Origin of the sequence: Eggerthella lenta DSM 2243, assembly GCF_000024265.1 — a bacterium.
Classification (GTDB): domain Bacteria; phylum Actinomycetota; class Coriobacteriia; order Coriobacteriales; family Eggerthellaceae; genus Eggerthella; species Eggerthella lenta.
In genome coordinates, this window is the sequence record NC_013204.1 from 1,096,577 (window position 1) to 1,153,043 (window position 56,467).

Annotated in this window: 51 protein-coding genes (1 of these 51 only partly in view); 12 read left to right on the forward strand and 39 right to left on the reverse strand. The window is 64.3% G+C overall.

The features are described from left to right. Nucleotides 1-292, reverse strand: partial view of an antirestriction protein ArdA gene (locus ELEN_RS04470; protein WP_015760258.1) — the 5' end (the start) only. Its footprint begins 518 nt before the window's first position; only the first 292 of its 810 coding nucleotides appear in the window; its start codon is at nt 290-292; the stop codon falls past the left edge of the window. A gap of 294 nt (nt 293-586) precedes the next feature. Between ELEN_RS04470 and ELEN_RS04475 the strand changes: the two genes are divergently transcribed. Next, entirely contained in the window at nt 587-952 is a 366-nt protein-coding gene (locus ELEN_RS04475; protein WP_015760259.1) for a hypothetical protein, read from the forward strand. Nucleotides 953-970: 18 nt separating this feature from the next. Here the strand turns inward: ELEN_RS04475 and ELEN_RS04480 are convergent, their stop codons facing one another. The 24 genes from ELEN_RS04480 to ELEN_RS04595 form a co-directional block, all read right to left on the reverse strand. Beyond that, nucleotides 971-2,110 (reverse strand): hypothetical protein, encoded by a 1,140-nt coding sequence (locus ELEN_RS04480; protein WP_015760260.1) that lies wholly within the window; start codon nt 2,108-2,110, stop codon nt 971-973. Between the two features lie 14 nt (nt 2,111-2,124). Beyond that, entirely contained in the window at nt 2,125-3,000 is an 876-nt protein-coding gene (locus ELEN_RS04485; RefSeq protein WP_015760261.1) for a hypothetical protein, read from the reverse strand. A gap of 35 nt (nt 3,001-3,035) precedes the next feature. Beyond that, complete coding sequence (locus ELEN_RS04490; protein ID WP_015540163.1) at nt 3,036-3,953, reverse strand: hypothetical protein; 918 nt, start codon at nt 3,951-3,953, stop codon at nt 3,036-3,038. Between the two features lie 120 nt (nt 3,954-4,073). Beyond that, a complete protein-coding gene (locus ELEN_RS04495) occupies nt 4,074-5,177 on the reverse strand; it encodes a hypothetical protein (RefSeq protein ID WP_015760262.1) in 1,104 nt (367 codons plus the stop codon). Between the two features lie 35 nt (nt 5,178-5,212). Next, complete coding sequence (locus tag ELEN_RS04500; RefSeq protein WP_015760263.1) at nt 5,213-6,280, reverse strand: hypothetical protein; 1,068 nt, start codon at nt 6,278-6,280, stop codon at nt 5,213-5,215. Nucleotides 6,281-6,415: 135 nt separating this feature from the next. After that, nucleotides 6,416-7,738, reverse strand: a complete 1,323-nt coding sequence (locus ELEN_RS04505; RefSeq protein ID WP_233946792.1) for a hypothetical protein — start codon at nt 7,736-7,738, stop codon at nt 6,416-6,418. 90 nt (nt 7,739-7,828) lie between these two features. Continuing rightward, complete coding sequence (locus tag ELEN_RS04510) at nt 7,829-8,944, reverse strand: hypothetical protein (protein ID WP_015760265.1); 1,116 nt, start codon at nt 8,942-8,944, stop codon at nt 7,829-7,831. Nucleotides 8,945-9,013: 69 nt separating this feature from the next. Further along, a complete protein-coding gene (locus ELEN_RS04515) occupies nt 9,014-9,286 on the reverse strand; it encodes a hypothetical protein (RefSeq protein ID WP_015760266.1) in 273 nt (90 codons plus the stop codon). A 34-nt stretch (nt 9,287-9,320) separates the two neighbouring features. Continuing rightward, on the reverse strand, nt 9,321-9,650 hold the full coding sequence (locus ELEN_RS04520) for a type II toxin-antitoxin system Phd/YefM family antitoxin (protein WP_015760267.1): 330 nt from the start codon (nt 9,648-9,650) through the stop codon (nt 9,321-9,323). Between the two features lie 132 nt (nt 9,651-9,782). After that, nucleotides 9,783-10,517, reverse strand: a complete 735-nt coding sequence (locus ELEN_RS04525; RefSeq protein WP_015760268.1) for a class B sortase — start codon at nt 10,515-10,517, stop codon at nt 9,783-9,785. An 86-nt stretch (nt 10,518-10,603) separates the two neighbouring features. Further along, nucleotides 10,604-16,270, reverse strand: a complete 5,667-nt coding sequence (locus ELEN_RS15690) for a SpaA isopeptide-forming pilin-related protein (RefSeq protein WP_015760269.1) — start codon at nt 16,268-16,270, stop codon at nt 10,604-10,606. Between the two features lie 147 nt (nt 16,271-16,417). Next, the gene (locus tag ELEN_RS04535; RefSeq protein WP_015760270.1) at nt 16,418-16,738 is read right to left on the reverse strand and encodes a helix-turn-helix domain-containing protein; all 321 of its coding nucleotides are present in this window, start codon (nt 16,736-16,738) and stop codon (nt 16,418-16,420) included. Between the two features lie 3 nt (nt 16,739-16,741). Next, nucleotides 16,742-18,967 (reverse strand): DNA topoisomerase, encoded by a 2,226-nt coding sequence (locus ELEN_RS04540; protein ID WP_015760271.1) that lies wholly within the window; start codon nt 18,965-18,967, stop codon nt 16,742-16,744. Between the two features lie 11 nt (nt 18,968-18,978). Continuing rightward, nucleotides 18,979-19,869, reverse strand: a complete 891-nt coding sequence (locus tag ELEN_RS04545; protein WP_015760272.1) for a hypothetical protein — start codon at nt 19,867-19,869, stop codon at nt 18,979-18,981. A gap of 26 nt (nt 19,870-19,895) precedes the next feature. Continuing rightward, nucleotides 19,896-21,683 (reverse strand): endolysin-like domain-containing protein, encoded by a 1,788-nt coding sequence (locus ELEN_RS15695; protein WP_015760273.1) that lies wholly within the window; start codon nt 21,681-21,683, stop codon nt 19,896-19,898. A gap of 13 nt (nt 21,684-21,696) precedes the next feature. Further along, entirely contained in the window at nt 21,697-24,936 is a 3,240-nt protein-coding gene (locus tag ELEN_RS04555; RefSeq protein ID WP_041691617.1) for a VirB4-like conjugal transfer ATPase, CD1110 family, read from the reverse strand. A 19-nt stretch (nt 24,937-24,955) separates the two neighbouring features. Beyond that, nucleotides 24,956-25,372: a PrgI family protein gene (locus tag ELEN_RS04560; RefSeq protein ID WP_015540156.1), complete on the reverse strand. Its 417-nt coding sequence runs from the start codon at nt 25,370-25,372 to the stop codon at nt 24,956-24,958. After that, the gene (locus ELEN_RS04565; RefSeq protein WP_015760275.1) at nt 25,372-26,589 is read right to left on the reverse strand and encodes a VirB6/TrbL-like conjugal transfer protein, CD1112 family; all 1,218 of its coding nucleotides are present in this window, start codon (nt 26,587-26,589) and stop codon (nt 25,372-25,374) included. Before ELEN_RS04565 ends, ELEN_RS04560 begins: the two co-directional genes overlap by 1 nt. A 21-nt stretch (nt 26,590-26,610) precedes the next feature. Next, on the reverse strand, nt 26,611-26,826 hold the full coding sequence (locus ELEN_RS04570; protein WP_015540155.1) for a hypothetical protein: 216 nt from the start codon (nt 26,824-26,826) through the stop codon (nt 26,611-26,613). A 114-nt stretch (nt 26,827-26,940) separates the two neighbouring features. After that, nucleotides 26,941-28,974: a VirD4-like conjugal transfer protein, CD1115 family gene (locus ELEN_RS15700; RefSeq protein ID WP_015760276.1), complete on the reverse strand. Its 2,034-nt coding sequence runs from the start codon at nt 28,972-28,974 to the stop codon at nt 26,941-26,943. Nucleotides 28,975-28,977: 3 nt separating this feature from the next. After that, nucleotides 28,978-29,718, reverse strand: coding sequence for a hypothetical protein (locus tag ELEN_RS04580; protein WP_015760277.1), 741 nt, complete (start codon nt 29,716-29,718; stop codon nt 28,978-28,980). Next, on the reverse strand, nt 29,715-30,782 hold the full coding sequence (locus ELEN_RS04585) for a hypothetical protein (protein ID WP_015540153.1): 1,068 nt from the start codon (nt 30,780-30,782) through the stop codon (nt 29,715-29,717). The genes ELEN_RS04580 and ELEN_RS04585 overlap by 4 nt, the downstream gene beginning before the upstream one ends. A gap of 151 nt (nt 30,783-30,933) precedes the next feature. Then, entirely contained in the window at nt 30,934-31,164 is a 231-nt protein-coding gene (locus ELEN_RS04590) for a helix-turn-helix domain-containing protein (protein ID WP_015540152.1), read from the reverse strand. Further along, nucleotides 31,161-31,400, reverse strand: a complete 240-nt coding sequence (locus tag ELEN_RS04595; protein ID WP_015760278.1) for a hypothetical protein — start codon at nt 31,398-31,400, stop codon at nt 31,161-31,163. The genes ELEN_RS04590 and ELEN_RS04595 overlap by 4 nt, the downstream gene beginning before the upstream one ends. A 165-nt stretch (nt 31,401-31,565) precedes the next feature. Here ELEN_RS04595 and ELEN_RS04600 point away from each other — a divergent pair, with 165 nt between their 5' ends. Then, nucleotides 31,566-31,925 (forward strand): helix-turn-helix domain-containing protein, encoded by a 360-nt coding sequence (locus ELEN_RS04600; RefSeq protein ID WP_015540150.1) that lies wholly within the window; start codon nt 31,566-31,568, stop codon nt 31,923-31,925. 76 nt (nt 31,926-32,001) lie between these two features. Here the strand turns inward: ELEN_RS04600 and ELEN_RS04605 are convergent, their stop codons facing one another. The 3 genes from ELEN_RS04605 to ELEN_RS15705 form a co-directional block, all read right to left on the reverse strand. Then, nucleotides 32,002-32,745 carry a hypothetical protein gene (locus ELEN_RS04605; protein WP_015760280.1) on the reverse strand — a complete coding sequence of 248 codons (744 nt, stop codon included), beginning with the start codon at nt 32,743-32,745 and terminating at the stop codon, nt 32,002-32,004. A gap of 226 nt (nt 32,746-32,971) precedes the next feature. Continuing rightward, entirely contained in the window at nt 32,972-34,288 is a 1,317-nt protein-coding gene (locus ELEN_RS04610; RefSeq protein ID WP_015760281.1) for a tyrosine-type recombinase/integrase, read from the reverse strand. 5 nt (nt 34,289-34,293) lie between these two features. Then, a complete protein-coding gene (locus ELEN_RS15705; protein WP_015760282.1) occupies nt 34,294-35,160 on the reverse strand; it encodes a site-specific integrase in 867 nt (288 codons plus the stop codon). Between the two features lie 228 nt (nt 35,161-35,388). Between ELEN_RS15705 and ELEN_RS04625 the strand changes: the two genes are divergently transcribed. From ELEN_RS04625 to ELEN_RS04640, 4 genes are read left to right on the forward strand one after another with little or no spacing between them, the layout of a single operon-like run. After that, nucleotides 35,389-35,619 (forward strand): hypothetical protein, encoded by a 231-nt coding sequence (locus tag ELEN_RS04625; RefSeq protein ID WP_143924737.1) that lies wholly within the window; start codon nt 35,389-35,391, stop codon nt 35,617-35,619. Nucleotides 35,620-35,628: 9 nt separating this feature from the next. Continuing rightward, complete coding sequence (locus ELEN_RS04630) at nt 35,629-38,811, forward strand: type III restriction-modification system endonuclease (RefSeq protein WP_015760284.1); 3,183 nt, start codon at nt 35,629-35,631, stop codon at nt 38,809-38,811. Nucleotides 38,812-38,820: 9 nt separating this feature from the next. Continuing rightward, nucleotides 38,821-39,954 (forward strand): hypothetical protein, encoded by a 1,134-nt coding sequence (locus ELEN_RS04635; RefSeq protein WP_015760285.1) that lies wholly within the window; start codon nt 38,821-38,823, stop codon nt 39,952-39,954. 60 nt (nt 39,955-40,014) lie between these two features. Further along, nucleotides 40,015-40,944 carry a DUF4268 domain-containing protein gene (locus tag ELEN_RS04640; RefSeq protein ID WP_015760286.1) on the forward strand — a complete coding sequence of 310 codons (930 nt, stop codon included), beginning with the start codon at nt 40,015-40,017 and terminating at the stop codon, nt 40,942-40,944. 260 nt (nt 40,945-41,204) lie between these two features. Here ELEN_RS04640 and ELEN_RS15710 read toward each other — a convergent pair whose 3' ends face one another. The 9 genes from ELEN_RS15710 to ELEN_RS04685 form a co-directional block, all read right to left on the reverse strand. Further along, the gene (locus ELEN_RS15710) at nt 41,205-41,807 is read right to left on the reverse strand and encodes a hypothetical protein (protein WP_015760287.1); all 603 of its coding nucleotides are present in this window, start codon (nt 41,805-41,807) and stop codon (nt 41,205-41,207) included. Continuing rightward, a complete protein-coding gene (locus ELEN_RS04650; protein ID WP_015760288.1) occupies nt 41,808-43,085 on the reverse strand; it encodes a relaxase/mobilization nuclease domain-containing protein in 1,278 nt (425 codons plus the stop codon). Next, the gene (locus ELEN_RS15715; RefSeq protein ID WP_015760289.1) at nt 43,073-43,498 is read right to left on the reverse strand and encodes a hypothetical protein; all 426 of its coding nucleotides are present in this window, start codon (nt 43,496-43,498) and stop codon (nt 43,073-43,075) included. The genes ELEN_RS04650 and ELEN_RS15715 overlap by 13 nt, the downstream gene beginning before the upstream one ends. 259 nt (nt 43,499-43,757) lie before the next feature. Then, on the reverse strand, nt 43,758-44,681 hold the full coding sequence (locus ELEN_RS04660; RefSeq protein WP_015760290.1) for a ParB/RepB/Spo0J family partition protein: 924 nt from the start codon (nt 44,679-44,681) through the stop codon (nt 43,758-43,760). Beyond that, nucleotides 44,668-45,435, reverse strand: a complete 768-nt coding sequence (locus ELEN_RS04665) for a ParA family protein (protein ID WP_015760291.1) — start codon at nt 45,433-45,435, stop codon at nt 44,668-44,670. Before ELEN_RS04665 ends, ELEN_RS04660 begins: the two co-directional genes overlap by 14 nt. A gap of 337 nt (nt 45,436-45,772) precedes the next feature. Then, nucleotides 45,773-46,141, reverse strand: coding sequence for a YraN family protein (locus ELEN_RS04670; protein ID WP_015760292.1), 369 nt, complete (start codon nt 46,139-46,141; stop codon nt 45,773-45,775). 305 nt (nt 46,142-46,446) lie between these two features. Then, nucleotides 46,447-46,809: a plasmid mobilization protein gene (locus ELEN_RS04675; protein WP_015760293.1), complete on the reverse strand. Its 363-nt coding sequence runs from the start codon at nt 46,807-46,809 to the stop codon at nt 46,447-46,449. Next, nucleotides 46,809-47,882, reverse strand: a complete 1,074-nt coding sequence (locus tag ELEN_RS04680) for a site-specific integrase (protein WP_015760294.1) — start codon at nt 47,880-47,882, stop codon at nt 46,809-46,811. The genes ELEN_RS04675 and ELEN_RS04680 overlap by 1 nt, the downstream gene beginning before the upstream one ends. Beyond that, on the reverse strand, nt 47,879-48,076 hold the full coding sequence (locus ELEN_RS04685) for a hypothetical protein (RefSeq protein ID WP_015760295.1): 198 nt from the start codon (nt 48,074-48,076) through the stop codon (nt 47,879-47,881). The genes ELEN_RS04680 and ELEN_RS04685 overlap by 4 nt, the downstream gene beginning before the upstream one ends. A 152-nt stretch (nt 48,077-48,228) precedes the next feature. Between ELEN_RS04685 and ELEN_RS04690 the strand changes: the two genes are divergently transcribed. Next, on the forward strand, nt 48,229-48,654 hold the full coding sequence (locus ELEN_RS04690; protein ID WP_015760296.1) for a helix-turn-helix domain-containing protein: 426 nt from the start codon (nt 48,229-48,231) through the stop codon (nt 48,652-48,654). Nucleotides 48,655-49,130: 476 nt separating this feature from the next. Here the strand turns inward: ELEN_RS04690 and guaA are convergent, their stop codons facing one another. Beyond that, the gene (guaA, locus tag ELEN_RS04695; protein WP_015760297.1) at nt 49,131-50,738 is read right to left on the reverse strand and encodes a glutamine-hydrolyzing GMP synthase; all 1,608 of its coding nucleotides are present in this window, start codon (nt 50,736-50,738) and stop codon (nt 49,131-49,133) included. 213 nt (nt 50,739-50,951) lie between these two features. Here guaA and ELEN_RS15895 point away from each other — a divergent pair, with 213 nt between their 5' ends. The 3 genes from ELEN_RS15895 (at nt 50,952) to ELEN_RS04710 (ending at nt 54,060) form a co-directional block, all read left to right on the forward strand. Beyond that, nucleotides 50,952-52,649 (forward strand): ATP-binding protein, encoded by a 1,698-nt coding sequence (locus ELEN_RS15895; protein WP_015760298.1) that lies wholly within the window; start codon nt 50,952-50,954, stop codon nt 52,647-52,649. A gap of 103 nt (nt 52,650-52,752) precedes the next feature. Then, a complete protein-coding gene (locus tag ELEN_RS04705) occupies nt 52,753-53,094 on the forward strand; it encodes a hypothetical protein (RefSeq protein ID WP_009304916.1) in 342 nt (113 codons plus the stop codon). Nucleotides 53,095-53,124: 30 nt separating this feature from the next. After that, nucleotides 53,125-54,060: an undecaprenyl-diphosphate phosphatase gene (locus ELEN_RS04710; protein ID WP_009304915.1), complete on the forward strand. Its 936-nt coding sequence runs from the start codon at nt 53,125-53,127 to the stop codon at nt 54,058-54,060. Between the two features lie 75 nt (nt 54,061-54,135). Here the strand turns inward: ELEN_RS04710 and ELEN_RS04715 are convergent, their stop codons facing one another. Continuing rightward, on the reverse strand, nt 54,136-55,074 hold the full coding sequence (locus ELEN_RS04715; RefSeq protein ID WP_009304914.1) for an AEC family transporter: 939 nt from the start codon (nt 55,072-55,074) through the stop codon (nt 54,136-54,138). Between the two features lie 301 nt (nt 55,075-55,375). On the opposite strand from ELEN_RS04715, the gene ELEN_RS04720 reads away from it, so the two are divergent. Further along, complete coding sequence (locus ELEN_RS04720) at nt 55,376-55,657, forward strand: chorismate mutase (protein ID WP_009304913.1); 282 nt, start codon at nt 55,376-55,378, stop codon at nt 55,655-55,657. Then, nucleotides 55,654-56,454: a 3-deoxy-7-phosphoheptulonate synthase gene (gene aroF / locus ELEN_RS04725; protein WP_015760299.1), complete on the forward strand. Its 801-nt coding sequence runs from the start codon at nt 55,654-55,656 to the stop codon at nt 56,452-56,454. The genes ELEN_RS04720 and aroF overlap by 4 nt, the downstream gene beginning before the upstream one ends. Nucleotides 56,455-56,467 lie beyond the last annotated feature (13 nt).

A 56,467-nucleotide genomic window follows, 5' to 3' on the forward strand; every position in this document is an offset into this window, starting at 1 on the left:
GGGCCAAGTCCCCTTCGGGAAGGAGCGTGAGCTGCATCGCGAGGACGTTCAGCTTGTCGAGCCGGCCGTACTCATCGAACACCTGGGGGCAGCGGAACGGCAGCCCATCGTAGTCGGAGATATAGGTCTCCTCGTGCTCCGCGTCGACGAGCCCGTGGCTACGCAGCCAGGGCTCGATCTTGTCGGGATCAATCGGCAGGTGCATCCAGGTATCGCGAAGCTCTCCCTCGCTGTAGTAGCCCCAGTTGCCCACGCAGACGTCGAAGCCGTCGCGGAAATCGTTATTTGCCATACAGATCAGCTCCACAGGACAGATGGCGGATAGGTGCTTGGCGTCGATGTTATCCGCGCCGCATGTGCGGCACCACGGTGTTTCCCGAACGGGAAGCCCCCTATGCCGCGTCACATCGATGCATCGCTCATTGAAACCTCCGATAGTCAGGTTTCGCGTTTAAGGGATTGTCCGTCCTCGCGGCGACCGTAATCCCGTGAAGAAAAACGCTTTCCGAACGGGAAGTGCTGAAATCACCGGGCGCCCGATGGGTATGAGTCCAGAGATTCTGCTACATACGATGAGGGGGCTGCGATGGAAGACGCCGCGGTATATCGCCATTGGACGGACGCCGAGCTCGAATTGCTCGCCGACAGGTCGCTTGCCGCCGCGGACGTGGCCGCCGCGACGGGGCGGACCGAGATGGCCGTGAGGGCGGCGCGCTCCCGCCGAGGTATCTGCCGGACCAGGTGGACGGCAGACGAGCTCGGCCGGTTGCGGGACTACGCCGCGTCGCCCAAGCAGATCGCGGCCGAGACCGGCCACTCGCTTTCAGCCGTGTACGCGAAGCGTTCCGAGATGGGCCTGCCTTCCCCGGCGGCTATACGCATGGCAGCCCGCGAGGCGGCCGCGGCGACGGCCGGGCGGGCGGCATCGGTCCAAATCGGCCTGCGCCCCTGACACCGCCCCGAAAACCTGTCAATGCCTGACGCCGGTGTTTCGCGCCATACCCTTGACCTGTTCGGGCTGGTAGTCATAGAGGAAGTCGCTGAAGCCGTCCATGGCGTGGTCGCGGCACCACTCGCGTACCGCATCGGCGGCGGCCTTAGAGCGCTGTTCGGGATCGAGGTCGGCACAGCAGTTGCCGAGAAGTTCGGCATATTCGTCGATATCGGCATCGGTGAATATGAGCGCATCGACGTCTCGACCGTAGCGCATGGCATACTTCCCCTTGAGCGCCGCATCGAGGGCGAGGCCGGTATCCCGCGTCAGCTCCTCGGCGAAGATCTTCACGGCTTTGGAGGTGTCCATGTAGCGGACGTCTCCTAGGCCGCGCGAGACGGTATCGAAACACCGGTTCTGCATGTGGTGGAACCCGGTAATGAGGAGACTCTGCGCGAGCGCGCAGTCGCTGACGCCCGCGGCGGAGCCCTCGGTCGCGCGGATCAACCCGACGGCGCGGGACATCACATCGAACAGGCCGCTGTTGGACCGCAAGCCCTTCGCCGCGGAGACGATGAGGGCCTGCTTCGCGACGCTCATCCCGTCCCGGTTGCACAGCAGGGTGTCGATAGCGCCGCCGCGATGGTAGTTCTCCACCGATTGGAGTGCGTCGGCGAGCATGTCGCGGGTGAGGGGGTCGTCGGGCATGGCGGGGTTGTCGAGCCTGTAGAAGACCGGTATTGCCTCCGTCGTCTCCGGGACGGAGAGCGGCAGCGACAGGATCGCTCCGCGGATTGCCTCGGCCGCCGACTTCCTCGCGCTGTCGCTCAGACTGTCCTTCTCGAAGGAATACGGCAGATTCGGTAGGTATTCATCCTCGACCTGCGAGAAGACGGCCCCGCCGGGGAGCACCATGTCCGCGACATAGTCGGCGCGGGAGACGTCCCCGATAACGCCACCCTCGCCCTCGACGAGTTTTCCGGTCCTGTCGCACGACAGGCTGCGCCAGGAGAAGGAATAGCCGCTAGGGTAGTCCGGGTCCTCGACAAGGGAGGCCTCGAGGAACTTGACGGGCTCGCCGTCCTCCTTGAAGGCCCAGAGGGCATAGGCGCTCTCGCACTCGTCGGGACCGAACTCGGGATCGTTCGGCGTGAGCTCGATATCGTAGTCGTCCATATCTATGCTTCCCTCTACTGTGCGCGGCGGGGACGGTAATGCGCGCCGCTAGGTCGCGCCGTGCGCGCGGCGGCGTCCTTGGCGCGGTCGATGGCCTGCGCGCGCTCGAGCGCGGCGGCCCGCTGTGCGGGCTCCCTCTTCTCGGCCTCGCAGGTGATCGTCCAGAACGGATGCGTGACGGATGCCGGGCCGTTCATGTCCATGACGGTCGCGACGTTGCATCCCGCGCACCAGGCCTCCTGCTTGCGGTCGTAGACCGCGGCGCCCTCATAGCCCTCGACGTCGACCAGCCTCTTGGCCGCCCTCATGGCCTCGCCCAGGGTCTCGAAGTCGCCCTTCTCGTCGTCGCCGCATGAGCAGTCGGTCGAGACGACCGAGAAGCGCAAGGCCTCGGCGCCGCCGACCTTCACGCGCTCGCCGAGGCCTTGCGTCTTGAGGTACATGCTGATGTAGTCGTTGCGGTAGAACTCGGGGCAGGCGTCGATGCCGGCCTCGTCGGCCTCGTCGGTGAGCATATCGACCGCCGCGAGCACGGTGTCGCGCGCGCGGTAGCGCTCGCCCTTGTCCTGGCTCCAGCTCGTCGGGATGTCATACGGGTTGAGCCCGTCGCATCGCACCGCGCAGCTGAACTTATTGGGGTAGGCCGCTATCAGCTCGTCGGCCGCGCCGTAGTCCCAGAGGATATCGCTGTAGAAGTCGTCGAGCGTGCCGTCCTCGTCGATGCGGAAGGCGTCGACGGCGAAGCCGAGGCCCGACGGCGAGAGCGCATCGTCGAACAGCCGCGAGTAGAAGAAGCCGATGGGCTTGCCGGGCTCCTTGACGACCCAGGTGGCCGAATCGCAAAGGCAGTGGACCCAGTTGAAGTCCGGGTCGCTACAGGTCTTGAACATGGTGGCCTCCCGGGCCGTTGTCTCGTCTGAAATGTCTAGCCCATGTGCGCGCCGTGCGAGGCCTTGGGGAGATGGCGCGTGGGCACGTTCGCCGTGGCGTCGGCGCAGTGCTTGGCGGCCGCCGCCACCGAGCGCGGGTCCTTGGCGGCCGCCGCCTTGATCTCCTCATAGCCCTTGCCCATGAGCTCGGCGGCGTCGCGCACGGCGTCCGAGATGCCCTGCGCCGCGGCGGACAGCACGAACGGCACGCACTTCACCTTGTCGGCGAACGCCCGTCCGCGCGCCGAGATGTTCTGGGCCGCGCGGGTGCATGCGGCCTGGACGGCTTTGATGTCGCGGGACATGAACTCGAGGCAGGTCTGCACCTTCGCGGATCCGGCGGCGGCCAGCTCGCTGAACTTGTAGCGGATGCCGGTGCGGTCGAGCTCGCGGCTGAACTCGGCGACCTCCTCGCTGTTCTCCTCGATCGTGCCGTCCATGAGGGGCACGCACATGTCGAACTCCTCCTCGGCGGCGGGCACGGGGGCGTACGGGCCGTGTTCATCGGCCAGGCCCACGGCGGCGCGGTTGAGCTGCTTGTGGAACAGCTTGCTGTTCGTTCGCGCCTGGGCGAGCGCCTGGTGGTTGGCGAGGTCGACGACGTACTGCTTGACGTAGGCCTTGGCCGCGGCCGGGTCGCCGGTGATGATGTCGGTCTTGTCCGGGAAGTGCTCGACGAGCGACGCCGCCAGGCGGCTCGTCATCTCGTCGGCCGAGATCCCGTCCACGGCGAGCGTGCCCGCGGTCGAGCCCGCCTGCGCCTGGGTGACGGACGAGAAGTTGCCCGAGCCGTCCGGGTTGACCCCGAAGTATGCGGCGGCCTCGCGGCACGCCTCCGTCCAGACGCCCATAAGGGCGAGCTTGCAGTTAAGGGTCTCGTTCTGGTTCATGCGGAGGTCATCATTGTCCGGCATGGCTTCCCCTTTCGACGGAAAGTTGATATTCCAGGCAATCGTATCGGCGGGCGTCGTCTTTTGGGTATGCGAAAGCCCCCGTTTCCCGAACGGGAAGCGGGGGCTGACGGAAAGGAGACGCTACCTGAGGTTGAGCGAGTAGTTTCTGACGGGCGCCGCGGCGCTCGCGCATGCAGCGCCCGCCGCCGCGGCGACGCGCGCCGGGGGGACGGCCGGAATGCGCGAGTCGATCGCCGCGCTGCGCTCCCTCTCGCGCTCGGCGTCGCGCGGCTTGAACTCGACGATGTTGTCGGCCGCGGCCGGCTCGTCGATCTCGTCGAGGGCGACCTTGGCGCGGGCGGCGTGGCGCCCCCGCGTGCCTGCCGGGAATCCGGACCTGAGCGAGGTGCCGATGCCGTTGATGAGGTCTCGCAGGCGCTCGTCGTCCGCCGCGGCCGCCGGCTTCGCCGCCGCATGCTTCGGTGCGGGCGCTGCCTCGGCCGGCTCGGCTGCGGACTCGAGCCCAGCCTCGCGCGGCACCGGAGCCGCCGCCGTTGCCGGGGCGGGCGCCGGGGACGCCTGGCGCGGTTCGGCCGTGGCCTTCGCGGGTTTGGGGACGGCGCGCAGGCGGCGCATCAGCTCACCCAGGGCCTGGGCGATGCGCTTGCGCCCGGCGGCGAGAACTTCGGAGACCTTGAGGCCGTGGAGCGAGGAGATCGTCTTGGCGGCCTGCTCGCGTGAGAGCTCCCCGATGTAGTCCGAGATGCGCGATTGCGCATCGAAATCGGCGGGCACGGGGCTCCCTATCTCGGCAAGGGCGCGCTTCGCGAGCAGGTCGACGCACTCGCGCCGGAAGTCGGCGCTGCTCTTGTAGATGGAGGCGTTGGCGGCCGCGAAGGCGTCGAACGCGGAGTTGAAGGTGTTCTTCTGGTCGGGCGATGCCGTCATGCCCATCGATGCCGTCAGGGCGTCGATGGTGCCCTCGAACTCGGCGTCCAGCGCGCGGCGGTATTCCTCGAGCCCGCCGCGGGCGGACTTGGCGGCGAGGTTGCCCCTCACCGTCTCGACCGCGCGCTCGCGGGCGGCGCCGACCGCCGCCATGAGCTCCGCGTCGTTTTCCATAGCAGCTGCCACGAGTCGATACGCCTCCTCGATATCGATGCCGTCACCGAGCCCGGATCCGATTGCTCCGATATCGAGCGTGACCGAGCGTTGTCCCGACGCTGCGGGGGGTGCGTCCGCCATGAGTCGACCCTGCCTTTCCAGAGGTTCAGATGGGCCTAGTAGCCCTGCTTGTAGGTGCTGCCGTAGGCGTCCTGGCCATAGGGGCCGTACTGCCCGCGGATGTCGCCATGGGTCTCGGGTCGGGCATATCCCGCTCCCTCTCCCTGGTAGGCGTCCTGGTAATCGTCCTGTCGGTACGTCTCGGGCTGGACCGGGGCCGACGTCGCCTCGCCCGGGCGGGCGGGGTGATCGGTATCGGGGCGCGCGATGATGCCGGTTGCATCCGCGTCGAGGCCCTGCGCCGCATCGACCGCGTCCTCGAACTCGGCATCGGTCTCGTCGGTGTATACCGGGCGGAGCGCGTCGTCGAAGTGGTCGACGGTTTTGTGCTCGAAGGCCGCCTGGGTCACGGCGAACTGGACGGCTGTCTCGGGGACGCTGGGCGTCGAGGTCGCGGCCTTGACGTTCTCGATCGCGATGCAGGCGTCGTTCAGGTGGATGAAGCTGTCGGGGGTCGTGACGTTGTCGTTGATGAACTTGTCGGCGAACTCGACGGACGCGTCCGTGTCGAGCTTGAACCCGCGGACGCTGTTCATGGCCTGCTGGTAGGCCATCTTCGAGATTCCCTCGGCCACGTAGAGCTGGCAGGGGACGGGCATGTCGGCGGCGTAGCCGTCGAACTCGAGGCAGGCGTTTCGCGCCAGGAACTCGCAGAAGCCGTCGACGATCTGGGGTGCGGCGCCGTAGAGGTCGCAGATGTTGGCCGCGAAGGCGTCGACCGCGGACTTGAAGGTGTTGTTGCCGTCCTTGGAGAAGCCGAAGCGGCACGCGGCGTCCTTGCAAGCCTCGCCGAACACCGGGATGAAGGAGTCCTTGAAGCTCTTGATGCGCTCGGCCCAGACGGTGAGCACGGCTTCGCCGAACGCCGCCTCCTGCGCCTCGGCGAATGCCGCGGCGAGCTCTTCGTTGCCCTCGAGCTCGGCATCCATGACGGCGTAGAGCCTGGGGAGATCGGAGGGGTTGATCTTGCAGTTGACCTTCTTGGAGCGGACGCGCTCGACCAGGGCGTCGTAGCCGTCGAGCTCGAAGGTGACGTCCGCGCCGTCGAATTTCATATTTCCCATTGAGAGGCCCTTTCGGTGAGAAGCGGTGAGGGGTATTCGACCACGGTATGGCCGCGGGCCGAAGTTTGTAACCCTTTTTCCCAATCGGGAAGCGTTTCATACCGATATGCGGGCACGATGCTCGATTTTTGGGAATTACAGATGGAGCCCCGTCCGCTTCGCCGCTCCGGTCGCGCAAACGGCGCCCATGTCGGGAACCATGAACCCGCGCCCGCCGCTGATCTCATGGGCGTGCCTGGTCAGCATCATGGCGCGCAGGTCGATCGCTTCCCTGATTTTGTCGATTCTGCCGCGCTCGTTGGCGATGAACGGGTTGCCGAGGAGGATGTCGCAGGCCTCCTCCGAGAAGCCCTTGAGCCCGGACGGGTCGAACCAGGACAGGTCGCGGCAATATCTGCCGAGTTGTTCGTCGATCTTGCGGGCGAAGGGACGCATCATGCCGGCCCGCGGGGTCGTGTAGCCGTCGAAGGGCTGGGAGAGCTCGCGGTCGCACCAGAGGGCTTCGCCGGTGTCGAACACCGGCGCCGCGCGGAGCCATTCCCTGCTCTCGCTGTCGATGAGCACGCCGAAGTTGTTCCAGTGCCTATCGAAGTTCGCCATGAGGTAGTCGATGACGAGCATCTTCTCCACGTCCTCGCGCACGTCGAGCCCGTGGGCGGCGCAGGCGGACACGTAGAAATCGTGCAGCCCGAGGTCCGAGGGGCGTTTCGACGAGCAGAGCAGCGCCCAGGCCGGCACGAACTCGGTGACCTGGTCGGTCATGGGTTTGCAGCGGGAGGTCCACTTCATGAAGCCGCCGTCCTCGAGCTCGTAGGCGACATAGTCGCCCTCGTCGAGCAGCCGCGAGCACAGGACGCTGGCGATCTTCTCGTTGAACGGTTCCTGGAACCTGCCGGAGGATCGCCCGGACTTGACCAGCATCCGCTGCCCGCCCTCGATCGTCCAGCGTTTCGGCAGGTTGCCGTTCAGGGCCGCATCGGGTGATGAGGCGAGGAGGTCGGCGTTGCCCCTGATCTTCTCGATGAGGGAGGGGACCGACGAGGCGTCGTGCGGAAGAAGCAGCTCGCCGAGCTCTTCGCTGAAATCGTTCTCGAAGCAGTTGACGTCGCGCCATGTAGATGCTGATCCGGCGGGGCGGATCCAATATTGGTCGGACAGCGATGCGCCGAAACCAGAGGCCATGAGGGAGGCGGCCGACGGGTAGCCGACGGCGCGAAGGCGGTCCGCGGCATCGGGGCGGAAATCGGGGATGCCCCTGTTCTTGAACCAGCTCGAGAGCCTGTCGCGCGTGATGTTGCCCGATGGGTCGGTCGCCATAAGGGGGGCATGCGCCGCATCGAGGACGTGGGTCTTGCCGGTCACGGCCTGGCGGTCATGGTTCCAGGTGAACTCGGCGACCTCGTGGTCGCCGCACATGAGGGTGAGCCGCGAGAGCTCGGGCTGCCTGCTGTCCATCATCTGGCTCCGATCGTTGCTTAATTGACTATGGCGTTGCCGTCATTTTATCGCACGGCGGGCGCCGGCGCGCGAACCGTTACGAAGACCCGTCTACTCCCAGTGCCCGGCCACATCCACGACCCAGTGCCTACCGGTCGCCTGCTGCTCGTAATGTCCCTGGTCCTCGCTTGTGGTATATGAGTCGTCGGTGTAGCCATCATGGTTCTGACCTTGAGCATACATCGCGTCGCTATGGGCATAGAATCCGTTCTTCGAGTCGAAGGTCGCGCCGCAGGCGTTGCAGATGAAGCGGCCGTGGCGCACGTACACGACGTTCGGGACCCAGACCTGGCCGTAGTCGGTCTCCCAGTGCCCCTGCTCGGGGACCCACTTCTTCTGGGATTGCGCGGAGCCGGATGCCGACGAGCTCGAGGACGAGCCGCCGGACGCCTGCGTCGCCGCGTTGCCCTTCGAGTCGTTCTTCTTGGTATCGGACTTGGTGTCCGCCTTGGCGCCGGAATCGTCGGCCTTCGCGCTGCCGTCCTCGGCCGTCTCGGACTTGTCGCCCTCGTCTGCCTTGGGGGCGGCTCCGGCCTCGATCTTGCCGCCGGCCGAATCGGTCACCGTTCCCGCGTTCTGTTCGTAGCCGGCGTCATGCACGCCGTCGGAGTTCCAGACGCCGTCGGATATCACATGCCCGCCCGAGCCGTTGACGACCTCCGCGGTGGTGCCGCCGGAGGGCGCTGCGGCGGGCGAGTTCGTGACGGCGACCTGGACGTTGCCGCCTTCGTCGACCGCGGCCCAGGTGACGGTCTCGATCGTCTTGCCGCCGGTCTCGCATCCGTCGAGCGAGCGGGCGAGCGCGGCGCTGCGGCGGGCGGTGGAGTCCACGGTCGCGGCGGCATCGTCGTCGGCGCGCTGCGTCACGAAGACGCGGCCCTTGCCGGTCGTGACGGTGACCTCGTCGGCGGGGGCGCCGACGTCCTGCCCGTCGAGCGTGAGCGTCGGGCATATCTTGGCGATGTCGGCGGGGGCGACGGATTCGGCGCCGGCCTTCTCGACGGCGGACGGCGAGCTGTCGATCGGTTCGGGTCGGTTGGATGCGATGACGATTCCGGCCCCGCCGATGGCGAGGACGGCGACGACACCGGCGCAGATTACCGCCTTGCGGCGCGCGGCGGGCTCCGCCAAGAGGTCGCGGATCTTGTCGATAGGGTTGTTCTTCATGGCATGGTCCTTTCGAGATATATGCCTGATGGTCTTTTCGCTGCTTGTTTGGTCCCCTTCGGTGTGTCCCTAGCGCACCGAGGAGTATTCCGGGAGCGCGGGAATGCGCTCGCGGGGCGCGGACGGATGTTCCACGGGCTTCTCCTTCTTCGCTCCCGCGTGTCGGCGGCAGGCGGAGATGAGGGCCCAGGCCCCGCGTCCGACGAGGGCGACCGCCCCGATCGCGCATGAGGCGACGAGCAGGGCGAGCGATCCCGCGAGCTTGATGAGCTCATAGCCCAGCTTGATGAAGGGCCAGAGGATTGCGAGCGCGAACGCTCCGATGATGATGGTGGGCAGCATGGGTCGATCCTTTCCCTCGGGTTTTACTATGTGCTCAGTCTTCGGTATCGGGAGGATCGAGCGGCGCGATGGCGACGTAGTCCTCGTTGCGCCGGCGGAGCACGAACGTGATCCGGTGGTCGTGGGCGTTCCGGCAGAACGTGAACAGGCGGCGCAGCACCCTCGTGTATTGGTTGCAGGCGTATTTTCCCATTGTCCTGTATCCCGGGTCCACGGGGACGATGGCGACGTATGCCCGGCCCTGCTTGAGCACGGTGCAGGGCACCGACGTGTCGTGCACCCGCTTCGCGATCGAAGCGAAGTTGTTCTTGAGTTCGGTTATGCCCACCGGCGCGGGCGGCGGCAGTTTGGCGCTTCCATCCATTTCGGCACCTCCTTCCGATAGTGCGTTTATCGAGATGGGAAGCGGTTTTATCGCTTTCTTACCTTTTTTATACCCGTTTTTATTCCCTTTTTTGTGCCTCTTTTCCATGGTGTGACATGTTTGTCGGAAAAATCAGCCGACGAATACCGTGAGGGTCCTCGCGCGGCCGCCCGCGAAGTTGGCCGAGCAGGTCACGAGGGTGACGACGCGCTTGGCTCCTGCGCAAAGCGCGTCGCAGCCGTCCGCCTTCGCCGTGGCCTGCGCCGAGAGGGCCGAGAGCCAGGCGCGCAGCTCCGCGGTCCCGTTGAAGTCGAACCTCTGTATGTCGGCGAAGCTCTTGTCGACGGACATCGAGAACGCCGGGTGGAGGCTCACGGTGCCCTCGGCGGGCGTCGACCAGCGCATGTCGCCGAGGGCATCGAACTTCTCCTGCCGCCAGGTGTCGCGCAGGTAGGTGAACATCTCGCCGTCGAAGTTGAGGTGGTGGCCGTAGACGAGCGCATGGCGCCCGTCCGCCCCGCAGCGCGGGTCGAGGTAGGGGCACCCGGAGAACGACCAGTTGCGGTCGAAGTCATGGTTCAGATAGAACCCCTTGGGGTCGCCTTCCCGGGGCGAGACCACCGGGAAATCCACCGGGGTGCCTTCGACGGATACCCATGCGGCGATGTCCGGGTTGCGCGCGCGCAGGCCATCCCAGTCGATGCCGTCGCCGGCATCCGCCTCGGCATCGATGGAGAGTTCCCTGTAGACGGCGTCCTGATGGAAGATCGTCCATCCGATGAGGGCGGCGGCTGTGAGCGACACGGCGCATATGGCGGCAAGAAGGATGTCGAGCGGTTTGATCCGGCGTCGCTGTCGGCATTTCATGGGCGTCTCCTCTGGGATGTCAAGCGAAGGGGCCCGGCGCGGATATGCGTCGGACCCCGGTCGAGGGCTATCTATCGGCCCTGTTCTCAGTAGCGGTCGCGGTAGCTGTCGCGGTATCCGTCATCGTACCCATAGGGGTCGCGGTCGTAACCGTCGGGATAGCGGTCGTCGCGGTATTCGCGCTCGTGCGCGTCTTCCTCATATCCGTCATCCTCGCCGCCTGCGGGAACAGGGTCCGGATAGGCGTGGCGGCGGCGGTAGATGAGCGCCGCGGCTGCCGCTGCCGCGGCGGCGAGGGTCGCGGCGAGGCCGATGATGACGTTGCGGCCGGTCTGGTCGAGGTTGGTCGGGGGCACCGTGACGGCCTTCGCCGTCTGGGTCACCTGGTCCTCGTCATGGTCCTCGAGGCCGTCGCCGCCGCCGTTGCGGGTGAGGTCCACGCGGGCGTAGTTGTCGAGCGAGGTGCCAGCGGTGTAGCCGTCGGTGGCCTTCATGCGAACGATGGCGGGCGCATAGGCCGTCCCGGTCCCCGTGCCGGAATCGTCGGTATCGGAGCCGTTTTCGGCGGCGGTGTCCTCGGCGCTGGCGATGTCGTCATGGACGTCCTTGATGCCCTCGCGGTCCCAGCCGCCGTCGCGGGTGGTGAAGCCCTGCTCCACGCGGCCGTACTCGAAGCGGATCGCGGTGACGTGCTCGCCCTCCTCGAGGCCGAGGTCTGCCACGGCGAGCTCGGCGGCCTCGGTCGTGGGCACGTCGGCGCGCCAGAGCTTCCATCCGGTGAAGTCGACGGCTCGGCCGTCCTCGCCAAGGGTGGAGGCGGTGGCCTCGTCGGACAGCCAGGGGTTCTCATGGCCGTCGGAAAGCGTGGCGTTGGCACCGGACTCGTCGATATAGTCGTCGGGCGTCTTGTCGGTCCTGTACCAGACGTTCATCTTGCCGTCGTAGTCATCGAGGGCCTGCGGCGTGGTGATCGATGTGAGCTGAGCACGGCCGTCGGCGGCGGCGGTCAGGTCGTCCTCGACCGTGAACTCGTCGGTCCAGGTGTTCGATGTCGAGCGGAAGTCGATGGTGTAGGCATAGGAGCCGTCGTCGGATGCCTTGGTCTCGGCGGTGTTCAGGCCGTCGCCGTTGGCATCGGTGTCCTTGGCGGTGGGGTCGGCGATCTCCTGCCGCTTGTCGATCTCGCCGCTGATGGAGATGGGCGAGTCGTACATCGTGACGGTCTGGACCTCGCCGGTCTTCCTCACCTCGAACTCGATGCTCTCGGCCTGGTCGTAAGCGGTCGGCGTGCGCTGTTCGGTGAGCGTGTACTTGCCGGGTGCGAGCGCATCGATCTCGTGATCCTCGGCGGTCGAGGTCCATGAGTCGACGGTCTTGCCCTCGGAATCGGTGACGGTGAGCTTGGCGCCCTCGATCTCGGACTCGTCGGTGATGTCGCGCTTGGAGATGCGGACCTTGGTGTAGTCGTCCTCGAAGGCCGCCTGGCCGGAGTCCCGGCCATCGATTCGGCCGTCGGCGCCGACGGTGAAGGTCTTGATCCCCGGCGCCTCGACGTATCCGGCGGGCGCCTCGACCTCGGCGACGCGGTACGTGCCGGGCGCGAGGTGCAGAAAGTCGGTCGAGCCGTCGGCGCCGGTCATGCCCTCTGTGGCGCTCTTGCCCTCCTTGAGCAGGACGGGCACCCGACGGGCGCGGCCGCCGCTGACCAAGATGTAGGTCGGCCCGTCCCCGTCGATCTCGATCTGTCCGGCGGCTTTGCCGGCGACGGTCAGGTCGTATGTGCCGAGCCCGAGGTCGAGGGCCACGTACGCCGAATTGGCCTCGGACCAGGCGAGCTTGATGGCGGGCATGGCGTAACCGTCGTCGGAAAGGACGGCATGATTGCCGAGCAGGCCGCCCGCGACCTTGGCGGTATAGGCCTTGCCGGCCTCGATCTCGACTTCCGCTCCCTCGAGCGTCTTGCCGTCCTGGGTGGCGGTCAGGGTGTACGTACCGGGTTCCATATCGACGGCATCGGGCCCGAGCTGGGTTTCCATGCCGTCGGCGGATTTGAGGACGAGGGAGGTTCCGTCATCGGCCTCGGATTTGACGCTTGCGGCGGCGACGGCCTTCCTGATGGAGACCTCGGCCCCGGCGTCGGCTCGGACGGCGAGGTTGCCGGCGGCGCTGCCGATCGAGATCTCGTCGTCGGTGTTCCAGGCCTGGAACTTTGCTCCGGGAAGCGGTGTGTCGGCGCCCATGACGGTCTTATCGACCTCGAACTTCACCGCAGCGTCGGACTGGTCGGATGCGGCTTTCACCTCGGCGGTGGCGCCGTCCTTGTAGGAGAGGGTGAACGCCACGGGCGTCTCGTCGATCACATGGCCCGAGGGGGGCTTGGTCTCGATGAAGGCGTAGGCCGCCGAGCCGCTGCCGAGGTAGAGTTCCTTGGTGGTGGCGCGGCCGTCCTGCCCGGTCTTCACATGGTCGACGACGTCTCCGGCCGCGGCGCGCACGGTGCCGTCGGGGGACACGATTTCTTGCTGCGCCACGACGTCGTACTCTGCGCCCTGAAGCGCCTTGCCGTCATGCGAGCACGTCTTCGTGATGGTCGCCTTGCCCTTCGCCTGCTTGTCTGAGACCTTGATGACGGTCACGGGGGAGGCCTTCTTGTAGTCCTTGGGGACCTCGAAGCCGACTGCATCGCCGTTGACGGTGTAGGGCGCCGCGGCGGAGACCTCCTTGATGGAGTACTTGCCGGACTTGAGGCGCTGCGGGATCGTGACCTGCCCGGCGTCGTCGGTCGTGAAGGTGTCGACGGTGCCGTTGACGTCGTAGGGGTCGGCGAAGCTCATGGTCTCGCCGTTCGAGTCGAGCACTTGGAACTTGAAGCCGGAGAGGGGCACGGTGTTCCCGGTCTCGGCATCGGTCTTGACGATCTGGATGCGGCTGTTGAGCGTCTTGTCGATGACGGAGTAGTACTTCGTGGTGCCGTCCACGAGGTCGTCGGCCGAGATCGTCCAGTCGTCCACATGGTCGAAGCCCTCGGGCACCGTGGAATCGACCTCGCGGATCGTATAGCCTGCCGCGTCATATGGCACGGCGCCGGAGATGCCGGCGTTGCGCTTGCCCGAGCCGAACCACGGGCGCGCCGGGTCGTCGGTCTTGGCCTCGGAGACGGAGGTCTCGTCGCAGGTGGCCGCGTCCTTGGTGGACGCGAAGCCGGCATCGTTGGTCGTCAGGGTTCCGACGACCTCATTGGTGGTATTCGAGATGATCTGGAATTGGACGCCCGTCGCGGCATTTCCCTGGCCGTCGTCGGATTCCCAGCTGTCGTCCTCGCCGCCCTTGGTCTTGGCGATCTCGATATCGAACGAAATCGGGTTCTCGGAGAAGTCGTTCTCAGGCTCGAGCTCAAATATGCCTTCTGCGCGAGGGTCATCGCGACTAATCGTATATTTATGAACAGTAGTGTCCAGCTTGTAGCCGGCAGGTGCTTTGGTTTCGGTTACAGTCAGCTCTCCAAGGGGAACATCGCGAATAACCGCATAACCGTTTTCGTCGGTCGTGACGGTCACGGGTCCCCATGAGGGCGATGACAGGGATGCAATCGAGTACTCGGCACCCTTGAGCGAAGCGCCGGATTGTGCCCCGCCGAGCGTAGCCGAGTCCTTCTTATTGATTTTGATGCGCACCGTGCCAGGGTCGTCCTTCAGCTGCTCGGTCCCGGCGGAGTTGCCGGTCCTGAAGGCGATATGCCCCTCGTGGAGCGTATAGCCCGCGGGCGCCTTGGTCTCGACGGCGTAGTAGGCCTGGTTGGGCTCGAGGTCCAGCGCGGCGTTGCCAGATGCGTCGGTGACGATATGCGACACGAGCGCGTTGTCGGAGGAGCGGTAGATGTCGTACTCGGCGCCCTCGACGGAGTACTCGGAGTTGCCGTCGGTGATGGAGACGTTGGCCGAGCACTTGGAGAAGGTGTAGCGGACCTTGTTCAGCTTCCACTTGATCTTGAAGAAGCCGGCGCCGGCCTGCGTGAAGGTAGTCGGGACGGTCACGCCGATGATCGCCTCGTCGCCGTTGACGGCGGCGATGCGCACGGTCTGGCCGTAGTCGTCGTCGGTATGGACGGCCTGGTTGTAGGAGGGGTCGAGCTGGCCGGAGGGGTTCACGCCGACGTGGCCGCAGGTGAGGTCCACTTTCGTCGCGCTGGGGATGGTGACGCCGGAGACCGTCTGCGCGGCGATCGTGCAGGTGCGCTCGATCGACCAGGCTCCGGACTGGAGGGCGGAGACGTCGACGTTCTGCGTGCCGAGCGCCTGATAGATCGTCTTGGCCTCGTAGCGTCCGCCGGACGGATTCTCCACCGCCGGCAGGGTGGCGCCGGTGCGGGCGCCGGTGTACTTGTTGTGGCCGGCGGTGTGGAAGGACATGCCGGCCCAGGGGGCGGACTGGAACTCCCAGGTTCCGATGTTCCACACGTTGCCGGCGAAGGCCTCGGTGGCAAGCGCCGCGAGCCACGAGCCGACGTTCTTCTCGGCATCGTTGGCGAGCTTGATGTCGACGCTGCGCACGCCGGCTGCGGCGATGAGGATGTCGAGCGTGCCGGTGTCCTCGTCGTAGGTCCACATATCGAGGTCGCGCGTGTACTCGATGCCGTTGACGGTGACGGACTCGATCGTGGCGTCGGAGATCGACTTGCGGGCGGCCTTGTCGCGGGCGAGCGCGATCTGGGTATCGGGGGACGAGACGTCGACCGAGGCGGTTCCGGACTTGGCTGCGCGGCCGTCCACGTTCTCGGCCTCGACCTTCACGGGGAAGGTGTTCACCGCGCCCTTGTCGGACGTGGCGTAGAGGAGCTGGATGCGGGAGGACGCGACCTTGTACTCGCCGGCCTTGTTCTTGACCGTGTACTTCTTGGGCACGTAGACGAGCCCGGTGGCCGCGTCGAACTTGAAGCCGCGGCGCATGGCGGCGTCGGCGTTGTTCTCCGATGCGCCCCAGTCGGCCAGCGTCGCGCCCGAGATGTCGGAGCCGGCGCGGCCCACGAGGTAGTCGGACGAGTTGTCGAGGTCGTACAGAACGGCATGGCTCACGGCGTTGGATTTCAGCGCGTCGCTGTAGTCGCCCATGCCGTCGCCGTCCGCGTCGGCCCACAGGCCGTCGAGCGTGGGCGCGGCGACCTTTCCGGAGTCGACCGTGGTGGTGGTGACGGTCAGCACGTCGCGGCGCTCGAACTTGTCGAGGCCCGAGAGAGATTCGTCCAGGTTGGCCTCGATGTAGGCCTTGTCGGAGGCCTCCTTGGCCTGCTTGGCCGAGGCCTCGGTGGCGACGGCCTCGAGCGCGGCCGAGCCGTTGGAGCCGTCTTCGTAGAAGGCGCACGTGACGGTGGTGTCGGTCTCGGCCTTGAAGGTCGCGCGGCCGTCCTCGACGTCGATCTTGGCGGCCTCGGACCCGTCGCCGGCGAAGGTCGTGAGCGAGTCGGCGAACCAGCCGTCGTCGGGCGTGACCTCGACGGTGACGTTCGACCCCTTGTCTACCTGGACCGTGTCGGCCTCGGCGTCCTCGCCGGCGATGGCGAGGCTGCCGTGCTCGCCCGCGGCGAGCGTCACGGTGACGGTCTCGGGCTCTGCCGCCGGCTCCGCCCAGGCGGCCGGCACCGCGGGCGCGACCAGGCCGAGCGCCTGGCTCAAGGCGAAGACGATGGACAGGGCGCCCACCCCGATGCGCCCGAGCTTCGCGCGGGCGGTATGCCCGCCGCTTCCTGTATGCTTCATCTCGGCATCATCCTTTCCATGTTCTTGGCGCCGGCCGGGAGGTCCCGGCGCGGCGCCCGTAATCTGAGATATGTTACCCAGCCGGTTGCCGGTCTACACCGGTGACCGCCCGGACTTTCCGAACGGGAAGCGCACCTCCCCTTGCTCCTACGCCCCCGCGCCGCCCTGGGATGCGTCCCGGTAGTCGCCCTGGGGTGAGGCCTTGAGGCCGAGCAGGTAGTCGGCCGACACGTTGAGCGTCAGCGAGAGGCGCACGATCGCGTCGAGCGTGGGCGTGCGCTGGCCGTGCAGCGTCCTCGAGATGACCGCCTCGGACACGCCGGAGAACTCCGCGAGCTTCCTGGCGGTCATGGCACGCCCCTCGAGCGCCGCGGCGAGCCGGCGCTGGCAGGTCGCGCGCAGCGCCGGGTTGATGTCGAGCTCGGCGAGGGGTACGCAGCCGTCCCCGTCGCGCGTGACGGCGGCCATGGCCTACCGCTTCCCGCCGCGACGCCGCGAGCCCGTGCGGCCGGCGCTCCCGCCCGGCTTCTCGCTCCGGCAGAACTCGACGAACCCGGTGTAGGGCGCCGCTCCGAGCTTCGCGTCGGTGTCGAACGTGCCGCTGCCGGCCTTCTTCGACAGGCCGGTGAGGTGGACCGTCCCTCCCGACAGGATCGACTTGGCCTGCGACTTGGTGAGCTTCCTGCCGTTCTGGACGATGTTGAGCTTCACGCCGCAGCCCTGGAGCAGCCGCCAGCCCTCCTCCTTGCCGGCCCATTTCGACGACGAGCACTGCCACTGCCTGCCGCTGCGCGACAGCACGATCGGCGCTCCGCAGGCCGGGCACCGGCACAGCTCCTCGCGGCCGGAGACGGCCGCGGCCTGCGCGGGGTCGAAGCCGCGCTCGAGGTCGGACACGACCGCGGCCGTGTAGCCCTCGATGCCGGAGAGGAAGTCGGACAGCGACCCCTCTCCCCGCTCGACGTGCGACAGGGCGAGCTCCCACTTCGCGGTGAGCTCGGGGGTCTTGAGCGAATCGCACACGATGTCGATCAGCGTCTCGCCGCGCTCGGTGGCGGAGAGGGTCTTGCCGCGGCGGCGGATGTACTTCGCCTCGATCAGCTTCTCGATCATGCGGGCGCGGGTGGCAGGAGTTCCCAGGCCGCCCGAGTGCATCGAATCGTCCTCGATGGCAGCCTTCAGCTCGCGGTCCTCGATGGACCGGCCGGCGTGCTCCATGGCCGACAGCAGCGTCGCGTCCGTATAGGGCTTCGGCGGGGTCGTCTTGCCGTCCTTCACGCGAACGTCGCCATCGGCGACGGTGAAGGAGTCGCCCTGCTCGATGTCGGCGGGGATGTCCTGCGCCTCGTCGTCCTCGTCCTCGGCGGCCTTGCCGCCGCCCGCAAGCGCGGCACGGCACGCCTCGTCCACGGCGATCCAGGAAGCGTCCGTGACGGTGCTTCCCGAGGCCGTGTAGGCGTCTCCGTTGACCTCGCCCTCGACCTTGGTCTTGAGCTTCGTCGCGGGGTCCATGGTGGCGGCCATGAGGCGGCAGCAGATGAGGATGGCCACGGAGCGCTCTGCGCCATCGAGCTTGGCCATCTCCTTGGCGTCGAGCAGCGCCGTGGGCAGGATCGCGCCGTGGCCGTGGACCTTCGAGTCGTCGGCCACGCGGGCGACGTCGGAGCGCGACGCGTCGAACCCGGCCGCGGCGGCCTCGCCGACGATTCCCGGCACCGCGATGGCCGAGAGCACGCGGGCCGTCTCGGGGATGTCGGACTCGCCGATGTAGCGGCTCTCGGTCCTGGGATATGTCGCCAGCTTCTTCTCGTACAGCGTTTGCAGCGCGTTCAGCGTTTCCTCCGCGGTGAGGCCCGCGCGCGTCGATGCGTCGCGTTGCAGCCCGGTGAGGTCGTAGAGCTTGGGCGCGCGGCACTTCTCCTGCCTGCGCTCGACCTTCAGGATCGCGCACTGCGACCCGACGGCCGCATGGGCGCGGCGCAGGGCCTCCTGACGGGTCTTCAGCTTCTCGCCGGCGAGGCGCACGTGTGCCGTCCTGCCGACCGAGCACTCCACCTGGAAGAAGGGGACCGACTTGAAGCCGCGGATCGCGCGGGTCCGCTCGACGACCAGCGCCAGCGTCGGGGTCTGGACGCGGCCGGCGGACAGGCGCGAGCCTTCGTAGAGGCACGATAGGGCGCGCGAGGCGTTGAGGCCCACGAGCCAGTCCGCCTTGGCCCTGCCCTCGGCGGCGTCGGCGAGGCCGTCGTAGTCGGAGAGGGGCTTGGCGTGGGCGAGGTCGGTCCGCACCTGCTCTGGCACGAGCGAGGTGGACCAGAAGCGACGGACGGGCTTCTTGCAGCCGGAATGGGTCCAGACGCGCCGGAAGATGCCCTCGCCCTCGCGGTCGGCGTCGCAGGCGTTCACGACGAGCTCCACGTCGGCGCGGTCGAGCAGCCCTTTCAGGACCTTGTACTGCTCGGGCGCGGTGACGCTCCACCTCCACCGCTCCGGGATCATGGGCAGCTGCGACATCGACCAGTGGCCGGACCACTGCGGGTAGTTCTGGGGGAAGTCGAGGTCGATGATGTGGCCGCGGCACCAGCTGATGAGGTAGCCGCCGCCCTCGATATAGCCGTCGCGGCGCTCGTGGGCGCCGACGGCGTCGGCGATGCCGCGCGCGACGGACGGCTTCTCGGCGATGATGAGTGTAGGCATGCCGCTCCCCCCTACTCGGAGAAGGAGACCGAGCCGGCGGCCATGTCGGCCACGCCTCGGTAGGTCTTCTGGCTCGAGGGCATCCAGACGGTGAACGTGACCGTGCCGTCGTCGTTGTGCGTCACATGGTCGCGGGAGAACAGCGCGGAATCGGCATCGGCGCCGCCCTCCTTCTCCGCGGCGAACGCGCGCCATGCGTCCATGAGCGCGCCGGCGCAGGAGTCGCCGATATACTTGGCGGCCTGCTCGGTGTCGGTGATGGCGAAGGTCTTCTTGGGCGCCGCGGCGCTCTGCTCGGTGGCGTCGGCGTCGGCCGCCGTGTCGGCGCGCGAGTCGATCTGGTCCTGCGCGAGGTCGTCGTTCACGCCGTCCACGCGCTCGAGCAGGGGGAAGACGGTCCAGGTGCCGTCGGCGTAATGCGCCGAGTAGCAGTCGCCGGTGCCCTTCACGCGCATGAACACGACGGTGCCGTTATCGGTGGCCTGGGGCTTCTTCTTGATCGAGACCGTGATCTCGTCGAGCTTGTAGCCGTTGGCGCGCATGGTCGAGGCCACGGCGTCGCAGAAGCTCTCGCGCTTGGTCGCGGTCATGCCCGAGAGCTTGTCGAAGCCCTCGAACCGAACGCCGGAGGTCTCGGACGGGTCCGGCGACGCCTCGACTTTCTTCTCGTCGCCCGCCTCCTTCCCGTCCTGCTCGTCGCCCCCGGCGGCGCTGCCGCCATCGACCGCCTCGGTGGCGTCCTGCTTGCCGCCCTCGTCGCCCGCGGTGCCCGTGCGGGAGCACGAGGCGGCGTCGAGGCCGAAGCCCAGCGCGATCACGCACGCCAGCGCGATCAGGCCGTAGGCCAGCTTCCTCTTGGGGTCGTTCTCGTTGGCCGGGTTGAACCTGTCGGTCATGTTCATGTTCGCTTTCCCTTTCATTCGATGGGCTAGAGGATGCTGCCGCTGTTGACGGACGAGCAGACGCGCTTGCCGCCCCATTCGGCCTTCCAGCTCGAGCTGCCGGGGTTGCCGCTCCTGTAGAAGCGCGACCTCTCCACCTCGAACTCGATGACGTTCTGGCCGTTCGAGTGCCCCCACTTGTTGCATCCCTGGTCGTTGGGGTTCTTCGCGTCGGCGATGACGCACTTGATCACGGTGCCGTCCGACAGGGTGAAGTCCACCTTGTCGCCGACGCGGCCGTACGTCGTCGTGCAGGCGATCAGGTAGCGCCCGTTGTATGTCGCGATATCGTCGTCGTACTTCGCGCCGGCGAGCGCCCACTTGGAGTGGACGGCCGCCTGCGACGTCCCGGCCGCCCATGCGGTGTCACGGCCGTTGACGTAGCAGCCGCGCTGGGTGTAGAAGGTGACGGAGTACCCGCCGTTGCCGTACTGCTCGGGAATGGTGACGCCCGCCCCTCCGGTGGGACGCAGGACCGTGTCCCAGGCGTCGTTCCAGTAGGACCCCAGCGATACCTCGTCTCCCGACGAGTCGCCGTCGGCGCCGTCGAGGTCTTCGTGCGCGCCGTAGTCCTTGCCGTCGCCGGCATAGATCTCCGTGTGCTGCTCGGTGTTGATGAGGATGTCGCCGCGTTGCAGGGAGTCCATCTTCCCGTCCCACTCGACCTTCTCGAAGCCCGCCTTGAGCAGAGGTTCCGCCATGGTGGAGGTGGTGAACGGGTGCGTACCCAGCTGCTCGGTCGTGCAGTAGCCCGAATCGACGAGGCAGTAGTAGACGAACGACGAGCAGTCCATGTTGGGGTTGTGGCAACGCGTGGACTGCGAGTACCCGATGGAGTCGTCGTCGACGTATCGCTGCGCCTGGGCCAGGTAGCCCTCGGCGCTGCCGCCGGAAGAAGATGTGGCGGCACCGCCGATGACCGCGCTGAGCAGCGACATCCCGACTAGGCAGATAACCGCGGTGCCGCCCACCGCGGCGCCCGCCGCGGCCACGCCGCGCCAGCCGAAGACGGTGTTCGTGACGGTCGCCTTGGTGCGGCGCAGCTGCATGAGCTTGCCGCGGATGCCGGAGGTGTTCGTCCCGGCGAGCCGGCCCGCCTTGGCGCCGAGCCGTCCCGCCTTGTTCTCGAGCCGCTTCTGCCTGAGGTTGATCCAGCGCCCGAGCAGGGACTTGTCTGACATCCCGGCGCGTCGCATGGTGTCGGCGCGCTTCCTCTTGTGCTCCAGCTGGTCGAGCACCTTGTCCTGCTTGGCGAGGGCCTTCTTCGATTTCGCGTCCCAGCGGGCCATGCGCCTGCGGGCCCGTCCCGCCGGCAGCCTGTCGGCGACGGCCTTTCCCTCGCGGTACAGGTTGCGCGGGTCGGCCTGGGTCATCGCCGCGTTGGCGACGGTGTCGGCGGCGCGCGCCCCCTCGTCGGCGATCTGGGCGTTGCCGTCGGAAAGGCCGATGGCCGCGCTCATCTCCAGCGCCGCGCGGGGGCTGTGCAGGACGCCCTTCGCGGCCCCTTTGGCTGCGCCTTTCGCCGCGCCCTCGGCGGCTCCCTTCGCCGCGCCGAGGGCGTTGCCGACGGACTCGCTGACGCGGTCCTTGAACACGGACCTTGCGGCCTCCCCGCGCGTGAGCTCGGGGAGGGCCGATTCCTTGTAGGGCGCGACGGCCCGCTGCCTGTATGCGGGGCCGTCGTGCTGCACGGCATACTCGAGGGAGGAGTGCTTGACCTTCTCCATCTCTAGCGGGCTCGCCTTGTCGGTGACGGTGGGCTTCTCGTCTGCCATGGCTCGGGTCACGCTACCCGCGGCGGGCGCCGTCGCCGCGCCCGTCCTCGTTGGAGTACTGGATCAGGTCGTCGAGCTTGGTGGTGACCATGCGGTAGATGGCCGAGTCCGTCGGGATGCGGTTCTCGAACGGGATGATCTTGCCGCCGGCGACCAGCAGGCCCTCTCCGGGCCCGGCGTTGCGCATCATCGCGACCTGGCGCTCGGAGAGCTTGATGACCTCGCCCAGCGCCGCGGCGTCCGATGCGGACTGGCCGAGCAGCACCAGGAAGTCGGAGTTAGCCAGCATCAGGCGGCTCTTCTCGTTGTTGATGATGCGCTCGATGTTCTGCGTGATGCCGGTCGGGATGGCGCCGTACTTGCGCGAGCGGGTCCAGAGCTGGTCGAAGTACGAGATCGCGTAGTCGTTCTCGAAGAGCAGCTGCATCTCGTCGATGAACACCCAGGTGCGGACGTGGCGCTCGCGGTTGCGCACGATGCGGTTCCACGTCTGGTCGAGCAGGATCAGCAGCGCCAGGCCCTTCATGTTGTCGGCGCAGTCGCGGATGTCGTAGACGACGAAGCGCTTGTGCGTGTTCACGTTGGTCGGGTGGTTGAACAGCGAGGCCTGGCCGGTGACGTAGCGCTCGATGGTGACGGCGAGCATGCGTCCCTCGGGCTCGGGCTGCTGGTTGAGCATGTTGTAGAAGTCGATCAGCGTGGGGATGTCGCGCTGGTCGTGGGTGGCGAAGTAGCGGTCGTAGATGCGCGAGACGCAGCGGTCCACGAGGGTCTTCTGCATCGGCGAGAGGTTCTTGGCCATCATCTCGACCATCGACATGATGGCGTCGACCTTCATCGCGAGCGGCTGTTCGCCCTCCACGAGCTCGAGATCGAACGGGTTGATATAGGTATGCGAGTCTCCGGAGATCTGGACGACCTCGCCGTCCATCTCGCGCGCGACGTTGATGTACTCACGCTCGGGGTCGAGCACGATGACCTCGGCGGTGGGGTCGGTGAGAAGCGTCCACAGGATCGTGTTCTTGGCCGTCACCGACTTGCCGCGGCCCGGCTTGCCCAGGATGAAGCCGTTGGGCGCGACGGCGTCGCGGCGGTTGTAGAAGATGAAGTTCTTGGACGTCTGGTTCTGGCCCATCCACATGCCGCCGCGCTCCATGAGCTCGACCGACGTGAACGGCACGAGCGCCGCGAGCGGGGCGGTCGTGAGGTTGCGTACGTAGGGGATGTCGCAGCGGCCCGTGGGCAGCATCGCGGCGAAACCCTGTCGCTGGAGCTTCACGAGGGGCACTGCGCGGCAGGTGAATCGGCGGAACACGTCCTGGATGGCCCCGGAGTTCTCGTCGCAGTCCTCGAGCGAGTCCGCCCAGGTCATGGTGGTGCAGGTGAGCGACCACATCTTCTGGTCGCGGCTCACGAGGTCGTCGCGCAGGTCGCGGGCGTTCTCCATGGCGTCCTGGAGGTTGGTCGGCAGCATCTCGTCGGTGATGTACATGGTCTGGGAGTGCTTGAGCACGTAGTCGGACTTCTGCACCTTGAGATCGGTGTTCATCGACTCGATGGTCTCGATGGCGCGCGACTGCTCCCAGCTCGTCATGTCGAGCGTGATCACCTGGTTGATGGGCAGCTCCGCCAGGCTCGAGATCATGTCGGAGCGCACCGAGCCCGCCCATTTCTGGAGGTAGAGCGCCTGGCCCGTGACGCCGTTCCATGAGATATGGGTGTCGTCGATCTTGGTGAGGTCGGCGGGCGCGACGAGGTCCTTGGTGGTGTAGCCGAGCTGGATGGCGCTCACGCCGCGCTCGTCGGTGACCTTCAGGTCCTCGAACGAGACGAAGCCGCGCGGGTCGCGCGGGTTGGTGATCGAGTCGATGATGCGCAGAAGCTCGTTTCCGCGGACCTCCTCCGAGTTGACCCCCATGTTCTTGAGCGAGCGCATGACCTGCTCGGTCGCGCGGGCGAGCAGCGGGGACGCCTGCTCGCAGGTCGGCGCCTCGACGGTCACGATGAACAGCCGGCGCCTCTCGACGTTCTGCTGCGTCTCGGCGACCTTGCTCTCGATGATCTGGTTGATGTCGCGGCGGAAGCGGTTGCCGGCGTAGTCGCCCTCGACGGGCGGCAGGAAGGTGTCCTCGCGGAACGCGTCTCGGTCGATGACGCGGCACAGGATCTTGACCTGGAGGTGCACGGTGTTGTCGAACGTGTTGAGAAGTTCGGACCAGTTCTCGTAGATCTCGCGCTGCTCGGACTCGCGCGCCGCCTGGAAGCTGGCGTCCTGGAACTCCACGACGCGGCTGTAGACGCCCTGCTGGAGCTTGACGGTGCCGTCCTCGCACAGGAGCTCATAGCCGAGCGCGTCCTGCGTGCACTTGTCCGCGCGCAGGACGAGGGTGCCAGGGTAGTCCTCGGTCGGCAGAAGGCGCTTCATGCCCTTCTTCTTTCCCGCCTTCTCCGCGGCGCGCTCGCGGCGCTTTCGGGCTTTCGCGGCCTTCGCGTTGAGCTTCTGCTGGCGGCGGGCGTCGCGGCCCTCGGCGCGGACGTCCTCGCGGCTCTCCTCGCGCTGCCCGCGCTGTCCGCGGCCGTCCGCGTCATCTGCGCGGCCCGCGTCGCGGTAGTCATTGTAGGGGTCGCGGGCCGGCTGGGGCGCAGGCTCGCGGTATGACGGTGCGCTCGGGCGCGCCGGGGTCTGGCTCTGGCGGCAGTAGTCCTCGTAGGGGTCGCGCGAGGTGTCCGCATATGCGTTCTTCCCGTAGGCGTAGGCGTCGGACTCGCCGGATGCGGCGGGCTCCCCGTCGGGGTCGCGGGCGGCAGGGCCCTGCCCGCCACGGCCCGGGGTGGGGCGGTAGTAGTCCTCATATGGGTCGCGGGCCGGTTGGGGCGCAGGCTCGCGGTATGGCTGCGCGCTCGGGCGTGCCGGGGCCTGGCGGTAGTAGTCCTCGTAGGGGTCGCGGGCGGGGGATGCCGGGGATTCGGCGGCCTCCTCGCGGCCGTATGCGAACGGCGGCTCCGGGCTCTGTGAGACCTGTGAGACCTGCTCGTGGGCCCCGCGGGCGGCCGGCTGCGGGGCCGCGGACACGGGGATGTCCTCAGCTCGGTATGCCGGCGAGGGCGCAGGCGCCGCGGGCGGCGCGGACTGGATGGCGGGCATGGTCGCGGTGGCGGTGGCAGACGGCGCGGGCGCGGCCAAGGGCGTGCCGCAGTAGGGGCACACCGCGGTGCCGTCCACGAGCTCGCAGTTGCAGTTGGGGCAGATCATGTGGTTTTCTCCGTTTTCTCTATGCCTCGGCCTCGGCGTCGGCCTCCAGCGCCGCCGCCTTCTCCGCTTTGGTCTCCTTCTTGGGCCTCTTGCCGGCTTTCGCCTTGGCGGAGGCGCGGTCGCCGTGCGGCGAGAGCGTCGGCGCGGCGAACAGGGCGACCTTCGGCCAGTCGCGGTCGGCCTTCCAGATGGCGAACCACTGCTCGAACTTGAGGTCGTGGATGCGCCCGAGGCCGACGAGCCCGATCGCGCCGCAGACGGACATGATCAGCATCAGCCACAGCGTGTTGATCTCGGTGAACGACGAGATCGCCAGCCCCATGCCGGCGGCGGTGATCGCGATGGCCGCTCCGGTCGCGACCTGGCGGTACGTGAAGCCGAACAGCGGCCTGGCCTCGTAGTCCTGGATGTCCTTGCGCAGGATGATCTCTACCATCAGCCCATCGCCCCCATGATCGTGTCCGCTATATGCTTGGATTGCCCGCACAGCGCCGAGAAGCCGAAGCATCCAGCCATGGACGCGAGCAGCGAGACGATGGTCCAGACCGAGTCATCGATGCCGGCATTCGGCTTGGTCGCCAGAAGCGACCCGGCGGCCGAGAAGCAGATCCCGGCGAAGGCGATGATCGTTATGAGGATCGCCGCCTGAAGGCACACGCCGGCGAACTTCTTGAAGTACCCGATGCCGGACGGCCTGGTCTCGCGCGTCGTGAGCATCACGAGCGGGAAGCCGGCGAAGGCCGTCATCAGGTAGATCTCGAACATGCGGGTGATGGTGAGCGTGAGGACCTTGATCAGGCACAGGCCGGTCGAGACGAGGATGACCATCGACACGAGCGCGTAGCCGACCGACCACGCGAACTGGCTGTACCTGATCTCCATCATGGAGAGCATGAAGGAGTTGAAGCCGACGCCGCCGATCTGTCCGGCCGCCAGCGTGTCGGAGACCTTGTTGGCGACCCACAGGAAGACCTCGTACACGCCGCCGCACAGCTGCACGGTATGGCTGATGAGGACCATGACGAGCGAGAACTTGACGATGATCCAGACGTAGTTGCCGGCCATCGTGAAGTGGTCGCCGCGGTTGGTCGAGACCTCCTTGGAGAACTCGAGAAGGGCCCACACGCACGCGAGGCCGAGAAAGCCCACGCAGATCGGCTGGATCACCTTGACCGAGACGTCGGCGGCCGCCGAGTACATCTTGGCGAAATCGGACCCCTCGCCGGTGAAGTCGAGCTTGAGCAGCCCCGACGACGAGATGCATTGCAGCATCGCCTCGCCGCAGTCGACGCAGAAGCTCGCGATGCCCTCGGCGGTGCTGTAGACGAAATAGGAGACCCAGGGCCCTGCGTTTACGACATCGAAACCCGGATACTCCCCGCAGGCGCCCATCATGAGGTCGTCGTCGGTCCACATGGTGTTCGTGGTGATGCTGGAGTCTTTCTTGCGGTCCTTGATCGCCTGGTGGTAGTCGTCCTTGTATTTCGCCTCGAAGCTCTCCTTGGAGGTCTCCACGGCCAGGGCCGGCGATGGGCAGGCCAGTGCGGCCAGGGCCGGCGCGACGAGCGCGAGCGCCAGCACGGCCGCGAGCGCGGCGCGCAAGGGGGCAGAGGGCCCCGCCGCGCGCCTATCTTTTCCCGTTAGAGCAGTCATATGGAGTTCCCTCCGTCGTCCCTACATCGTGGGGAAGGTGAGGTAGCTGCCGCCGACCAGGCCGATGGCCGCCATGGCGCCGCCGAGGGCGATGACCCAGACCGCGCCCTCCTGGGCCTGCGCGTCGTGGGCCTTGCCGCCGGAGACCCAGCGGAAGACGCCCACGGCGGCGGTGATTCCGCCGACGAAGGTGAGGATCTGCCACAGATAGTTCAGGAGCTGGTTGAAGAAAGCCATATGGGGTTTTCCCTTCTGATTCGCGGCGCCGCCCGTGTGGCCTTGGCGCCCTGTTTGACCCGCCGCGGCGGGTGAGATATGACGACTGGCGGGGTCTCCCCCGCCGGGGGCCTCCTACATGAAGAACTCGGGGTCGAAGAACGAACGGGCCTCCTCGATGCGCCAGCGCATCTCCTCGACCTCGGCGCGGTGCGCGCGCTCGCGCTCGCACTTGCGGTCCCAGTTCCAGTCGTCCAGGTTGAACTCGCCGACCTCGCGCAGCTCGTGGTAGCGCGGGTGGTCGATCGTCCTGTACTTCTTGTCGAGGAACGGGAAGGCGTTCTTCACGAAGACGATGCAGTCGTCGCCGCCGAACTTCTCGGGGTTGTTGCCGAGGTCGGCGGCGGCCATGAGCTCCTTGCCGATCTTGTTCTCGCTCTCGGACCACGATCCCTGCCGGCCGTGCGACTCGCTGCGGTTGCGGACGGTGGCGGTGAACTTGCCCAGGCGCTCGGAGATCTTCTTGTTGGTCTCGAGGTCGCAGCGGCCGAGGAACAGCGTCGTGTCGCAGTTGCCCTCGATGATGTCGGCGTTGTCCTTGTACATCTTCTTGAGCTGCGTGACCGATTGCAGGATGGCCGTGATGTAGATCCAGCGCGAGCGCAGGGTCGCGATCTTGACGTCGAGGTCGGGGATGCGGCCGATGTTGGCGAGCTCGTCGAGGATGCAGTTGATCGGGATCTTGCAGTGCGAGCCGGGGTTCCTGTCGGCGATGGCAGTGTTGACGTCGAACAGCTGGTAGAGCAGCATCGCCAGGATGAAGTTGAACGTCTTGTCGGTGTCGGACATGACCAGGAAGAACGCCGTGCGCTCCTCGCCGATCATCTCGAGCTCCAGCTCGTCCTCGCTGAAGAACTCGCGGACCGCGGAGACGGCGAACGGCGCCAGGCGGACGTTGCACGACGCGATGACCGAGGCCTCGGTCTCCGGCGATTCGGAGGTCGACTTGAAGCCCTTGTACTGCTTGATGACGAAGTACTCCTCGGAGGCCTGCGCGGCCGCCTCGTCGCCGCCGTGGTTGGCGACGATCCATTCCTCGAAGCCCTGGAAGCCGTCCTCGGCGGTCGTGCCGAGCATGATGATGTCCAGCGGGGTCTTGGTCTGGCTGGGGTTGTCCTTGCCGGCGAGCTGGAGCAGGTCGAGCATCTGCGGGAACGTCTGGTACTGCGGCTGGTCCGCGTAGAAGTAGAAGAGGTAGCCCATCAGCGCCATGTACAGCTGCCTCTCGGCCTTGACGAAGAAGTCCTCCTTCTCGGCCTCCGCGTTGCCCGACGTGTTCTCCACCAGCAGGTTGACGATCTGCATGATCGACGTGGAGTCCTGGAGGTAGAGCAGCGGGTTGTAGTGCATCGATTGGTTGATCTGGTCGGGCTTGGTGTTGACAGCCTTGAGCTTGTAGCCGTGGCGCAGGAAGAAGTTGCCGTACTGCTTGAGCGTGTCGCCCTTGGGGTCGGTCGTCACGATCGAGCTGTTGAGCTGGAGAAGGTTGGGGCCGACGAAGTTGAAGGTCTTGCCCGAGCCGGAGCCGCCGAGCACGTAGACGTGCTTGTTGCGCTCGAGCGCCGGGTCGGGGATCTTCGACATCTGGAGCTCGGCGCGCTCGGACAGGATGATGTTGTCGTCCTCGATCTTCTCGACGTAGTCGGGCTTGGGGTTGGCGACCTTGTTGGTCATGCCGAGCTTGGCCTTGATGAAGTCCTTCGGGTTGTTGCGGGCGAAGCGCATCGCGTCGGCGGTGCGCTGCGGGATGCGGATGGGCACGCGCTTCACGGTCGAGGTGTGCGCGAACTGCTGCATCTCGTCGTCGCGCGCCCAGCGCTGGTTGCCGTACTCCTCGCCGCGGAGCTTCTTCTGCTCCTCGCGCTCGCCGGTCCAGTCGTATTTTGTCATGGCCACCAGCGCGATGGCGCCGAAGGCCAGAAAGAAGAACGGCATCGTGCGGGAGTCGAGGTAGAACGGGTCTTGCAGGATCACGGCCCACTCGGCGACGGTGTGGTTGGAGCCGACGGTGAGCGGGTTGTCGATGAACCATGCGGCGATTCGGTTGAACATCCAGCCGCAGAGCGTGCCGCCGAGGATGAGGTACAGAAATCCCTTGAGGGTGCGCATGGGCTACTCCTCCTCCGCGGTCTCGCCGCCGTCGGGCGCCGCGGCGCGGTGGTAGTGCTTGCCGCCCTCGGCCTCGTCGCCGTCCTGCCCGCCCGCGGCCTCAGCCATGGGCATCGACAGGGCGAAGAACGTCTTGAGGCGCATCGAGGCGCTGTCGAGCACGCGGTCCGCGATGGCCCTCCGCTCGGAGCGGGCGGGCGGGAACATGGCGAGGAACCCGTCGAGCTCGGCGATGGGGTAGGACCAGCGCGAGGCCGACAATTTCATGTAGTCGTAGTCCATGTTGGCCATGGCGCGGTCGAGGTAGCTTTCCTCGCCGTCTACGAACCTGTTGCCCTTGATGGCGCTCTCGAGCGCCGCGCATCCGCGCGGGTCGAACGGGGCGGTGCGGGCGCACAGCAGGACCTCGTGGACGTCGAGCGGGTTGACGCGGAAGCCGTCATGGCCCTCGCCGCCGTCGCGGATGGATGCGAGCTCGCCGTCGAGCGCGCAGTACCCGATGACGCAGGCGAGCAGCCGGCGCTCCGCCTGCTCGAGGTATTCCCTCGTGTAGCCGTATTCGCGGGCGGTCTCGGGGTATTCGCTGCGGTAGGCGGACGAGGAGATCGGCGAGTAGTATTCGGGGCTGTCGCCGAACTCGAGGATGCCGGCGGCGTCGTATCTGAACGTGTCGGAGCTGCCGCGCGCGACGATCTCGTCGGCCATCGTCGCGCACGAGGCGGCCAGGGTCTCAAGGTCGATCATCGGTGCATCCCCTCGTTGCGTGCGGGCATGGAGGGCTGCATCTTGCTCTCGGCGATCTTCTTGGCCGCCTTCGTCTGTCCGACGGGGGACTCAGGCGAGGCGGCCCGGGAGTTTCCCAAGGCCTCGCTGAGCAGCGCGGCGTTTTTCTCGGCGGCAGCGGCCTGCTTCGGGTCGATCTTCTTCTTGTTCTCGGAGATGAAGCAGCCGCGGTCGATGGCGGCCTCGAGCACCATGCCGGGCGCGGCCGCGAACGCGGCCCCCTCGGCCTTCATCTCGTTGTAGAACTCCTTGGCTCCGTCCGAGCCGGTCTTCCAGAGCTCGGGTCCCTGGGTGGCGTCGACTTCGGCGCTGGCGACGGGGCGGCCGTTGCGGGTGCATTCGAAGGAGGCCTTGTTCTCGTCGTCCGGGTCGAGGGTCACGCGGTACTGCTCTCGGGAGTGGCCGCCGGCCGACCCGACCCAGCTGTTGCGGCCGTCGCCGGTGCGCTCGAACTCCCAGTTGATGCCGTTGCGCTTGAAGGCGCGGGGATAGCGGTTCTGGTCGTCGCGCTCGATGCCGCGCGCGCACTCCTCGAGCTCCTTGCGGTCCATGCCGAAGGACTCGACGCCGATGTTGATGAGCGCCTGGGTCATGATGTCCATGTCCCGGCCCTGGATGCCGATGGAGACCGCGGGACTTCCGTCCATGGGGTTGACGGTGTCGAATACGGAGAACTTCACTCCGTGGTTCATGAGTTCGCGCTTGAGCTTCTGGATGTCCTCGCGATTGTCGGCGACCGCCCCGGGGAATACCATGGCCTCGCGGTACTGGTCCGGGTTCTGGGCGCGCACGGTCTCGGCGGAGACGATGCCCTTCTCGCCGCGGCCGTCGACCATGTTCGCGGCCCCGTGCGTGAGGGCGCGGGCGAATCTCGCCGGTATGCGGTCGTTCCTGTTGCCGGCCGCGCGGGCTCGCCGCGCCTGGGCCAGGCCCTCGAGCAGGTACTTGATGATTTCTGAGGCTGATTGCACGGCTGCCGTGCCGGTCCTGAACGCGAGCTGTACCGCCTCGTCTTCTGCTGCCATTTCTTCTGACCCCTTCTGTAGAGCAGGTGTGGATATGGGCCTGCTGGGGTCAGGTGGCGTGGCCGGGGTCGGCGGAAGGTCAGGTGGTGAGGTCGATGCAGTCGGCAGGCCGGACCATCGACGGTGGCATTATAACCAATTGTCTGAGTTTCTATTCAGTCGATTTCCGCCTGTTCGGGATGCAGGCGGGATCGACCCCGACGAGCCTGGCGACGGAGTCGCGCGTTATCTTGCGGTGCCCCCGCTCGGGGGTCCATTGCCTGAGGTCCCCCGACTTGACGAACCTCTTGACGGTCGACGCGCTGACGCCCAGGAAGGCGCACGTCTCCTTGACGGTCAGGAACCTCGGCAGAGCCGCCAGGTCCTCGATGACTGAGCTCATTGGTCCTCCTCGGCGTCCATGACGGCGGACAGCGGCAGCTCCGCGTAGAGGCAGAGCTGGACGATCTCGAGCCCGTCGAGGGCCGCCGCGGCGCGCGACGCCGTGGAGAGCCCGAGCAGCCTCAGGACCTTGGGCAGCGGTATCCCCGTGCCGCGGACGATGTCGAGCGCCGTGGCGCCGGTCTCCCTGAGCGCCGCGGCGAGCGCGTCCATGTGTATGCCGTCTTGTCTGTTCATGTCGGAAGCCTTCCCGTTCCGTGTTCCGATACCGAAAGTATCCGGGTCGTTACGACCCCCGACGGGAACAGTATAGGAACGGGGAGATGGCGCGCGGTGCGATACTTGCCCGCACGGGGTAGAAAGGCCCCGCGCGTTTCGACACGGAAGGAAGTGATGCGTTCGATGAGGTCGAGGGTTCCGGAGAAGTCCGAGCTGGCGGCGCAGCTCAAGCGCTACCGCTACGATGCGGGGCTGAAGGGCGATGAGGCGGGAGCGGTCATCGGCAAGAAGGCCACGACGGTGTACAAGTACGAGGCCGGGACCCTGTGGGTGTCGCCGGGGGACCTGCGGGCGCTGCTCAACGAGTACGGCGTGAACATGGTCACGGCCTTCACCGAGGTCGGCGACCCGAGGGCGGGCGGCAGGAAGAAGGACGAGTCGGCCCTGCGCTGGCGCAAGATGCGCGCCTACTACGACATGATGGGCCCGGCCAAGCAGAGGACCCTGCTCGACGTCGCGAGGGCGATGGCCGAGGACTTCTGAGCCGTGCGCGTGCGCACATCAGCACACCGGCATATATGCGCATGCGCATATATCTATAGCTGCGCATCTGCGCGAATCAGCCCTTGCGCGGGAGCGCGCGGGCGCACGACGGCGCCTCCGCCTGCACAGGCTCGTCCTCGGCGATGGACGGCGCCCTCATGGCATGGGCGTCGGTGTCGATCCAATGCTCCCCGGTCTCGGGGTCGTCGCGCTCGGCGAAGCGGTGGGCGGCATGCCCGACGTCCTCGAACGGGCTGCGGGTGCTGACGAGGTAACGGCGGCGCGCCTGGGTGCCTATATGCCCCATGGGCGACTCGATGTCGAACCAGGGCTGGAACATCTTCGGCATCGTGACGCAGCACACGTTGTCCTGCGGGTCGTAGAGGTGGAGCCGGCCGTCCTGCCCGAGCGCGACGGAATATCCCTCGGGCACGGCGACGTAGTTCACGACGCTGCAGTGCGTGCGCGACGTGTCGACCTCGTCCATGGTGTAGCCGAGCTGGTGGGGCGGGATGAACGCGTTGTACGTGACGTATTCGGGGTGCTCGCGGATCTGCTCGGGCGTGAAGCACATCTCGACGGCGCCGGGCACGTCGACGTCGCCCGTCATGTAGAAGGTGTCGTAGAGCGTGCCGACTACGGCGATCTCCGCGGTGTAGCCCTCCTCGACCACATGGGTCGAGGCCTCGTGTGCGTTGTAGAGGTCCGACCAGCGCCTCATGAGGTCGCTGGACTTGACGAGCTCGGGGTCGAAGTACCTGTCCCCGGGGCGGTAGATCTCCTCGTCGGGGATGTCGCGCTTCGATTTGAAAAGGCCCATGGTGGTCGCTCCTTGGATGATGGCGCGGCGGTATGCCGCGGCCTGCCGATTATCCGCCCGCGCCGCGCCGTGCGCAATGCGGCCTTCCCGCACGGGAAGCCGGGCGCGGTTCAGGTTCATATATACATATATACCCGAACGCGTACATGCGCATACGCGCATTTTCTCATTTACGCATATATGCGCAGACGCGGGAACGCGCCTGCGCATCTGCCCGCGCCACGGCCTAGCCGCACGCGAGCGATTCCCAGGAGATGATCTTCACCGTCCGCATCGCCTCGGCATCGGGCAGGGGCTCTTCTTCCGGCTCCTTCTTTTCCTGACCCCGGATGCGCGCCGGCAGCTCGGAGCCCTGCCCGTCGTAGCCTTCCGGCAGCGCCATGACCTCGTTGACGGCGTCGACGCTCGCGCGCAGGTTCTCCGGGCTGGAGCTCACGTAGATCCTCAGCGTGAAGGAGGGGTCCGTGTGCCCGAGCCAGTTGGACACGGTCTTCGGGTTGACCCCGGACATGATGAGCTCGGTGGCGAAGGTGTGCCGCAGGCGGTGCAGGCCGCACTTCCCGCCGCCTATGCCGAACGTCCGGACGAACGTCCTGAACAGCTGGTTGGCGTATCTCGGCACCATGAACGCGCCGTCGATGTCGCCGACGACGAAGATGTCGTCCGTGAACGGGACGCCGGCGTCGCGGCAGCGGGCCTCCTGCTCCGCCCGTCGGCGCTCCAGCCCCTCCATGAGCCCGTCCGCGATGGGCAGCGCCCTCACGCCGGCCGGGCTCTTCGGCCCCTTGAGGTAGCCGTTGGAGGAGGGCAGGGTGCCGATGGCGCTGGTGATGCGCACCGTGCGGCGGTTGAGATCGACGTTCGCCCAGCGCAGGGCGCAGATCTCCCCGCATCTGAGGCCCGCGAACAGGGCGAGCCGCACTATCGCGTCGAGCGGGCCGCGGATGCACGGGAGGGCGGCGAGCAGCGCGTTCTTCTCTTCGGCGGAGAGCGCGCGGGGGAGCGGGCGGTCGTGCTTGGGCGCGCGGATCCTGCGCAGGTCGAGCGGGGGCCGGAGCATTCGGAAGCTGGCGAGCTCTAGGGTGTCCCTGACCGTCCAGAGCATATGGTTCACGGTCTCGGAGCAGTACCCGTCCTCGACGAGCGAGTCGACGTAGAGCTGCACGTCCTGGGCGGTGACCCTGTCCACGGGAATCTCCCCCAGGTCGCCCAGGAGCCTGACGTGGCGGCAATAGCCGGCATGCGTCGACTTCTCGATGGCGCCGACGGCGAGCGCATGGTCGATGTCGTCCCGCCTGAGCTCGCCGACCGTGGGCATGCGGCCCTCCGTCGCCTCGATGGCTTCGGCCCGCCGCTCGTCTTCCGGGTCGCGGGGGAGGTTGTAGAGGTATTCGGCCGCTAGGTGCTCGGCTTCCGCGCGGCTCGCCGCCGCCCCGATCGTGGCCCACTTGCGATCGCCCTTGCGCTCGGCATCGTAGACCGCGCGGTAGCTCATCCTCCATGAACCGCCGCGGCGGGCGAGGGAGACCCTTTCGTAATGCATATTCCTCAATCCTCCCCTTCATCATGGGCGAGCCTGAGCCCGTAGAGCGTGCATCCGGCGCCAACGATGCGCAGCAGCTCGTTCGCGTCGCTCCTGAGGTGTTCCACGTCGCGGCGGCGGCCGTTCTTCTCGAGCAGCAGCCTGGATCCGGCCGAGGCGGCCCAGGAGCGCGGCGCGTCGCCGAGCCATGCCGGCAGCCGCGTCACGGAGGGCTCGGGATATGCGACGAAGAAGTTCGGCTCGCCGATGCTCTCCCGCCAGATCCCGCGGACGGTGACGGTCATGCGCTCCGCATCGAGGTCGTCGGCGAGTATCCCGCAGATCTCGCCGGGCTTGAGGCCGCATCCGAGGGCGAGGCCGATGGCCGCGGCGGAATGCCCCGATCCGCATGCGGCGAGGGCCCGCGCGGCCTTGAGGCCCGCCGGGGGGATCGGGCGCTTCTTCCTGGGCGGCCGGGGAACGTCGAACGGGACCTCGGAGAACGGGTTGGAGGCGCACAGCCCTTCGGCGAGCGCATGTCTGCCCGCGGCGGCGCAGATGGTCTTGAGCCGGTAGCAGCGCACGCGCGAGACGCCGCGGGACTCGGCCGACTCGAGCGCGGCCGCCGCCGCGGCGGGGCTTATCGAGTCGACGGCGCAGCCCGCTATCGCCCCGAGGGCCCTGCATTCCTTTCGATAGTTCGCGACGGTTTTCCTGGCGGCCCCCTTGGCCGTCAGGATCTCGAAGTAGCGGTCCAGCGCCTCGGCGAGCGTGCACGCCTTCGGCCCCGGCAGGGACGCGAGCGCCGCGGCGCGCGCCCCGTCCGCGCTTTCCGCCCGGAACCTCCTTCGCAGCCTCTTGCGCGACGCGTCGATGATGTCAACCTCCCACACGCCGCATCTGAGCTCCCTGACCGATCTTATCCTTGATTCCGGCAACGTGCCGCCTCCCTTCGCATGATGTGGAAACGTGCCTCCCGGATGGCTCGAGATGGCTCCGGGGGCGGTTATTTCGATGGAGACAGGGTAATTCGACCTATCGCCCACATGAACGGCAATTTATGCTTCTAGCAGCGCAGATGTCGGAATGTGTTTGATGATTTGATACGGGATGGTGACGAGATGACCGGAAATGGAACCGCAGGACGTCAGCAGGTGTTCTTTGTTGACGGCGACAAATTGGCGGCCTGCTTCGATGCGAACGTTGGCTCCGACACCATCGAGGAGATGGCGAAGGCCAAGCCCTGGTACGCCGTCATCCGCGACTCGTCCATGGCTGACGACGCCACACACGCCAACTACGAGGAGCTTTTCCGCACCTACAGCCCCGACACCGTTCCCCAAGTGATTTAAGGCGTCGACATGAAGTTCAAGTTCAAAGTACAACGGTACCAAACCGACGCCGCAGATGCGGTGACCTCGGTCTTCGAGGGGCAGCCCAACCAGGGCGCCTCCGTCTACCTGCGCGATCTGGGCCGCAAGCCCAAGTGTGCGCAGGGCGAGATCGACTTCGGCGACGAGAGCACCGAGGGCTATGCCAATGCGCCCGTCGCGCTTTCGGGCGCTGACATACTGGCAAACGTGCGAGCGGTGCAGCGACGCAACCAGATCCCCGAGTCGGAGGAGCTTTTCTGCAGTATGGGAGCCTGCCAGCTGGACGTCGAGATGGAGACGGGCACCGGCAAGACATACGTCTACACCAAGACGATGCTCGAGCTCAACCGCCTGTACGGCTGGTGCAAGTTCATCGTGGTGGTGCCATCGGTCGCCATCCGCGAGGGTGTGGCCAAGAGCCTGGAGAACACCCAGGAGCACTTCTTCTCCCAATACCACAAGAAGATCAGGTTCTTCATATACGACTCGGACAACCTGACCGAACTGGATGCGTATTCCCAGTCGAGCGACGTCAACTGCATGGTCATCAACATGCAGGCGTTCAACGCGTCGATGAAGGAGGGCGCCAAGAACAAGGCGGCGCGCATCATCTTCGACGAGCGCGACGAGTTCAGCAGCCGTAGGCCCATCGACGTCATAGCGGCGAACCGCCCCATTGTCATCTGCGATGAGCCCCAGAAGATGGGAAAGAAGGGGGGCGCGACCCAGAAGGGCATCGCCCGCTTCAACCCGCTGTTCGTGCTGAACTACTCGGCAACTCACAAGGAGAAGCACGACCTGGTGTATGCCTTGGACGCCTTGGACGCCTACAACCAGAAACTCGTCAAGCGCATCGAGGTGAAGGGCTTCGCCCTAAAGAACATGCGCGGAACCGACGGCTACCTGTACCTGCGCGACATCGTGGTATCCAAGAATCGCGCCCCCGAGGCCGTTATCGAGTTCAAGTGCATGGGGTCTGGCGGCAAGGTGCGCAAGAAGACCGCACGCTTTGGCGAGGGCGACAGCATCTACGGCGCCAGCGGTTCGACGAAGCTCGAAGCGTACCGCGGCTACACCATCGCGAGCGGCAACGACGGCGTGGTCCCGCCCCAGGATGGGCGCCCAGGCTACGTGCGCTTCCTGGACGGCTCTATCGGGGACGACGGGCGCGTCTACATCGGCGAGGTCTACGGCGACTCCGCCGCCGACGACATGCAGCGCATACAGATTCGCGAGACGATCCTGAGCCACTTGCAAAAGGAGGAGGCGCTTTTCCGCCGCGGCATCAAGTGCCTGAGTCTTTTCTTCATCGACCAGGTAGCGAAGTACCGCGACCTCTCCGGAAACGGCGAAACAGTGGGCTACGGTAAGATCTTCGAGGAGGAGTACGAGGCCATCGTCTCCGACAGGCTGGAGCACCCGACGCAGGATGACATCCTCGACCCCTCGTATGCGGAGTACCTCGGGCGATTCGAGGCATGCTCAGTGCACTCCGGATACTTCTCGGTGGACAAGAAGGGCAACGCCGTCGAGTCGAAGGCCGAGAGGAAGGCGGAGCGCGATGACGGCATCGGCATCAACGACGACGACGCGAAACGCGGCTACGACCTGATCCTGCGCGATAAGGAGCGCCTGCTTTCGTTCGATGAGCCGGTGCGCTTCATCTTCAGCCACTCGGCGCTGCGCGAGGGCTGGGACAACCCGAACATCTTCCAGATCTGCACACTCAAAGAATCCGGCTCTGAGACGAGCAAGCGCCAGGAGGTCGGCCGCGGCATGCGCTTGGCGGTCGATCAAGACGGCAACCGCCAGGACGCGGCGCTGCTGGGACCCGACGAGGTGCACCGCGTGAACTTGCTCACCGTGATCGCGTCGGAGAGCTACGAGACGTTCGTGAGGGATTTGCAGACAGATATAAGCAAGAGCCTGCGCGATCGTCCGAAGAAGGTGGAGATGGACCTGTTCAGCGGTCGCGACGTCGTGCTCGACGGCGAGACGGTCTCCTTCACCGAGGACGAGTCGAGGCGCGTATACAAAACCCTCTACAAGTGCGACCTCATCGATGACGACGACAAGCCGACCGCCGAGTTCCGCAAGGCCGTGGAGGACGGCACCTTCGTGGAGTACTTCGTCGCGAAGCTGCCCGAGGAAATCGCCGACGCTGCCCACGCCAAGGCGGTCGAGGCGCTGGTGAAGAGCGTCTACGACGCGCACGCGCTCGACGGCATGATCGGGCGCGCCCAGGAGAAGATCTCCGAGAACACGCTGACCGACAACTTCGCAAGACGCGAGTTCAAGGAACTGTGGGCGCGCATCAACCGAAAGCACGCCTACACGGTGAGCTTCTCGGACGACGAGTTGAGGCGCAAGTCGATAGAGCGTATCAACTGTGACCTGCGCGTGAGCAGGCTGCAGTACACCTTGACGGTCGGCGGGCAAAAGTCACGGGCAACGCGCGACGAGGTGCAGGGCGGCTCGTCGTTCGGCCGCACGCAGACCGAGACTCGCAACGTCGACGCCGGAACCGCGTCCGTGGGCGTGACCTACGACCTCGTGGGCGAGGTGGCGCAGGCCGCTGCTATCACGCGCAGGAGCGCCGCGGCGATTCTCGCCGGCATCGATGCCAACGTGTTCGGGCTCTACCGCGTGAATCCCGAGGAGTTCATCAAGAAGACGGCGGCGCTCATCGTGTCGGAGAAGGCGACGATGGTGGTGGAGCACATCAGCTACCACGAGATCGACGACGTCTACGATGAGGCTATCTTCACTGAGCGCATGCCCGACAACGCGAGCAAGGCGTACGAGGCCAAGAAGAACATCCAGCGCTTCGTGTTTCCCGACTCCGACGGCGAGCGCAGGTTCGCTGAGGACATGGACGCCGCCGCCGAGGTAGCGGTCTATGCCAAGCTGCCGCGCACGTTCCAGATTCCCACGCCGGTGGGCAACTACGCCCCAGACTGGGCCATCGCCTTCAAGGAAGGCAGCGTGCGCCATGTGTTCTTCGTCGCCGAGACCAAGGGCACCGTGGACACGCTGGAGCTCTCCGGTGTGGAGAACGCCAAGATCGCCTGCGCCAAGAAGCTTTTCAACGAGATGAGCACGGGCGACGTGCGCTACCACAACGTGGCGACGTACGAGGACCTGCTCGAGGTGATGGGCAGGATGGGCTAGGCCACGCTTATGAGCCATAAGGAAAACCAGGAAAAGGCCGAGCTTTCGATTTATGAGCAATCGCTGAAAGTCGCGAGGGCAAAAGGCGGAGAAGCTAGAAGGAACGTCGCCCGACTGTCGGGCGACGCCCGCCCATTCGATAGACCCGATATCCTCATCGCAGCAGAAGACGGAAGAAGAATAGTCGGCTTAGAGCACTTTCGTGTTGACCACCATATCGGGAGGGGCAAGAAGGCTGAATCCAAGTCCGCGAGGTTCTCTTCGGATGCAGAGCGCTTTCGAAAGCAACACGAGGATGCAGCTTGTAGGGGCGCTTTGGCAGAAGAGGCTTACCGAGGGTTCGGTGATTTGATTAGCCGGGCGATACGGGAGCAATCGAACGCCTGCGTTGACGACATCAGCACTTCGCTTGACGCTGGGCTGTTCGGCAGGGACGGTCGCGGGCATGCGTTCAAGCTCGATGCGTATCGCGAGAACATAACGCAGAGTGACGCCAATGCCGATATCCAGCTTGGGTTCCTGATTGAGCTCCATACGGATTTGCGCCAATGGTTCCTCAATGATGGATTTAAGGAGACCAGGGTATCTCCAGGTCAGTTTCCGATAAGTTGCGAAGCCTATGAGCTTCTTAGGAAAGCATCGGCTCACGTTGATTGGATCGTGCTTGCGTTTTGCCCGCTTTACAGCGATGAGGTGAGAGACGCCGCGATTATCAGATGCCGCAACGGCATGTTCGAAACGAGCGCCGCTCGACAAGGCATAATCCAGACGCCATATTTAGGCCTTGGAAAAGAAGCGCCTTTCGGCAAGCAGGATAGACAAGGAGAGGTTGAGTTCGGTGTCGGAAACGACGGCGTTGATTATCTGGTCGAAAACACGTCCGGGCAGATGGACCCCATCGAGTTGTTCAACAACGCGATAAGCGGAGCCGCCGAAGCATTCAATCTGGCGCGGAAGGGAAAACCCTTTGCTGCGACGACGTCCGTTCAGCTTGCCTACGACATAGCAAAAGATTCCTTGAAGCACAAAAACGGGAATGTTGGGCCGCAGGATGTCCTTAAGTCGATTGGCGGAATGGATCCATCAGAGAAGACCGCGCGGATGCGGAATTGGAGAAAGCGCTGGCCCGCCGATAGCGTATAGCTTAGCTTTCGATTGACGCGGACGAAGCGCTCTGCGCGCCAGCGATTTGAAAGGAATGCGATGAAATACAACCTCGACAAGCTCAAGAAGGTCGAGCTGCGCGACGTGTGGCTGCACGAGGCGCTCGATTTCACCAGGTGGCTCTCCGAGGAGCCCAATCTTGCCATATTGAGCTCCGCAGTCGGCATTGAGCTCGAGCTCATAGAGACCGAGTCGTCGGTGGGTTCGTTCAATGTCGATATCTATGCGCGGGAAGCCGGCACCGGACGCAAGGTGATCATCGAGAACCAGCTCGAGGACACCAACCACGACCACCTGGGCAAAGTAATCACCTACGCCGCCGGTAAGGGCGCCGAGGTCGTCGTGTGGGTGGTGGCACGCGCCCGTGACGAGCATCGTCAGGCCATCGAGTGGCTCAACCAGCACACCGACAGCGATTTCGGGTTCTTTCTGGTGGAGATAGAGCTGTGGTCCATCGGGGACTCACTGCCCGCCCCGCGCTTCAACGTTGTCGAGCAGCCGAACGAGTGGACGAAGGCCATCAAGCTCAGCGAGGGCCTCTCCGAGACCGAGCGCGTCAAGCTATCGTACTGGACCAAGTATCGCGAGGTGGCCCAGGCGTCACCTGATTTTTTGAAGGCGTTCAACTCGCAGAAGCCCTCGAAGGACCACTGGACCACGTTGCGCTGCGGCACGTCCGCCTATCACATCGCGCTGCTTATAGACACGCAACACGGCAGAATCGGCATCGAGTTCTACGCGCCCAACGACAAGGAGATCGGCCACAAGGCCATAGACAACGCCGATTTGTTTGAAGAACGTCTCGGCCTTGCGGCCACGCCCTTCGACGCCAAGAAGGCATCGGGGCTTCGCTTCTACAAAGACGGCTGCAAGATCAAGAACAACGAGGCCGCCTGGCCGAGATTTATATCAGAGCAGCTCAAATGGGCTATCGTTATGAAGCAAGTAATCGGCGAACTTGAGCTCTAGGCATTCAAGGGCTTACCCTTTTCAGTTGCTGCATAGTTCGATATTGACAAATGTAGAGTTCCTGCTCGGTCGCCAGCTGGCCTCGACATCAAAAAATTGTTCTGCGGACTTGTTGTTTAGGATTGGAGCCTTTGTGACTGTTTTGTCGCCCGCGGAATGCTTCGTGGTTCCGGGCGCATCCTCACAGCACGCGCTTTCCAATCCACGCGACAAGGGCAATGAAGCCCAGACATAGTTTTCCGATAAAGCTGAATACGCATTTAATAATCTTCATTTTCAAATCCTTCCAGCCAGTTCTCTTCTTGATTGTTGGTTTCTGTTTCGTTCGGTGATTCCCTGGGGCAAGCTGCTTTGAGTCGGTAGACGAGCTCTTCCGAGCAGCCACAGTGCCGCGGTATCGCATCGCGCGCGATACCGCAGTCGGCTTGCGAGACAGTAGAAAGCTCATCGAACAGGTGCACGATGGTTTCCGCAACCGATCGATTCGATGTTCCGAGCCATAGCCTTGCGGATCTCATCAGCTGGCCAACATCGACCATCTCGCCAAGGACGCGCGCCAAGGCAAGCTCGCCGTCGACGGCGACCCATTCGAGTTCATCTAACTCCGAAGCTTCCGCCAGCAGGAAGCGCCAGCCGCGCCTGCGCCTGGCAACAGGCGTCTCGTCGTCAGGGCACTCCTCGGTGCCTGAAGGGTCGACGTCGTAATGATGGGCGGCAAGCCACAATCCCTTTTTTCCAAGCTCGTCGAAGCGCAGTTCGAAGTTCGTGAGTGCGTTCTCTTTTCCCAACGGGCTTGGGGCTGTGAACGACATCGTGTCGAACACGTCGACCCTGCCGTTTCGATACGCCATCTCTATCTTCATTTACCGTTCTCCTCGATCTACCCGGCGTTGCTCTCGTTGGCGTCGTTGCGCCGTTTCCTGTTCCTTGTTTCGACCGTTTGACGCATGGGCGTTGGCTCGACGCCTGTCATCGCCGGGGTGCGAGCGTGGCTCGCCCTTCTCGGACAGCAACCCGTATGAGGCGAGTATCTGGGCTGCCTCGCGGATTTCCGTCGCGGCTGCAATGGCGCGAGGGTCGCTGAAGGCTCGTTCCGCCTTGGCCTCCATGGCGCGTGCCCTTGTTGTCGCGTCCGCACGGTTCGCTATCCCGTACTTAGAGCACGTCTCCAGGGCGCTTGCAATGTCTTGCAGGTCGCTCAGGCTCTCAAGCGCGATCGCGTTCCTTGCGGCTTTCAGTACCTCGCGGTTGCTCATGCCTTCGAGGCTCGTTCCGCCGAAGCTCCTCCCGACGGCTTGCTTGGTGTAGGTGTACCCGAGTTTGCCCCCGGAAACCTTGCATTTCAGCGCTTCCCTCATGCTGTAGACCCAGTCGTCCCGTCCGCCGCGTGTCGATGCTGGCGAGACCTCGATGCCCAGCAATCCGAGCACCTGCCTGAACTCGGCATCGCTTCTTGAGAGCTTCTTCGCTATGCCCACGCGGCACCTGATGTCCGATACCCATGAGTAACCGCCTTCTGCGACTATCTCGTGCTCGGCGCGGCTCATATGGACGTCTTGCCGTTTGGAAGGCCCCTTGCGCCCATGCTCTTTCTCTGCAAGCCTTTCGACGCCGCTCTTAGCCTTCGACTCGTTGGAAAGGCCGCGCAGCCCGCGCGCCCGGGCCATGTCTTGCAAGGCGCGGTTGAGTTCCAGCGGGTTTTTCGTCTGCATCCTGTTGCCAGTCTTGAGGTTGGTGTTGTTCACAACCACGTGCGCATGTGGGATCCCGTTTGCGTTGTCGTCGTGGTAGACGATGGCTATCTGGTGGTCGCCGAAGAAGCGAAGCGCCCAGTCGCTCGCCAACCCACGAAGCGCCTCGATGTCGATGTCATCCTCCGGGTCGGGCGAGATGACGAAGTGCTTGTAGGTCCGGGCCTTCCTGCCTTTGTAGGGCGCGTCGTTGCCGAACGATGCGCGCGTCCTGTTCATCTCGCGGTCCCATTCGACGGCTTCCTTGCCGGCTTCGTCGTAGCCTGCCATCTCGCGCTCGTCCCATGACAGGTTGAAGAAGTCGCGGGCTATGGCGCGCCCGTTCTTCTCAAGGTACCTTCGGACGTTGCGGCAGCCCGTGTGCCCGGATATCGGCTTCAGTATCGGCATGGGCCGCCGCCTACTACGATGGAGCCTTCCAAGTCGTCGAGCCGCCCCTCAAGCCTGCGCCGACCTTCTTCGACCGCATCGAGCTTTTCGTTCGCGATGCCGATCTGCTGGACGAAGTAATCCCGCCCGGGGGCTTTCTTGCGCGCTGCGTACGCTATCGCGTTGAGGGCGTGGACGCCCTGGTTGTAATGGCGGCCCCAGCGGACGAGCTCGTAGCGCAGGGCGCCGAGGGTCTTCGCGTCGACGACGAGAACGTTTGCGCCTTTCGGGTCTTGGCATGCCGATACGGGGATGCGGATGAGGTAGCGCATGTAGGTCGACGGGGCGACGTCGAGAGCTGCGGCGTTCTCGTGCAGCGATCCGTAGTCCCGATCGTCGAGCCTACAGGTGACCATGTGGGTTTTCTTGGCCATGGGATTCTCCTTTGCGGTCGGCGCAGCCAAACGTGGAAGGTGCTGCGTGGTTCGTTTCTTGAGCGAGCTATTGCTCGCCGGGGAGCGGGGGCAGCCCCCGCATGCTTCCTTCCTGCGGTGGTGTCGCCGCTGGGAAGAAGCGGTTCCGAGCCATTGCCCGGCACGGCGCCAAGGCGCCTTCGGGCGTTGCGCATCGGCTCGGACAAGTGCTATTCCGGCATGCGTTGGAAAACGTATTACGGAATAGGCTACTTGCTACTTAAGGTGCTGAAGACCCTTCCGATGCGTCCATCACTTCTCGAAGGGCGGCTTGCATCGCCTCGATGCATTCCAGGTCGTGCGGCGCGGGCATTCCCTTGAGGTCCTTCGCGTACTTTTCGACGAGTTTCCTTGCCTTGGCCAGTGAGTCGTCGGGACGCGATTCCGAAGGGCGAATTGAGAGCAGGGATTGGGTGATATCGCGCTTCGACATGCCGTCGACGTCCATCTCCCTGAAAGCCTTCTCCTGCGCTGGCTTGGGCATGGCGGCGAGCGCCTTCACTGCCGCCGCCGAGACCTTGCCGGCGTTTGCCATAGGTTTCCAAGAGTCCGACACTGATTTTTCGATCGTCTTCGCCAGGGCCTCGTCGCGCTTGATGGTCTTTCCCGATACCTTGCGCCCCGTCTGTTTCTCGATGATGGAGGCCTTGATGTCCTCGGTGCGCACGCCTGAAAGCGCTGGGTCTGAGTCGCGCATGTTCTGAACTTGCGCGCCGAGGGCCCTCGTCGCAGCGGCGCGCTCTGCCACCGTGAGCTCGCGTACGAAGTAGTTGGCTGCATGAAGCATGGACACCGCCTGCTCGTCGGTTATGCCTTCGACGATGCGGCAGCCCATCTTCCGATAGGCGGGGTCTTTCTGCGCCAGCAGCCTGAACGCCGCGCGGCGCCTGTGGCCCGATATGAGCTGCCAGAGCCCGTCCGGCAGCTTGCGCACGAGCGGCAGGTCGGTGAGCCCGTCTTTCTCGATGGATGCGGCCAGCGCCTCGATCGAGGCCTCGTCCATCGAGTAGACGGCGTTTTCGGGGTTGTCCTCGATGGCGTTGATGTCGAGCTCTGCCACTGGGTATTTGCTGCGGGTCTTCGCGCCCGCGTCGAGCAGACCGCTGATGGAGAACCCTGCGGCCACGTCACTAGCCGAGCTCATCGGAGACCTCCTCCGCGAGTGCGGCATAGTCCTTTGCGGCGCGGTTCTTCGGGTCGAATTCCACGACCGGCTGCCATTGCCAGCTGCCCTCCATCACCTTCGAGGAAGAGTGGATCACGGTTCGGAGTTGGTCGTTCGGGAAGAAACGGTCGAGAACCTCCGCACCCGTTGCCTCGCTGCGCGTCGCGCGGCCGGGAACGCAGGTCCTCAGAATCTTGAAGCGAGGCGTCGGCATGCGCAGGGCGTCGGCGATGGCGCGCGTGGCGTTCACCGTGAGCGCGGTTCCGCGCATCACGGAGCTGTCGAGCTTCACGGGCACGATCACCAGCCCGCCGTCCGCTGCGGCGAGGTACGCGTTGAAGGCAAGGCGCTTCATGACGGGCGAGCAGTCGACAATCGCTATGTCATAATCGTCCGAAGCGTCGTCGAGCGCGAATTTGAGCCGCTGCTCCCGAAGCATCAGCTCGTTCTGGTCGATAAGGTCGATGAGCGACGGCACCATGCTCAGGTTCGGAATCTTGGTTTCATGGGTCACCTTCTCTACGGGGGCATTCCCGTAGAGAAGCGATATGGAGTTGAGTCCGGTGGACTCGGCTTCGCCGTAGAGCCCGAAGTAATCGGTCGCCGACGCTTGGGGGTCGAGGTCTATCAGCAGAACCCTCTTGCCGTTCTTGGCGAACAGCGTAGCCAGGTTGACGGCCGTGGTCGTCTTACCGACGCCCCCTTTGTAGTTCGAGATGGCGATGGTGTTCATCGCTTCCTCCTTTGCATTCGCGCTCCGACTGCGCAAGATGTGGAAGAGGCGCAGCCGGGGGCTTCGTAATACGTTTTCATTGTATCAAACACCGTTCGATATTGAACGGTGTTTGATTGCGGCGGTGCTCCGAAGAAACGGAAAAGCGCCTTCGGACCGCTTTTCCGCGGCAGGTGCAGGATGCCTTCGCATCCTGCCGCAGGGGTTTGGGGACGAGGAGTCCCCATGCTCGACTATTTCGTGCGGGTGCCTTCCTAATCGGAAGCCTTTGCCGCAGGCAAGCCCGCCGGGGTCGCCCCCGGCGGGCCGCTGCTGGCCCGAAGCGGCCCGGAGGTCGTTAGGCCGGATCGGCTGACAGTGCGTTGATGTGGTGGCGGAGCATCGCGCGGCTTTCGCCGATGATCACCATCGAGATGATGTCGAAGCGGACGGACACGTCGGTTTCCTCGTAGCCGGCCATGTAGGCGATCGCGGTGCGCTCGAACTTGGCGCGCTTCGCTTCGGTGCCCGCCTCCGCCGGGAAGCCGGCCTCGGTGTTCGTCTTGGCGTTCACCTCGACGAATACGACGTCCGCATCGTCGCGGGCGATGATGTCGGCGCCGCCCGCCGTGCATTCCCAGCTGGTTTCGAGGATTTCGTAGCCCCTCGACTCCAGGAACCGCTCGGATGCCTTGATCGCCTTGGGCTTGAGTTCTTCTGCGTTCATGGCTGACCTCCATCGAATCTTGGCTGGACCCTTTGTCCTGCCTTGCGATTCGAAGGCCGCGCCGCGGGGCGCGCGCCGCAAGGGAGGAAAGCCGAAGGCGTCTTGCCCCAACCCTTTCCGCCGCAAGTTTCCCTAATTCTTTTTCAGTCCTGCCCTCTGAATATCCTGCAAAAGAATTCGGGAAAGTTTCGGCGCCCTTGCGGCGCGGGCCCCGTTGCGCGAACGTGGCGAATCCAAGGAAGGCGAAGGGCCTTTGCCGGTTCGGGGCAACCGCTGCTCGCAGAAAAACGCCGCAAGGGTCTCGGTCAGCCGCGTCCCGTCTGCTCGATCAGGGCATCCTCCTCGTCAAGCGGACTCTCGACGTCGGCGATCCCGAGGAAAAGGTCGCACAGCAGCTCGACCCTCGCTTCGAGCTCCTCGCCGAGATCTCCCGTGTTGCGCAGGCGGCTCAGCTCGCCGACGACGGCGCGCATCTCGTCGCGAAGCATCTTGAACGTGCGGACGTCCGGGACGATGGTGAACTCCTTGTCCTCGATCTTTGCCATGATGTACTCCTGCTGCGTGACCCCGGCCGCCCTCGCGAGAAGCTCGATGCGGTGTCTCTCCTCGGGCGAGCAGCGGAACGCCTTCGAGATGGTTCGCTTGCGGTGGCTGTTCGGACAGGGCATCAGAATCCACCCCGTTCTTCTTCGAGCTCGTTGGCCATGTCGTCTTGCACATTCGGGAACAGGTGGGCGTAGCGGAAGGTGATGTCGGTCGCCTCGTGCCCCATGCGGTCTGCGATGGCGAGGGCGGTGAAGCCCATGTTGATGAGCAGGCTCACGTGGCTGTGCCTCAAATCGTGCACGCGTATCTTTTTCACGCCGCTCGCCGCGCATCCTCGCTGCATCGCGTGCGATATGTAGTGCTTCGACACGGGGAACAGGCGATCGCCTTCGCCAATCTCCGGGTGGTGGTTCGCGTAATCGCGCACCTCGTCGGCCAGGAAGCGCGACATCTTCACGGTTCGCACCGATTTGGGCGTCTTCGGGTCGGTTATCACGTCGCGGCCGCCCAATCTCTGGTAGGACTTGTCGATGCGCATGGTCGATTTCTTCCAATCGAACGAGTCCGGCGTGAGGGCCAGGAGCTCTCCCTCGCGGACGCCGGTCCAGTACAGCACCTCGAAGATCACGAACGCGCGGGGATCGTCCATCGTTGCGTCGGAGAACCTCAGATACTCGTCCTTGGTCCAGAAATTCATCGTGCGGGCTTCCTTGCCGCCCATCTTCACGGTTCTCATCGCGGGGTTGGGGCTCAGCCCGTAGTACCTCTCCGCGTGGTTCAGAATGGCGGTCAGCTGGTTGTTGAGCGTGCGCAGATACGTGGCGCTGTAGGGCTTTCCGTCGTTTGCGTCGGGCGCCATGAGGGCATTCTGCCAACGGACGATGTCAATGGTGCGTATCTCGTCCATCTTCTTGTTCGCGAAGAAGGGCAGCACCCTCGACTTGATCGCGTACTCCTTCTGCCGCCAGGTGTGCTCGCGCAGCCTGGGGCGAAGATCGGCTTCGTAAACCTTGAAGAACTCGCCGAACGTCATCTCCATGGTGCAGCCCGCGCTGGCGATGAACTCGTCCTCCCAAGCCTGCGCCTCTTCCGCCGTCGCGAACCCGCGCTTGCATTTGTGCACTTCGTTGCCAAACTTGTCCTTGCACCTGAATTGCGCGAGCCAGGTGCCGTTCTTGGCAAGCTTTACGCTCATTTCCAACCTCCCTTCTGCTTGATGTAGAGCTCGTCCAGAAGCTCGCAGCTCACGCGCCCCGGGATGGTTCTGCAGCCCTTTCTCTCCATCTCAAGGTTCAGCTCGTGGATAAGCTCGTAGGCCTTCGTCCTTCCGATGTGCAGCTTCTCTGCGACTTCACGGGCGCCGATGAGTCGTTTCGGGTTCTCGGACATCTTTCCTCCTTACAGTTCAATATCGAACGGTGCTTAAGGCGAATCGTAACCGTTCAATATCGTGCGGTCAATATCAAACCGTTCAGAAACGTGCTATTATTTCCGCGTTATGTTCAATCGTCCGCCCGAAAAGGGCGCCTTCAGGAGGCTGCATGGGAACTGGCGAACTCATTAGGAAGTACCGCAAGATGCGGGGTCTTACCCAAAGCGAGCTTGCGGAGAAGTGCAGTTTGACGGATTCAGCGATTAGGAACTACGAGCTCGGCAACAGGACGCCTGGGGAAGATCAGGTGAAAGGAATCGCATCGGCGCTTCACGTTGCGCCCGAATCGCTTTCCGACGTTCCCGTGGCCACGGCGCGCGAGGCCTTGGAGCTCATCTTCAGGATCGACGAGGAGTTCGGCTTCAAGCCGAAAGAGATCGGCGGCGAGCTCGTCCTGGCCATCGACCCGTCGTCGAAGAAGGCGCCCAAGCTCGCCCAGGCGCTCAAAGCTTGGCTCGCGCAGATTGATTCGGAAAAGTCCGGCGAAATCACCGCCGAGCAGCTCGCCGAATGGAAGGCGAAATTCGGAGCCTAGCAAGCCACTTTCGGAATGATTGCGAATCACTTTTATTGATAAAAGTCGCTATTTTCAGTTGTTGCAGGGGGGCATTTTAAGGCCGAAATCGGCTCGATTTTCGATTTGTCATCCCCTCAACTTGACCTGGTATTTTGTCCAGATACCACGTAAAAATGTCCAGTGATTCGCGATTGATTCGAATCACCCCCAAAGAGCGCGACAATCGCCAAAACACTCGTCGCAGGTGGTTTGGCGTATTCTTGTTTTATGCCATGCTGTTGCACGGTCGCCATGGGGTGCAACCAATCCCGAATCCACAGAATGACAACGAATCAAAATACCTGTTCAAAGGCATAAAAATACCCCGGAAACTTACGCTTCCGGGGTGGAATCATTCTCTTGTTTTGCAAGTGGCTTGATTCGCTATGACCCTCAATGGAACTTCATGAGCCATGATGAATCATTGCAGGTGGCTTTGCAAAATTAGCCTAGGGTCACTCCCACTCAATCGTCGCGGGGGGCTTGCTGGTGATGTCGTACGCTACCCGGTTCACGCCCGGGACTTCGGCTACGATGCGGCTCGACACTCGGGCCAGCACTTCGTAGGGCAGCTTCGCCCAGTCTGCCGTCATCGCGTCGCTCGACTCCACGGCTCGCAGGATGATGGGGTAGGCGTACGTCCGCTCGTCGCCCATGACGCCGACGCTCTTCACGTCGGGCAGCACGGCGAAGTACTGCCATACGCTGCGTTCGCTGTTGCGCTCGCCGGTCTCCTCGTACACGCGGACGTTGTAGGCGTCCAGCTCCTCGCGCACGATAGCATCGGCGTTTTTCAAAATCTCCAGCTTCTCGCGCGTCACCGTGCCGATGATGCGGATGGCCAAACCCGGACCGGGGAACGGCTGACGATGCACGATGTGGTCGGGCAGCCCCAGCGCCGTGCCCAGCGCACGCACCTCGTCCTTGAAGAAGTGGTCGAGCGGCTCGATCAAATCGAAATGCACGCCGTCGGGGAAGGGGATCAGGTTGTGGTGGCTCTTGATGGTCGAGGCCTTGCCGCCGGTCTTGCGCGCGCCGCTCTCGATGATGTCGGGGTAGATGGTGCCCTGCGCCAGGTACTTCACCGGCCGGCCGCCCTCGGCCAGCTCCTCCGCGACGGCGAAGAACTCCTTCCAGAACTGCGAGCCGATGATGCGGCGCTTCTGCTCCGGCTCCACGACGTCGGCCAGCAGCGCGGCGTAGCGGTCCTCGGCGTGCACGTGCACGAAGTCCACGTCGAACTGCTTCGTGAACACGTCCTCAACTTCTTCGGGCTCGTTCTTGCGCAGCAGCCCGTGGTTGATGAACACGCAGGTCAGCTGCTTACCGATAGCCTTTGCGCACAGCGCGGCCACCACGGAGGAGTCCACGCCGCCCGAAAGGCCCAGGATCACGCGATCGCTTCCCACCTGCTCGCGGATGGCCGCCACGGCATCGTCGATGATGGAGTCCATCGTCCAGCTGGCCTCAAGGCCGCAGATGCCGAACAGGAAGTTCCTCAGCAGCTGGTCGCCGTGCGGCGTGTGGCGCACCTCGGGATGGAACTGCGTCGCGTACAGCCGGCGCTCCGCGCACTCCATCGAGGCCACGGGGCACACGTCGGTCGAGGCCGTCACCGTGAAGCCCGCAGGCGCCTCGGCTACGGCGTCGCGGTGGCTCATCCACACCGTCTGCTTGACGGGCGTCTCGCCGTACAGCAGGGACGTCCCCTCGTCGCGCCGCGTCAGAGGCGCGGCTCCGTACTCGCCCTTCTCGGTGTGGCCCACGGTGCCGCCCAGCGTGACGGCCATAATCTGCTGGCCGTAGCAGAAGCCCAGCACGGGAATGCCCAGCTCGAAGATGCCCGGATCGATGGACGGCGCGTCCTCGGCGTACACGCTGGCCGGCCCGCCCGACAGGATGATGGCCGCGGGCGCGAGCTCGCTCACCTCCTCGGCGGTGATGTCGCACGGGACGATTTCCGAGTACACGTGCAAATCGCGCACGCGGCGGGCGATTAGCTGCCCGTACTGGGCTCCGAAATCGACGACGATGACCAACTGGCTGGACGGGGTGGTGGACACGGGTGGCTCCTTCGCATAAATGGATCGCTCTCGTTTTTCGCTAGCCATCTTACACGAAAAGACAGCGATTGCCGGGTTGATGAGGCGTGCTGCACAGGCTTTGCACGAAGGAGATTGCCAGCTAACTCTCTAAGATGCAATTAAGTAAAAAATAATTTAATCTGATAAGTAGCGTGTTGGGAGAATTCATTTTTTTGTTTAGGGAGCCGCATTATGGTCGCTGGTTTTAAGATTAAGGAAATTGAGCTCCGTTCAGAAGAAGGAACTCGGTTCAGCCCAAAAGCACTAACAATCATTGTTGGGCCAAATAATGCTGGGAAAAGTAGGTTTCTGAAAGAAGTTCGGTCTGCCCTTTTGGGTAGATTGAGCGACGAAGACGGCGGCCTAATCCTGGGTCGGAAAATAATAAGCACTATTGAATTGCTGCTTCCCGAATCGACGGACGCTCTATTTGAGTGGTTTGATCTGGATCGAAAAGTGGTTCGCGATGAAAATGGAAACTATGGTGTAAGAGAGTACTGCAATACTGGAATTAATATTAATCAATATGGTCAAATAGTTCGAGAAGAGTGTGCGACAAAATATCAGGGACAGTGGAAGGATGTAATCGAATCTCATTATGCCTCTCCCAATGATGCGCGTGCTTTAGATGCGCTTCTCAATTTCATAGGGCCACTGCTTGTCGGCTATTCTGGCACAGAAGATAGATTGATTCTTTCCGCTGGAGAACCGTACTACGGCGTGGCAGATTCAAATACGAATTTTCTTTCACGAGTTCGATCCCAAGATCAAATCCTTGATGACTTGTCGGAAATTTCTAAAAGATTATTTGGGAAAGATGTCGTACTCGATGACGTTACAAAAGGTGGAATGATCCAATTCAAGACTGGTTCGGATTTTTCGAGTTACAGAACAAGTGCTCGTGGAACCTCAGATTTCGAATTCCTGTTAGAGCAGGGTGTTTCCTTGAAAGACGAAGGAGATGGGTTTCGAAGCTTCGTTTCTGTATATCTTGCTCTTAGGTCGGGAGACAAACCTGTAGTTCTAATTGACGAGCCAGAGTCTTTTCTTCATCCGCCTCAAGCTTACGAACTGGGGAAGGTGATTGGCTCTTCAGCTGAACAATGCAGCCAAATGATCATAGCGACGCATAGTACGCATCTTCTTAATGGCATCATGTCAACATGCGACTGGGATAACTGCGACATTTTAAGACTACAGCGCGACGGAGACTCTCTTCGAGCGAACTTGCTTGACCGCGAGGGCTTGGATAGGGTGAAAGGGGATCCTCTGCTGAGAAGCACGCGTCTTTTGGAGGGCGTTTTTACGCGTGTCGTAGTTGTAGTGGAGTCGGAGTCGGATGAGCTTGTGTATCGGGAAATCCTGAATAAAGTGGGCGTAGCCGACGAGGCGTTCTTTGTTAACGTGCACAGCAAGGACAGAATTGCATTCGCGGTGGAATTTTATAAGAACGTTGGCGTTCCCTGCTGCGCAGTGATGGATTTTGATATTTTGAATGATAAGAATAAGTTCAAAAGAGTCTTGAAGTGTTTTGAATGTGACCCTAGCGGAAGGCTTTCCCAGATAGCTCAAGAGACAAGAGACGCTATAGAATGCGATGCGGGAAAGCCCGAAGAGACAAAGCTACGGTACAAACGCGATCCTTTGATGTATCTAGATAAGATTGAGAATGAAGTTGAAGAGTTGCTAGATCGATGCTTGGAGTGCGGTTGTCTTATTGTGAGGACGGGCGAACTCGAAACCGTTTTTGGAGAAAAGGTAGCCTATCGATCTTCGAAACGGGCTTGGCTCTCCGAAGCCCTGGATTATCTGAACCATTTGGAGCCTGGCGAATTAACTTCTCTTGCGATCGTTTCCGATCTCATAAAGATGTTGCAGGTTGCGAAATAGGGCTGATAGGCAGTTGTATTGTCGAATCCGATCTTCTTCGCTTGCGATGTGCCCCCTGTGGTTTCTCGACGCTCCACGCTCATCCTCGTGTACAATTTCCGGCATGGAGAACGCGCGAAACGACATAGAGGCGCTTGACGACTTGGAGCTGGACGCGCCCGCGTCCGTTCCTGCCGCGTCAGACGACGTCGCCGCGCCTGCGCGCCCGGCGAAACGTCCTCGTCGCGAGGCTCCCACCGACGAGGAGCGCCGTCAGATGCACGCCTCGTTCAACGACCGCATCTCCTACCTTTGCAAGATGGCGGCGCTCGTAGTGGCGCTCGTCTCCCTTGCCACCATCGCGCTGGGCCAAGAGCTTCCCCAATTCGTTCTCATGGGACTGTGCCTGTCGGTGGCGCTTTTGGCCATCGCCATGCTGCAAGACCATCATCAGCGCAAACGATAACCGCATCGACCCAACCAAGGATACGCACGCATGATCATCGAAGCATTGAAGGCCTTCCTCATCGGCATCGTGGAGGGCATCACCGAATGGCTGCCCATCTCCTCGACCGGCCATATGATCCTCGTGGACGAGTTCGTGAAGCTGCAGGTGTCCGACGAGTTTTTGGCCCTGTTCCTCGTGGTCATCCAGCTGGGCGCCATCATGGCCGTGCTCATCCTGTACTTCCACAAGCTGAACCCGTTCTCGCCGAAGAAGGACGCCGTCGAGAAGAAGAGCACGTGGCGTCTGTGGGGCATGGTGGCCATCGGCTGCATCCCGGCTGCCGTCATCGGCCTCTTGTTCGACGATCTGGTGAACGAGTACTTCTACAACAAGGTGACCGTGGCGGCCATGCTCATCCTGTACGGCGTGGTGTTCATCGTGCTCGAGCGCCGCAATCGCCGTCGACTGCGCGAGGCCGAAGCCGCCCTCGAGGCGCCGCGCGGCCGCCATGCGCGCGTGTCGTACGGCGATGTGTCCGACGAGGCCGAGGCATCGCTGTTCAAGATCACCGACGTGGACGAGATCGACTGGAAAACCGCGCTCAAGATCGGCTGCTTCCAGGTATTGGCCATCATCCCCGGCACCAGCCGCTCCGGTGCCACCATCATCGGCGGCATGCTGGCCGGCTGTTCGCGCACCGCGGCGGCCGAGTTCACGTTCTTCCTGGCCATTCCCATCATGTTCGGCTGGGGTCTGGTGAAGTGCATCAAGTTCGTGGCGGCCGGCATCGCCATGACCTCCACCGAGATCCTCGTGCTGGCGGTGGGAATCATCACGGCGTTCGCCATGTCGGTGGTGGCCATCAAGTTCCTCATGGGCTATATCAAGAAGAACGACTTCACCGCGTTCGGCTGGTACCGCATCGTCGTAGGCGTGCTGGTGCTGGGCTACTTCGTCTTCGAAAGCATGGGCATGCTGCCGTAAAGGTCGTGCATACAGATATCGCACGGTTCGCGGCGCGCCTTCGGGCGCGCCGCTTTGCGTTATCGCTGCGCCCCGCTACGCCATGAACAGCACGGCGAGCAGCGGGATGGTGAAAACGGCGCCCAGCGTGGTTACGAACGTGCCCTGCGCCATAGTCTTGCTGTCGCCGCCGTACTGGTAGCACAGCATGGTGCCGTTCGTGGCCACCGGCATGGCCGACAGCAGCACGATCACGCCCAGCAGCACGGGGTCGCTCACGAGGAAATGCAGCGGCAGCCATACGAGCGCTGGCGCGACCAACAGGCGCACGAGCGCGGCCGCCATGAGGCGCGGCCCGCCCACCAGCTGGCGCGCCGGCACGTTGGCCAGCGACGAGCCGATGATGAGCATAGCCGCCGGGGTGGTGAGCGAGCCCAGGGTGTCCAGCGCCTCGCCGAGCACCGGCACGCCGTGGATGCCGGCGAACGCCAGCGCGATTGACGCGACGCTGGCCACGATGCACGGCGAGAGGAACGACTTCGGGCTCATCTTGATCTTCACGCCGTATTTGTTGTCCGTGGCGAGCATCCACACGCCCAGCGTGAAGACGAGCGCATTGAACGCGAGATTGAACACCGTCGTGTAGATGAGCGCCTCCGCGCCGAAAACAGCCGCCGTCACGGGGAAGCCGATGAAGCCCGTGTTGCCGAACACCATCATGAACCGGAAGACGCCTTTGCGTCCGTCGGGCACGCGCAGCGCGGCCGTGATGGAGAATCCGATTGCGACGAGCACCACGTAGCTGGCGCACGAAACGCCCGCGGTCCAGAGGATCTTCGTCGCCGAGGGCAGCGTTTCGGCGGTCAGCACGGAGGCCAGTATAAGCGCCGGCAACGCCGTATTCAGGATGAGCTTCGAGAACTTCTTGTCGAAGTCCTCGTCCATGAGGTTCAGCCGCTTGGCGGCGTAACCTGTCGCGCCCACGGCGAACAGGACGACCATCTGCACGAATATGTCGGCGAATTGCGAGATCAACGAGGCTTCCCTCTCAATAGGTTCGGATTCGGCGCAGCAGCGAGGCGCGCGTTTCCAGTGTACACCGTCAACGGGAGCCGGGGCGCCGAGCGGCTTGCAGCTTCGCCCTTCCATCGGTTTTCGGCATGCGCCGACCGCGATATCCCATGAACTTCCTCGCTAATTCGGCCGGCATGGCAATCGGGCGCGCCGCTTTTGCTATCATGTCAGCACACGTGTCGCCCGAGAACATCGCCGCTTTCGCGCGAGGCAGCGGGTCGAACCGCACGTTAAAGCATGAGAGTCATGAGAGGAAAAGCCGATGTCTGAGAGAGACAGCTCCCTGGCGGAGATCCAAGAACATCGTGCCAAGATCGACGAGATCGACAAGCAGATCGTCGCGCTGCTCAACAAGCGCGCCGGCCACTCGCTGGTCATCCGCGGTTTGAAGCCCGGAGCCCACCTGGGCCTGTACGACGCCAAGCGCGAAGAGGAGATATTCGCGAAGGTGAGCAGCTACAACGAGGGTCCTTTGTACAACGAGAACCTGTGCGAGATCTACGCCACCATTCTCAAGATCATGAAGGAGACCCCGTCCGTATGAGCGAAGCGAAGATAGCCCCCATCCCCGACTTGGGCACCCGCACCGACGAGATCACCATCTTCGCCGGCCCGTGCTCCGTCGAGTCGGCCGAGCAGTTCGAAGAAGTGGCCGAATGCGTCGCGGGCCTCGGTCTCACCTGGATTCGCGGCGGCGCGTTCAAGCCCCGCACGAACCCGCACTCGTTCCAGGGCCTGGGCGAGGAGGCCCTCAAGATCATGCGCGATTCCGGCGAGAAGCACGGCCTGAAAACGCTCACCGAGGTCATGGACTCGGCGCACTGCGAGCTGGTCCACTCCTATGTGGACGGCCTGCAGGTAGGCGCGCGCAACTTCCAGAACTTCAGCCTGTTGAAGAAAATCGGCCAGGTCACCGCCGAGTCGCACAAGATGGTGCTGTACAAGCGCGGTTTCGCGGGCACCATCGCCGAATGGCTGGCCGCCACCGACTACCTCACGGCGGAAGGCAACGACAACGTGGTGCTGTGCGAGCGCGGCATCCGCACGTTCGAGACGGCCACGCGCTTCACGCTGGACATCGCCGCCATCCCGGTGATCCACAAGCAGTCGCTGTGCCCGGTGTGCATCGACGTGTCGCACCCTGCCGGCCAGCGCGACCTGGTGCCGTCGCTCGCCTTTGCCGCCGTGGCGGCCGGCGCCGACTCCCTCATGATCGAGGTGCATCCCAACCCGCCCGCGGCCCTGTCCGACGGCCCGCAGCAGCTGACGCCGGCCCAGTTCAAGGTGCTCGTGGCGAAGCTGCGCGAGATCGCCGCCGTCTTCGGCAAGAAGATCGTGTAAGGAATCGGGCGCG

What these genes read in the sequence shown, in the direction of transcription:
- ELEN_RS04475 (WP_015760259.1), top strand. Translation starts at nt 587, where the DNA reads ATGGAAGACGCCGCGGTATATCGCCATTGGACGGACGCCGAGCTCGAA.
- ELEN_RS04480 (WP_015760260.1), bottom strand. Translation starts at nt 2,110, where the DNA reads ATGGACGACTACGATATCGAGCTCACGCCGAACGATCCCGAGTTCGGT.
- ELEN_RS04485 (WP_015760261.1), bottom strand. Translation starts at nt 3,000, where the DNA reads ATGTTCAAGACCTGTAGCGACCCGGACTTCAACTGGGTCCACTGCCTT.
- ELEN_RS04490 (WP_015540163.1), bottom strand. Translation starts at nt 3,953, where the DNA reads ATGCCGGACAATGATGACCTCCGCATGAACCAGAACGAGACCCTTAAC.
- ELEN_RS04495 (WP_015760262.1), bottom strand. Translation starts at nt 5,177, where the DNA reads ATGGCGGACGCACCCCCCGCAGCGTCGGGACAACGCTCGGTCACGCTC.
- ELEN_RS04500 (WP_015760263.1), bottom strand. Translation starts at nt 6,280, where the DNA reads ATGGGAAATATGAAATTCGACGGCGCGGACGTCACCTTCGAGCTCGAC.
- ELEN_RS04505 (WP_233946792.1), bottom strand. Translation starts at nt 7,738, where the DNA reads ATGATGGACAGCAGGCAGCCCGAGCTCTCGCGGCTCACCCTCATGTGC.
- ELEN_RS04510 (WP_015760265.1), bottom strand. Translation starts at nt 8,944, where the DNA reads ATGAAGAACAACCCTATCGACAAGATCCGCGACCTCTTGGCGGAGCCC.
- ELEN_RS04515 (WP_015760266.1), bottom strand. Translation starts at nt 9,286, where the DNA reads ATGCTGCCCACCATCATCATCGGAGCGTTCGCGCTCGCAATCCTCTGG.
- ELEN_RS04520 (WP_015760267.1), bottom strand. Translation starts at nt 9,650, where the DNA reads ATGGATGGAAGCGCCAAACTGCCGCCGCCCGCGCCGGTGGGCATAACC.
- ELEN_RS04525 (WP_015760268.1), bottom strand. Translation starts at nt 10,517, where the DNA reads ATGAAATGCCGACAGCGACGCCGGATCAAACCGCTCGACATCCTTCTT.
- ELEN_RS15690 (WP_015760269.1), bottom strand. Translation starts at nt 16,270, where the DNA reads ATGAAGCATACAGGAAGCGGCGGGCATACCGCCCGCGCGAAGCTCGGG.
- ELEN_RS04535 (WP_015760270.1), bottom strand. Translation starts at nt 16,738, where the DNA reads ATGGCCGCCGTCACGCGCGACGGGGACGGCTGCGTACCCCTCGCCGAG.
- ELEN_RS04540 (WP_015760271.1), bottom strand. Translation starts at nt 18,967, where the DNA reads ATGCCTACACTCATCATCGCCGAGAAGCCGTCCGTCGCGCGCGGCATC.
- ELEN_RS04545 (WP_015760272.1), bottom strand. Translation starts at nt 19,869, where the DNA reads ATGAACATGACCGACAGGTTCAACCCGGCCAACGAGAACGACCCCAAG.
- ELEN_RS15695 (WP_015760273.1), bottom strand. Translation starts at nt 21,683, where the DNA reads ATGGCAGACGAGAAGCCCACCGTCACCGACAAGGCGAGCCCGCTAGAG.
- ELEN_RS04555 (WP_041691617.1), bottom strand. Translation starts at nt 24,936, where the DNA reads ATGATCTGCCCCAACTGCAACTGCGAGCTCGTGGACGGCACCGCGGTG.
- ELEN_RS04560 (WP_015540156.1), bottom strand. Translation starts at nt 25,372, where the DNA reads ATGGTAGAGATCATCCTGCGCAAGGACATCCAGGACTACGAGGCCAGG.
- ELEN_RS04565 (WP_015760275.1), bottom strand. Translation starts at nt 26,589, where the DNA reads ATGACTGCTCTAACGGGAAAAGATAGGCGCGCGGCGGGGCCCTCTGCC.
- ELEN_RS04570 (WP_015540155.1), bottom strand. Translation starts at nt 26,826, where the DNA reads ATGGCTTTCTTCAACCAGCTCCTGAACTATCTGTGGCAGATCCTCACC.
- ELEN_RS15700 (WP_015760276.1), bottom strand. Translation starts at nt 28,974, where the DNA reads ATGCGCACCCTCAAGGGATTTCTGTACCTCATCCTCGGCGGCACGCTC.
- ELEN_RS04580 (WP_015760277.1), bottom strand. Translation starts at nt 29,718, where the DNA reads ATGATCGACCTTGAGACCCTGGCCGCCTCGTGCGCGACGATGGCCGAC.
- ELEN_RS04585 (WP_015540153.1), bottom strand. Translation starts at nt 30,782, where the DNA reads ATGGCAGCAGAAGACGAGGCGGTACAGCTCGCGTTCAGGACCGGCACG.
- ELEN_RS04590 (WP_015540152.1), bottom strand. Translation starts at nt 31,164, where the DNA reads ATGAGCTCAGTCATCGAGGACCTGGCGGCTCTGCCGAGGTTCCTGACC.
- ELEN_RS04595 (WP_015760278.1), bottom strand. Translation starts at nt 31,400, where the DNA reads ATGAACAGACAAGACGGCATACACATGGACGCGCTCGCCGCGGCGCTC.
- ELEN_RS04600 (WP_015540150.1), top strand. Translation starts at nt 31,566, where the DNA reads ATGAGGTCGAGGGTTCCGGAGAAGTCCGAGCTGGCGGCGCAGCTCAAG.
- ELEN_RS04605 (WP_015760280.1), bottom strand. Translation starts at nt 32,745, where the DNA reads ATGGGCCTTTTCAAATCGAAGCGCGACATCCCCGACGAGGAGATCTAC.
- ELEN_RS04610 (WP_015760281.1), bottom strand. Translation starts at nt 34,288, where the DNA reads ATGCATTACGAAAGGGTCTCCCTCGCCCGCCGCGGCGGTTCATGGAGG.
- ELEN_RS04625 (WP_143924737.1), top strand. Translation starts at nt 35,389, where the DNA reads ATGACCGGAAATGGAACCGCAGGACGTCAGCAGGTGTTCTTTGTTGAC.
- ELEN_RS04630 (WP_015760284.1), top strand. Translation starts at nt 35,629, where the DNA reads ATGAAGTTCAAGTTCAAAGTACAACGGTACCAAACCGACGCCGCAGAT.
- ELEN_RS04635 (WP_015760285.1), top strand. Translation starts at nt 38,821, where the DNA reads ATGAGCCATAAGGAAAACCAGGAAAAGGCCGAGCTTTCGATTTATGAG.
- ELEN_RS04640 (WP_015760286.1), top strand. Translation starts at nt 40,015, where the DNA reads ATGAAATACAACCTCGACAAGCTCAAGAAGGTCGAGCTGCGCGACGTG.
- ELEN_RS15710 (WP_015760287.1), bottom strand. Translation starts at nt 41,807, where the DNA reads ATGAAGATAGAGATGGCGTATCGAAACGGCAGGGTCGACGTGTTCGAC.
- ELEN_RS04650 (WP_015760288.1), bottom strand. Translation starts at nt 43,085, where the DNA reads ATGCCGATACTGAAGCCGATATCCGGGCACACGGGCTGCCGCAACGTC.
- ELEN_RS15715 (WP_015760289.1), bottom strand. Translation starts at nt 43,498, where the DNA reads ATGGCCAAGAAAACCCACATGGTCACCTGTAGGCTCGACGATCGGGAC.
- ELEN_RS04660 (WP_015760290.1), bottom strand. Translation starts at nt 44,681, where the DNA reads ATGAGCTCGGCTAGTGACGTGGCCGCAGGGTTCTCCATCAGCGGTCTG.
- ELEN_RS04665 (WP_015760291.1), bottom strand. Translation starts at nt 45,435, where the DNA reads ATGAACACCATCGCCATCTCGAACTACAAAGGGGGCGTCGGTAAGACG.
- ELEN_RS04670 (WP_015760292.1), bottom strand. Translation starts at nt 46,141, where the DNA reads ATGAACGCAGAAGAACTCAAGCCCAAGGCGATCAAGGCATCCGAGCGG.
- ELEN_RS04675 (WP_015760293.1), bottom strand. Translation starts at nt 46,809, where the DNA reads ATGCCCTGTCCGAACAGCCACCGCAAGCGAACCATCTCGAAGGCGTTC.
- ELEN_RS04680 (WP_015760294.1), bottom strand. Translation starts at nt 47,882, where the DNA reads ATGAGCGTAAAGCTTGCCAAGAACGGCACCTGGCTCGCGCAATTCAGG.
- ELEN_RS04685 (WP_015760295.1), bottom strand. Translation starts at nt 48,076, where the DNA reads ATGTCCGAGAACCCGAAACGACTCATCGGCGCCCGTGAAGTCGCAGAG.
- ELEN_RS04690 (WP_015760296.1), top strand. Translation starts at nt 48,229, where the DNA reads ATGGGAACTGGCGAACTCATTAGGAAGTACCGCAAGATGCGGGGTCTT.
- ELEN_RS15895 (WP_015760298.1), top strand. Translation starts at nt 50,952, where the DNA reads ATGGTCGCTGGTTTTAAGATTAAGGAAATTGAGCTCCGTTCAGAAGAA.
- ELEN_RS04705 (WP_009304916.1), top strand. Translation starts at nt 52,753, where the DNA reads ATGGAGAACGCGCGAAACGACATAGAGGCGCTTGACGACTTGGAGCTG.
- ELEN_RS04710 (WP_009304915.1), top strand. Translation starts at nt 53,125, where the DNA reads ATGATCATCGAAGCATTGAAGGCCTTCCTCATCGGCATCGTGGAGGGC.
- ELEN_RS04720 (WP_009304913.1), top strand. Translation starts at nt 55,376, where the DNA reads ATGTCTGAGAGAGACAGCTCCCTGGCGGAGATCCAAGAACATCGTGCC.
- aroF (WP_015760299.1), top strand. Translation starts at nt 55,654, where the DNA reads ATGAGCGAAGCGAAGATAGCCCCCATCCCCGACTTGGGCACCCGCACC.